The 55,233-nt window shown below is 67.3% G+C and carries 44 protein-coding genes and 4 pseudogenes (1 of these 48 running past the window's edge); 22 read left to right on the top strand and 26 right to left on the bottom strand.

Translation table 11 applies throughout. The annotated features are described in order from the left end of the window. Positions 1-893, top strand: an 893-nt coding sequence (locus tag C4V41_RS64350; RefSeq protein ID WP_235030362.1) for a helix-turn-helix domain-containing protein, incomplete at its 5' end; no start/stop codon positions are given. Positions 894-1,335: 442 nt separating this feature from the next. Here C4V41_RS64350 and C4V41_RS25140 read toward each other — a convergent pair. Then, the gene (locus C4V41_RS25140; protein WP_103958354.1) at positions 1,336-2,424 is read right to left on the bottom strand and encodes an integrase core domain-containing protein; all 1,089 of its coding nucleotides are present in this window, start codon (positions 2,422-2,424) and stop codon (positions 1,336-1,338) included. A gap of 64 nt (positions 2,425-2,488) precedes the next feature. On the opposite strand from C4V41_RS25140, the pseudogene C4V41_RS60840 reads away from it, so the two are divergent. Continuing rightward, positions 2,489-2,677, top strand: a pseudogene (locus tag C4V41_RS60840) (transposase); the annotation flags it as partial. A gap of 68 nt (positions 2,678-2,745) precedes the next feature. On the opposite strand, the gene C4V41_RS60835 reads toward C4V41_RS60840, so the two are convergent. After that, complete coding sequence (locus C4V41_RS60835; protein ID WP_146103777.1) at positions 2,746-3,606, bottom strand: helix-turn-helix transcriptional regulator; 861 nt, start codon at positions 3,604-3,606, stop codon at positions 2,746-2,748. A gap of 35 nt (positions 3,607-3,641) precedes the next feature. On the opposite strand from C4V41_RS60835, the gene C4V41_RS25125 reads away from it, so the two are divergent. From C4V41_RS25125 to C4V41_RS63150, 4 genes and pseudogenes are all read left to right on the top strand, one after another. Continuing rightward, the gene (locus C4V41_RS25125) at positions 3,642-5,141 is read left to right on the top strand and encodes an MBL fold metallo-hydrolase (protein WP_103958351.1); all 1,500 of its coding nucleotides are present in this window, start codon (positions 3,642-3,644) and stop codon (positions 5,139-5,141) included. 64 nt (positions 5,142-5,205) lie between these two features. Then, a pseudogene (locus C4V41_RS66165) lies at positions 5,206-5,625 on the top strand (transposase); the annotation flags it as partial. 863 nt (positions 5,626-6,488) lie between these two features. Next, a complete protein-coding gene (locus C4V41_RS66160; RefSeq protein ID WP_407670041.1) occupies positions 6,489-6,980 on the top strand; it encodes a transposase in 492 nt (163 codons plus the stop codon). Between the two features lie 60 nt (positions 6,981-7,040). Further along, positions 7,041-7,256 carry a hypothetical protein gene (locus C4V41_RS63150; RefSeq protein ID WP_200824208.1) on the top strand — a complete coding sequence of 72 codons (216 nt, stop codon included), beginning with the start codon at positions 7,041-7,043 and terminating at the stop codon, positions 7,254-7,256. 39 nt (positions 7,257-7,295) lie between these two features. Here the strand turns inward: C4V41_RS63150 and C4V41_RS25110 are convergent. The 5 genes and pseudogenes from C4V41_RS25110 to C4V41_RS63145 all read right to left on the bottom strand — a co-directional run. Next, positions 7,296-7,760, bottom strand: a pseudogene (locus C4V41_RS25110) (transposase); the annotation flags it as partial. A 430-nt stretch (positions 7,761-8,190) separates the two neighbouring features. Further along, positions 8,191-9,999, bottom strand: a complete 1,809-nt coding sequence (locus C4V41_RS25100; RefSeq protein ID WP_160150385.1) for an RICIN domain-containing protein — start codon at positions 9,997-9,999, stop codon at positions 8,191-8,193. Between the two features lie 138 nt (positions 10,000-10,137). Beyond that, a pseudogene (locus C4V41_RS64345) lies at positions 10,138-10,230 on the bottom strand (LuxR C-terminal-related transcriptional regulator); the annotation flags it as partial. Positions 10,231-11,735: 1,505 nt separating this feature from the next. Next, positions 11,736-14,306 carry an ATP-binding protein gene (locus C4V41_RS25090; RefSeq protein WP_103958348.1) on the bottom strand — a complete coding sequence of 857 codons (2,571 nt, stop codon included), beginning with the start codon at positions 14,304-14,306 and terminating at the stop codon, positions 11,736-11,738. A 235-nt stretch (positions 14,307-14,541) separates the two neighbouring features. After that, positions 14,542-15,093: a hypothetical protein gene (locus tag C4V41_RS63145; RefSeq protein ID WP_200824207.1), complete on the bottom strand. Its 552-nt coding sequence runs from the start codon at positions 15,091-15,093 to the stop codon at positions 14,542-14,544. A gap of 1,306 nt (positions 15,094-16,399) precedes the next feature. On the opposite strand from C4V41_RS63145, the gene C4V41_RS60830 reads away from it, so the two are divergent. Next, a complete protein-coding gene (locus C4V41_RS60830) occupies positions 16,400-16,795 on the top strand; it encodes a hypothetical protein (RefSeq protein ID WP_146103775.1) in 396 nt (131 codons plus the stop codon). A gap of 228 nt (positions 16,796-17,023) precedes the next feature. On the opposite strand, the gene C4V41_RS63140 is transcribed toward C4V41_RS60830, so the two are convergent. Then, entirely contained in the window at positions 17,024-17,323 is a 300-nt protein-coding gene (locus C4V41_RS63140; RefSeq protein WP_200824206.1) for an integrase core domain-containing protein, read from the bottom strand. A gap of 1,197 nt (positions 17,324-18,520) precedes the next feature. On the opposite strand from C4V41_RS63140, the gene C4V41_RS60825 reads away from it, so the two are divergent. From C4V41_RS60825 to C4V41_RS25040, 8 genes are all read left to right on the top strand, one after another. Next, complete coding sequence (locus tag C4V41_RS60825) at positions 18,521-19,543, top strand: hypothetical protein (RefSeq protein WP_146103774.1); 1,023 nt, start codon at positions 18,521-18,523, stop codon at positions 19,541-19,543. 93 nt (positions 19,544-19,636) lie between these two features. Continuing rightward, entirely contained in the window at positions 19,637-19,861 is a 225-nt protein-coding gene (locus tag C4V41_RS25070; protein ID WP_103958346.1) for a GE37468 family thiazolyl peptide, read from the top strand. A 63-nt stretch (positions 19,862-19,924) separates the two neighbouring features. After that, the gene (locus C4V41_RS25065; protein ID WP_103958345.1) at positions 19,925-22,438 is read left to right on the top strand and encodes a lantibiotic dehydratase; all 2,514 of its coding nucleotides are present in this window, start codon (positions 19,925-19,927) and stop codon (positions 22,436-22,438) included. 19 nt (positions 22,439-22,457) lie between these two features. Next, on the top strand, positions 22,458-23,294 hold the full coding sequence (locus tag C4V41_RS25060; RefSeq protein ID WP_160150384.1) for a lantibiotic dehydratase C-terminal domain-containing protein: 837 nt from the start codon (positions 22,458-22,460) through the stop codon (positions 23,292-23,294). Continuing rightward, entirely contained in the window at positions 23,291-24,616 is a 1,326-nt protein-coding gene (locus C4V41_RS25055; RefSeq protein WP_103958343.1) for a SagB/ThcOx family dehydrogenase, read from the top strand. Before C4V41_RS25060 ends, C4V41_RS25055 begins: the two co-directional genes overlap by 4 nt. Continuing rightward, on the top strand, positions 24,613-26,277 hold the full coding sequence (locus tag C4V41_RS25050) for a hypothetical protein (RefSeq protein WP_146103773.1): 1,665 nt from the start codon (positions 24,613-24,615) through the stop codon (positions 26,275-26,277). Before C4V41_RS25055 ends, C4V41_RS25050 begins: the two co-directional genes overlap by 4 nt. Further along, positions 26,270-28,177, top strand: a complete 1,908-nt coding sequence (locus C4V41_RS25045; RefSeq protein ID WP_103958341.1) for a TOMM precursor leader peptide-binding protein — start codon at positions 26,270-26,272, stop codon at positions 28,175-28,177. The genes C4V41_RS25050 and C4V41_RS25045 overlap by 8 nt, the downstream gene beginning before the upstream one ends. 23 nt (positions 28,178-28,200) lie before the next feature. After that, positions 28,201-29,838 carry an ABC transporter ATP-binding protein gene (locus tag C4V41_RS25040; RefSeq protein ID WP_160150383.1) on the top strand — a complete coding sequence of 546 codons (1,638 nt, stop codon included), beginning with the start codon at positions 28,201-28,203 and terminating at the stop codon, positions 29,836-29,838. Positions 29,839-29,869: 31 nt separating this feature from the next. Here C4V41_RS25040 and C4V41_RS25035 read toward each other — a convergent pair whose 3' ends face one another. The 6 genes from C4V41_RS25035 to C4V41_RS25010 form a co-directional block, all read right to left on the bottom strand. Further along, the gene (locus C4V41_RS25035) at positions 29,870-30,454 is read right to left on the bottom strand and encodes a hypothetical protein (RefSeq protein WP_200824205.1); all 585 of its coding nucleotides are present in this window, start codon (positions 30,452-30,454) and stop codon (positions 29,870-29,872) included. Between the two features lie 95 nt (positions 30,455-30,549). Further along, positions 30,550-32,157 (bottom strand): HAL/PAL/TAL family ammonia-lyase, encoded by a 1,608-nt coding sequence (locus C4V41_RS25030; protein WP_103958339.1) that lies wholly within the window; start codon positions 32,155-32,157, stop codon positions 30,550-30,552. Continuing rightward, positions 32,154-33,410 (bottom strand): wax ester/triacylglycerol synthase domain-containing protein, encoded by a 1,257-nt coding sequence (locus tag C4V41_RS25025; RefSeq protein WP_103958338.1) that lies wholly within the window; start codon positions 33,408-33,410, stop codon positions 32,154-32,156. Before C4V41_RS25025 ends, C4V41_RS25030 begins: the two co-directional genes overlap by 4 nt. Beyond that, positions 33,407-34,258, bottom strand: a complete 852-nt coding sequence (locus C4V41_RS25020) for an SDR family NAD(P)-dependent oxidoreductase (protein ID WP_103958337.1) — start codon at positions 34,256-34,258, stop codon at positions 33,407-33,409. Before C4V41_RS25020 ends, C4V41_RS25025 begins: the two co-directional genes overlap by 4 nt. Continuing rightward, positions 34,255-35,151 carry an NAD(P)H-binding protein gene (locus C4V41_RS25015; RefSeq protein ID WP_103958336.1) on the bottom strand — a complete coding sequence of 299 codons (897 nt, stop codon included), beginning with the start codon at positions 35,149-35,151 and terminating at the stop codon, positions 34,255-34,257. The genes C4V41_RS25020 and C4V41_RS25015 overlap by 4 nt, the downstream gene beginning before the upstream one ends. Positions 35,152-35,166: 15 nt before the next feature. After that, the gene (locus C4V41_RS25010; RefSeq protein WP_103958335.1) at positions 35,167-36,195 is read right to left on the bottom strand and encodes a zinc-binding dehydrogenase; all 1,029 of its coding nucleotides are present in this window, start codon (positions 36,193-36,195) and stop codon (positions 35,167-35,169) included. Positions 36,196-36,296: 101 nt separating this feature from the next. Here C4V41_RS25010 and C4V41_RS25000 point away from each other — a divergent pair, with 101 nt between their 5' ends. Continuing rightward, positions 36,297-37,571 (top strand): methyltransferase, encoded by a 1,275-nt coding sequence (locus C4V41_RS25000; protein ID WP_456093855.1) that lies wholly within the window; start codon positions 36,297-36,299, stop codon positions 37,569-37,571. Positions 37,572-37,680: 109 nt separating this feature from the next. On the opposite strand, the gene C4V41_RS24995 is transcribed toward C4V41_RS25000, so the two are convergent. From C4V41_RS24995 to C4V41_RS24985, 3 genes are all read right to left on the bottom strand, one after another. After that, complete coding sequence (locus C4V41_RS24995) at positions 37,681-38,568, bottom strand: hypothetical protein (RefSeq protein ID WP_103958332.1); 888 nt, start codon at positions 38,566-38,568, stop codon at positions 37,681-37,683. A 12-nt stretch (positions 38,569-38,580) separates the two neighbouring features. Beyond that, a complete protein-coding gene (locus C4V41_RS24990) occupies positions 38,581-39,813 on the bottom strand; it encodes a hypothetical protein (RefSeq protein WP_103958331.1) in 1,233 nt (410 codons plus the stop codon). Between the two features lie 519 nt (positions 39,814-40,332). Continuing rightward, complete coding sequence (locus tag C4V41_RS24985) at positions 40,333-40,929, bottom strand: TetR/AcrR family transcriptional regulator (protein ID WP_103958330.1); 597 nt, start codon at positions 40,927-40,929, stop codon at positions 40,333-40,335. Positions 40,930-41,021: 92 nt separating this feature from the next. On the opposite strand from C4V41_RS24985, the gene C4V41_RS24980 reads away from it, so the two are divergent. After that, positions 41,022-42,248: a metal-dependent hydrolase family protein gene (locus C4V41_RS24980; protein WP_103958329.1), complete on the top strand. Its 1,227-nt coding sequence runs from the start codon at positions 41,022-41,024 to the stop codon at positions 42,246-42,248. Then, positions 42,245-43,099: an alpha/beta hydrolase gene (locus C4V41_RS24975; RefSeq protein ID WP_103958328.1), complete on the top strand. Its 855-nt coding sequence runs from the start codon at positions 42,245-42,247 to the stop codon at positions 43,097-43,099. Before C4V41_RS24980 ends, C4V41_RS24975 begins: the two co-directional genes overlap by 4 nt. Before the next feature lie 730 nt (positions 43,100-43,829). Here the strand turns inward: C4V41_RS24975 and C4V41_RS24970 are convergent. Both C4V41_RS24970 and C4V41_RS24965 read right to left on the bottom strand, forming a co-directional pair. Continuing rightward, a complete protein-coding gene (locus C4V41_RS24970; RefSeq protein ID WP_200824203.1) occupies positions 43,830-45,497 on the bottom strand; it encodes a hypothetical protein in 1,668 nt (555 codons plus the stop codon). A 518-nt stretch (positions 45,498-46,015) separates the two neighbouring features. Beyond that, the gene (locus C4V41_RS24965; RefSeq protein ID WP_103958407.1) at positions 46,016-46,954 is read right to left on the bottom strand and encodes a Gfo/Idh/MocA family protein; all 939 of its coding nucleotides are present in this window, start codon (positions 46,952-46,954) and stop codon (positions 46,016-46,018) included. An 84-nt stretch (positions 46,955-47,038) separates the two neighbouring features. On the opposite strand from C4V41_RS24965, the gene C4V41_RS24960 reads away from it, so the two are divergent. Beyond that, complete coding sequence (locus C4V41_RS24960) at positions 47,039-47,923, top strand: LysR family transcriptional regulator (RefSeq protein ID WP_103958327.1); 885 nt, start codon at positions 47,039-47,041, stop codon at positions 47,921-47,923. Positions 47,924-48,161: 238 nt separating this feature from the next. Here the strand turns inward: C4V41_RS24960 and C4V41_RS24950 are convergent, their stop codons facing one another. After that, entirely contained in the window at positions 48,162-48,770 is a 609-nt protein-coding gene (locus C4V41_RS24950) for a hypothetical protein (RefSeq protein ID WP_146103772.1), read from the bottom strand. Between the two features lie 562 nt (positions 48,771-49,332). Here C4V41_RS24950 and C4V41_RS24945 point away from each other — a divergent pair. After that, positions 49,333-50,604: an MFS transporter gene (locus C4V41_RS24945; protein WP_160150382.1), complete on the top strand. Its 1,272-nt coding sequence runs from the start codon at positions 49,333-49,335 to the stop codon at positions 50,602-50,604. 186 nt (positions 50,605-50,790) lie between these two features. Here C4V41_RS24945 and C4V41_RS24940 read toward each other — a convergent pair whose 3' ends face one another. Further along, a complete protein-coding gene (locus C4V41_RS24940) occupies positions 50,791-51,450 on the bottom strand; it encodes a MarR family transcriptional regulator (RefSeq protein ID WP_200824202.1) in 660 nt (219 codons plus the stop codon). Between the two features lie 351 nt (positions 51,451-51,801). On the opposite strand from C4V41_RS24940, the gene C4V41_RS24935 reads away from it, so the two are divergent. Next, complete coding sequence (locus tag C4V41_RS24935) at positions 51,802-52,101, top strand: serine hydrolase (RefSeq protein WP_235030361.1); 300 nt, start codon at positions 51,802-51,804, stop codon at positions 52,099-52,101. A 34-nt stretch (positions 52,102-52,135) separates the two neighbouring features. On the opposite strand, the gene C4V41_RS24930 is transcribed toward C4V41_RS24935, so the two are convergent. Then, a complete protein-coding gene (locus tag C4V41_RS24930; RefSeq protein ID WP_103958322.1) occupies positions 52,136-53,206 on the bottom strand; it encodes a serine hydrolase domain-containing protein in 1,071 nt (356 codons plus the stop codon). Positions 53,207-53,430: 224 nt separating this feature from the next. On the opposite strand from C4V41_RS24930, the gene C4V41_RS24925 reads away from it, so the two are divergent. Further along, the gene (locus C4V41_RS24925) at positions 53,431-54,159 is read left to right on the top strand and encodes a GbsR/MarR family transcriptional regulator (RefSeq protein WP_103958321.1); all 729 of its coding nucleotides are present in this window, start codon (positions 53,431-53,433) and stop codon (positions 54,157-54,159) included. On the opposite strand, the gene C4V41_RS65890 is transcribed toward C4V41_RS24925, so the two are convergent. The 4 genes in view from C4V41_RS65890 to C4V41_RS24905 are tightly spaced (at most 58 nt apart) and all read right to left on the bottom strand, a layout consistent with a single transcriptional unit that may run on beyond the window. Next, positions 54,126-54,383 carry a hypothetical protein gene (locus tag C4V41_RS65890; protein WP_327537468.1) on the bottom strand — a complete coding sequence of 86 codons (258 nt, stop codon included), beginning with the start codon at positions 54,381-54,383 and terminating at the stop codon, positions 54,126-54,128. The two genes, C4V41_RS24925 and C4V41_RS65890, sit on opposite strands and share 34 nt — an antisense overlap. Positions 54,384-54,441: 58 nt before the next feature. Next, positions 54,442-54,768 (bottom strand): DUF1048 domain-containing protein, encoded by a 327-nt coding sequence (locus C4V41_RS24915; RefSeq protein ID WP_103958320.1) that lies wholly within the window; start codon positions 54,766-54,768, stop codon positions 54,442-54,444. 1 nt (position 54,769) lies between these two features. Further along, complete coding sequence (locus C4V41_RS24910) at positions 54,770-55,126, bottom strand: DUF1048 domain-containing protein (protein ID WP_103958319.1); 357 nt, start codon at positions 55,124-55,126, stop codon at positions 54,770-54,772. Further along, positions 55,123-55,233, bottom strand: the final stretch of a protein-coding gene (locus tag C4V41_RS24905) for a PadR family transcriptional regulator (protein WP_103958318.1). 216 nt of this gene lie beyond the right edge of the window; only the last 111 of its 327 coding nucleotides appear in the window; its start codon lies beyond the right edge, outside the window; it ends in the stop codon at positions 55,123-55,125. The genes C4V41_RS24910 and C4V41_RS24905 overlap by 4 nt, the downstream gene beginning before the upstream one ends.

The raw sequence follows: 55,233 nt of genomic DNA, 5'->3' as shown, positions 1-55,233 counted from the left end.
GAAGCGTAGAGAACTCCAATCTTCCCAGGTCAGAGGGCACCTCGCCTTATTTCACAACACATCCATCAGATTTCCCGCCGTGGATTCAGGCTGAGTCAGGTGACAACATCAATCCCGACAGGCTTCTGCGTGAACACCTACAGCTCCTGCGTCGGGACGCTAATGGGGGGCGGGGCATGTCGTTACGAGCTGTGGAGCATAGGCTTAAGATCAAGCGATCTACTTTCCATAGCTGGTTGCAAGAAGACGGGCCCATTCCTACTTGGAAACAACTGGAACCAATCGTCGAACTCCTTGGAGGGGATAAGGATCAAGTTCGAGTTCTGAGGGAAGCCGCCATCTCTCACAGAGAACGGAGGCACCCATCGACTCAAGCCGTGCAATCCTCCGCTATCGCCTCGTCACGAAGCGACGTTCAGGACTGCAGCGACCCCAATATTGCTGAAGCTGCGCCCATCTCCGTATCCCGAAATGGGCGTGAGCCATCGCAAGGCGAGCTGCAGATGGGAGAGAAGCGGTCCAAATTTATGACTGCGATGGGCCTGATAGTCGCTTTCGCAGGCTTGTTCCTGATCTCGGGATCCGGCGCTAGGCTGATGGGCGTTTCTGGCCCTCTTCCAGCCGTCGAAGCGGCCGTTGCTTCGCGGCAAGCGATCAAGCCCATGCCTTCTGCGAAATCCAATCCGACTATCGAGTTTCTCAAAAAGAAGGCAGATCACGCATCCTCAGAGGCGCAAGCGGTACAGGCCGAGATCGAAGCGTTGGCAGCCGCTCAGATGCCTGGCGATCGATCGAAAATCGTCGAACGTATCAGAGAGCTGAGCTGGAAGAAGTCCGCCCTTGAAGTCGAGGTCGGGTATCTCCGCCGGGCAATTCGTCAAATGACAGATTAACTTCGGGATATTCTGGCTTGGCCCAGCGGCGAGAGGGGATCGAGGCTCGGCTGAGCAGCTAATTGAGCCAATCGCCCAATCGTGATCAGGGAATTGAGCCAGGCCACGACGGGCACGAGAGGTAGTGGCTCCGCCATCGCGTGCCAGGTTTATGCAAAGGAGGATGGGAGCGGAGTCGTACAAGAGCCTGAGGCCCCGACCAGCGGGCCTGAGACGATCGCCTGGCTATGGCGGGGCACCGTTCGTGGTTGGGGGCGATCGGCGCCATGTCACCTCCTTCGTCGGCAACACGGCATCGAATACCGTCGCGGGCCAATCACCTGCAGGCCGGTCATCTGGCGGTCAGGCTGACCACAAGCCCTTGCTGAAGCTCCCATTCAACACATAGCGCCCGAATACCCCTGTGCCGCTCGAATATTGAGTTACGTTGCCTGAGCTGCGGCTATGCGGCGGCGTGGTATTCGTTGATCATTCCGGTGACGACGGGTTTTCGGCGGATGAATCGCAGGTCGTTAAGTTCAGTCACGTCCCGGGCGGCCTGCGTTGCGATGTCCGGAGGACGTTGTTGGCGCGACTGGTGCGGCCGGTGCCCGTTGTAGTGGATCAGATACTCGCGGAGCACGAAGGTCAGGTGGCGTTCGTTGAGGATCAGGATCCGGTCCAGGAGTTCGCGGCGCAGGGTACCGATAACGCGCTCGCAGATGGCGTTCATCCTCGGCGTCCGCCGCAGCGTCGTGACCACCCTCAGCCGTTCGGCGGTGAGGACCTGTCCGAAGGCGGAGGTGAAGAGCGGGTCCCGATCGTGGATCACGAACCGCAGCCCGGCAATGCGGTCACCCAAGTCCATGAGCAGGTTGCGGGCTTGCTGGGCCGTCCATGCTCCGGTCGGGTTCGCGGTCACTCCGGCCAGGTGCAGTCGCCGGGTGCCGTGCTCGATGAAGACCAGCACATACAGCCGTTTGAGTAGCACGGTCTCGACCACCAGGAAATCGCACGCGATGATCGCGTGGGCTTGCGCGGTCAGGAACTGCCTCCAGGTCGGCCCGGCCCGGCGGGGCGCCGGATCGATGCCGGCGGCGTGCAGGATCTCCCACACCGTGGAGGCCGCTGTCGAGTAGCCCAGGCGCGCCAGCTCACCCTGGATTCTCCGGTGTCCCCAGGTCGGGTTCTGCTGCGCCATCCGCACGATCAGTGCCTTGACCGGCCGGCGAGTGCAAGGGCGTCCCGGGTGTCGTCTGTCGGTGAAGGTCCACTTACGCCTCACCAGGGTGCGATGCCAACGCAATATCGTCGCCGGGGTGACCGGGAACACCTCCGCCCACCGGCAGCGGCGGATCAGCCGGGACAACGCCGCGAGCCAGAGCCGGTCGACATGACCCCACTGCGGTCGACTGCCGAGTTGGCGGCGGAGCACCTGGTTCTCCTGACGGAGCACCAGCAGCTCGACATCCTTGGACAGATCAGAGCGGATCAGCGCGGTCAGCAGGCCGAACAAGCCCCTCACTAACCGGTAGACAAGCGACAACAGCACCTCAAGATGGTCGCAGCCACTGCCCTGATCATGCAGCGATACCCCAGCTCACAGCACGAAACCGTATTTTCGAGCGGGACACCTGCTCATCGACCACGACGCCGTGGTCGCCGCGCTCGCCCTGCCCTACAGCAACGGGCCAACCGAGGGCGTGGTTAACAAGATCAAGCTCCTGAAGCGGCAGACGTACGGCAAGGCGGGATTATCGCTGCTCCGCAAACGGATACTCCTCGCCCAGAAGCACCACGGTTAGTTACCACAGGAATCATGGCAGAGCCCCTGGAGTGATACCCCCCACCCCGGCGACGATCCTGCGGAAGGTTAGGGTTCCGCCGTTTGGCGAGGGTGCCACAGGCGGCGGAATACGCTCGGTGTCATGCCGACGACATCGCTGAAAATGCGCGTGAAGTGGGCTTGGTCGGCGAAACCGAGCATCACGGCGACCTGCGCGAGGGGCATGTCGGCGTGACGCAACAGGTTCGTGGCCCGGCGGATACGCAATATGCGCAGGTATTCGCCGATCGTCTGCCGATGGATGCGCCGGAACACCGATGCCAGGTATACCGGATGTACGCCGGCCTCGCGGGCGAGGGCCGCGGTGTAGTGGCGCCGATTCGGCTCGTCGTGCAGTTTTTGCACCACCCGATCGAGCCAGGCCGGTTGCGGTTCCGGCCGCTCGGGATGGTGCAGCGCGCAGCCCGCCATCTCCAGCGCCAGGTTTTCCGCGATCAAGGTTGAGCATGGCCGCCAGTGCCGAAGTTCGCGTAACAGCCGGCAGGCGAGCCACACGACTTTCGTCCCTTGTTCGTGGAAATCGCGACGCGCTGGCCCAGCTTCGGCTAGCACATCCGTCCCTTCCCGGGTGAGTTCGACATTGAAGAAGCGGCCACCGCTGTGTCCCACCGTGTCATCGTGAATGACACCTGGACGGTGCCACCAGACGGTCAACGGGTCGTATTCGTGGCGTCGGCCGTCGTAGGTCTCGGCATAATGCCCTTCGACCAGCAAGCTGAAGTAGCCGGCCTGGTGCGCGTGGGTCGGCAGTACGCGTCCGCGGGGATGGTGGATTTCGGACAGCACGAACTGCGGCGAGGCATGCGTGCGCACCACATCGCCATAGAACTCGCCGAGGGCGAGATCTCGTGGGCGATGGCATTCGCAGTCCACCTTGCGTTCGTTCAAGACGAATACCTCCAGCGGCCTCAGGCTTGGCCGTCATGCAGACCAATCTAGGCGACCTCGATCCCGAGTCCGTCCCGGCCGATTCCTCCCTGCCTTCCTATCTGCAGGCGCGTACCTTGCTGGCGGGGGCGATAGAAGCTGTCGGGGGTGAAGGCAACATCCGCCGACTGCGCAATGTCTCGCTGAGCTACACCGGCTATCGCAACATGATCAACCAGAGTCGGCGAGCGTTCCCGCCCTGGGATCGCGAACCCGCCAGCGGCACCGTCGTCGTCGACCGTGAGGGCGGGCGGATGTTCGCCGAGAACTACACGTCCTATCCCGGGATCGGCCGGTTCGGCGGCGCCTGGGCGCTGAAAGGCGATCAAGGTGCACACTGGGAGCCTGCCCGTAACCACCATGGCAGCGAGGTCATCGGCCATTACTCCAGGCGCGACGCCGATGGGCCCTGGGCAATGATCCCGCGTTGGATCTCGCCGCTGATGCTGCTGGATGCCTGGGACAGCGGCATCAACCTGCGTTCGCTAGGCAGCACTATGCGTAATGGCAGGCTGATGCATGCGCTGGCTTGGACCCAGCGCGACGGTGTCACTATCACCCTGCTGGTCGACGCCGGTAGCGGAGCCTTCAGCGGATTCGAGTCGATCCGCGATTGCGGCGTGTACGGCGATGTGACCGACCGCGTTGAATACTCGGGCCAGCGCTCGGTTGGTGGCGTGTGCTTCCCCGTGCGCCGCACGGACTGGTTCAACGGCGAGATCGCCCGCGAACTCGCCCTGGACTTTTCCGTAGATGCCGAGCTCGCGGACAGCCAGTTCGAGTTACCGCCCGGCTATGGGCAGCCGCAGGAAAGGGACACTGGCGAGCGTCTTCGAAGCGTTGCCGATGGCGTGTACCTCGACACCCACATGGGCGGCGTCATGATCGTCGAGTTCCGTGACTTCCTGGCGGTGGTCGACTGCCCGGACGGTTTCCACGCCGCTGATTCGACGATCGTGGCGCTGCGCGATGCCTTTCCGAACAAGCCGGTGCGCTACGTGGTGCCGAGCCATACCCATGGCGACCACGGCGGCGGCGCTCGGGCGTACTTCCACGCGGGCGCGACCTTGCTCACGACGCCCGGCCACGTTGAGTTCTATCGCCAACTGGCGCAGGTGCGCCGGACCATGGCGCCGGATCCGTACGTCGCGATGGGGAGTGGCCCCTCGATCGAGGACTTCCGCGGCGAGCGCGTGATTTCCGACGGGAGCCAGACCATGGTGCTCTACGACATTGGCCCGAACGCGCATTCGGAGGAGCTGACCATGGTGCACCTGCCTAGGCAGGGCATTGTCTGGCAGGCCGACGTCTATTTCTCGCCGGCCACCGGCCGCGGTGTGAATCCCGCGATGCCGATCGGCATCGATTTCGCCAGAAAGCTGAAATCGCTTGGCATCGACGACTTCACAGCGCTGCTCGAAGGGCACAACAGCCGCATAGTCACGAGTGCCGAGTTCCGCCGCGCGCTGGCGCTATCGGACTATCACAACTACTGACCCGGCTGCTGGTCAGCTCAAACCGGCTCACCCGCAGGGCACAAGCGAGCCGACCACGGCGACGATGAGGCTTAAACCCATTGTCCCGACGCTGTTGGCGATCTTCCGGGAGGAAGTTCAGGCTGGAGGTGGCGGCCGGACTGCGAGCCGGTCGACGTCGAGAAGGGCCAGAGCGATGTCACTGCGTCCACGAGCGCGTGCGGGGATTCCTGCGAAGACGGCGGAGTTAGCCTGGAAGGCGTGTCCGAAGGGCACACCGGCGATGCTGGTCCGAGACCGGCTCGGGGAGATCTTCGAAGATGAGGAGTTTGCCGGCTGGTATCCGGTCGATGGGCGGCCGTCGCTGTCGGCGGCGCAGCTGGCGCTGGTCAGCGTGCTGCAGTTCACCGAGGACTACTCCGACCGGCAGGCGGCCCGTGCCGTCGCGGTGCGGATCGACTGGAAGTACGCGCTGGGCCTGGAGTTGGAGGACACCGGGTTCGACTACTCGGTGTTGTGTGAGTTCCGGGCTCGGCTAGCCGAGCAGCCCGAACGCGCCGACCGGCTGCTGGGCATGATGCTGGATCGCCTGCATGCGGCCGGGCTGGTCAGGGGCCGGGGGCGGCAGCGCACCGATGCCACCCACGTGCTGGCCGCGGTTCGGCAGGTCAGCCGATTGGAGCTGGCCGGGGAGAGCGTACGGGCAGCCCTGGAGGAGTTGACCGAGGCGGCCCCGGCCTGGCTGGCGCCGCTGATCGAGCCGGAGTGGGCGCGCCGGTACGGTCGCCGGGTGGAGATCGGACGGGTGCCCGGCGGCAAGCAGGCCATCATCGCGCGGGCCGAGCAGATCGGCCGGGACGGCCTGAAGATCCTCCAAGCCGTGTGGGCCGATGACGCTCCACCCCGGCTGCGCGGCCTGCCGCAGGTGGAGATCTTGCGCCAGGTGTGGCTGCACCATTACTGCACCGACGAGCACGGCGCACTGCGCTGGCGGGAAGGCAGTACGCTACCGCCGGCTTCGCTGCGTTTCGATTCTCCCTACGATGTCGATGCGCACTGGTGCGTCAAACGCGGCACCGAGTGGAGCGGCTACCGGGTCCATCTGACCGAGACCTGCGATGATGACCTGCCACATCTTGTGGTGCACGTGGCCACCACCATCGCCCCGGTCCAAGATGGGCAGCTCACCGAGCACATCCACGATGACCTGGCCACCTCCCGGCTGGCCCCGGCCGAGCACGTGGTGGACGCGGCCTACCTGTCACCCGCACGCATCCAGCGCGCCGACCAGGTCCATGACATCGCCTTGCTGGGCCCGATCGCGCCCGACCCCAGCGCGCAGGCCAAGGCCGGGAGCGGGTTCGACAAATCCGCCTTCGTCATCGACTGGGAGCATCAGGTGCCATCTGCCCGCGCGGCTCGCCCAGCCGCAGTTGGGGACCGCTACGGATCAAAGGACACGACTACATCCAGGTCCGCTTCGACACCGCCACCTGCCGGGCCTGCCCGGTCCGTACCTCGTGCACGGCATCGCCCGACCGGCCCCGCGCACTGGCGCTGCTGCCCCGCCCGCTGCACGAGATCCAGGCCCGAAACCGCGCCGACCAGGCAGATCCAGCATGGCAGGCCCGCTACGCCATCCGCGCCGGGTGCGAATCGACCATCTCTGAGAATGTCCGGGTTCGCGGGCTACGTCGCACCCGCTACCGAGGGTTGGCCAAGACCCACCTTCAGCACGTGCTCACCGCCATGGCCTGCAATGTGGCCCGCCTGGGTGACTGGCTGAGCGCCACCCCCCGGACCCGCCGCCGGGCCAGCCGCTTCCACACCCTGTGCCAGGCCCTCATCGCCCCCACATAGAAGATCGCCAACAGCGTCTTGTCCCTTCCGGATGAGGTTGGCATAGGGGCTTTACTGTATGTGCAGGTTCTCATCGAGCACGGCACCCGGAGACTGCACCTGGCCGGAGGCACCGCCCACCCGACCGGGGCATGGACGGTGCAGCAGGCCTGCAACCTGGCGATGGACGTCGGTGACCTGCGGGTGCCGATTAATCATCCGGCCAGGTCAAGCCGCATGCCGATATTCCTTCAGGATGCCTCCAAGTCGATCACGTCGATTGATGTGAGCTTGTAACCCGTAGGGCTCTGGCACGAATCCGGTGGTGACGGTGAGTTAGGAGAGTAGGATCATCTGTCTGAGCAGCGGGAATCCAGCGCGGCCATACATAGTCCTCTTGATCAACTTCGTCTTGGTGTTGACGCCTTCCATGGGGCCATTGCTGTAGGGCAGGGTGAGCCCGGCGATGACGGCATCGATGTCCTTTTCCAGGCCGTTGGTGTAGCTGTGGAGGGTGGGGAGGTCGTCGGTGCGAACCTGTTGGATCCAGGCGGGCAGGTTGTGGCCGTGTCGCTCGGTGAGGATGTCGGCGAATTCGCGGACCCGCGTGGCGAGGGCGGTCAGGTGCGGGCAGGAGGCGACGAGGTCGTCCAGGTGCCGTCGAATGTGGTCGGGCAGGTCGCTGGGCCTTGTCATGATCCAGGAGGTGAGGCGCCGTGGCGGAGGCGGCGTGCGGTCGGGGTCGGCACGTCCTTGGTTCAGGTAGCGGACCAGCAGGTTCGCGCTGCCGGGGTAGCCGAGTCCGCCGTGGACACGCCGCCTCAGCGCAGGCCAACCGCCGGAGATGGAGATCCAGCACCACCGCCCGTTCACCTACAGGTCGATCATGCAAGCGACGCCAGTGCCGGCCATGCACACGGCTGGACGGGCACCCGCACACCGGGCAAGCCACAGGCTCGGGACGGACCTGCGCCGTCACCCGAACGACCTGACCCTCAACCGCCACCCGGTCGACCAGCACCGCCCCAGCCCGGCGAGGAAAAACGATCTCCAGAAGATCAGAGTCACACCGTGATCATCTTGCCTTACACCACTCACCGTCACCACCGGATTCGTGCCAGAGCCCCTACAGGGATACCCCCCTGAGGTTGTCACTTCAGGAGTGATACCCCCTGCCGCGCTTCCAGGCGGCGTGAAAGAGCGGCGGGCGCATGCGCCCGCCGCTCACGGTCTAGACGGGCACGAGCGACCAGAAGTGGTTGTCGTTGTTGCCGTCGAGGGTCTGCTGGTCGAGGACGGACAGCGCGGCGGTGGTCATGTTGAGCACCTTGTTGCTGTGCCGGTTGACCAGGGCGTACGTTCCGTCGGCCGCGCGGCGCAGCCGCCACGTGAGCGTGGCGGCGGTGAAACCGCCGCAGGCCGACTGGACGACCTGGGTGCCGGCGGTGGTGTTCGCCGCCTTCAGGTTCAGGCACATGCCGCTGTTGGCGTTGATCACATGCCAGTAGTCGGAGATGGTGGACTTGCGCAACGTCCACTGCTGGTTCTTGGCGCCCGAATGCGCCTTGTGGACGACCGACGCCCCCGCTGTCGTGGCGGCGTCGAGCACTTCGGCGTTGTCGCGGCTCTTCACACCCGCCAGGTAGTAGGTCTGACCTGCCTGCGGACCCGGTTCGGTGCTCCGCGTGAACTTCCAGAGCTGGTCGGCCGTGCCGGTGAAGGGGCGCTGCTCCAGCGGCGCCGGGTGGGCGCCAGCGGCGGTCAGCGCCAGCCCTGACAGCCAGTTGATGATCGCGTAGCTGCCGTCCGGCTGCGGAAGATAGGCCCAGCGCATGCCGTCCTGGCCGTTGCAGGTGTACTGCAGGGCCTGGGTGCCGGGGGTGGTGCCGCTGTAGGCGCTGTCGGCGCACAGGCCGCTGCCGGCGTTGGCGAGCTGGAGGCCCGTCCGGTAGCTCATCAGCCACTTCTGGCTCCGCGCGCCATTCGGCGGGCGCTGGCTCAGCCTGGTCAGCCTGGCGTTGGAGCCGTCGATCGGCTCAAGTGCCCCGCCGGTGGACACATTGGTGACCACATAGGTGGAGCCGACCGTGGGGTGGGCGAGGGCGTCCACGGTGTCGCCCTTGACGAGGAAGTCGTTGTTCGCGGTGTTCCAGTGGGTCGCCAGATAGCTGCCCGCCGCGGGGGCCAGGTTGAAGTAGTCGTCGCGGTTGCAGTCGGGCAGCCGGCGGTCGTTCCACTCCAGGCAGTTGAAGGTCGGGGTGCCGCCGTAGCACATCATGCTGAACTGGTCGGTGCAGTGCCCGCTGTTGTCGGTGTGCGGCGCGCTCGTCTGTACGGCGCCCAGCATGTGGCCGAGCTCGTGGGCGATGGCGTTGGGGCCGAAGCAGTTGGCCGTCGCGTCCACTCGGGCGTAGGCGAGCGCGGTGTTGTTGTAGTTCTCGGCGCCGGGCCGGTCGTCCACGTACCGCTGGCCCACGCCGCAGACGACGGTCGCCTCGGAGAGCATCAGATACCTGCGGTCGGCCTTGTTGTACCCGAGGGCCTTGACCGCGGTGATGCCGTCCGCGAACGTGGCCAGGGACCCCGCGGGCACCTCGACGCGGCGTACGGCGATGCGGCAGCCGCCCCCGCTGACCGCCTCGGTGGCGTAGCGGATGTGCCGGCTCTTGCCGCTCTGCGCGGCGGCGTCGTTGTAGACGTCGTCGGCGTTGGCCAGCCAGGCCTGGAACATGGGAGAGAGCAGGTCGTAACGGTCGGGCATGGCCGGTTCGCGGACGTAGAGCACCTCGACCCGCTTGCCGCTCACCCCGTCTCCCACGCAGGGGATCCCGGCCGGCGCCGCCTGGGCCGCCGCGGTCGCCTGGCTCTTGGTGAGCTCTTCGGCGCGCGGCCCGGTACGCTCGCCGAGCCGCGCACCGGGGAACACATCGTTGTCGCAGGTCACTTCGGCCGCCATGCCCGCGCACGGATCGGCCGGAGCCGCTTCGACGGGGGAGGGGGTGAACCCGCTCGTTCCCGTGACCATCATGAGCGCTGTCACGGCAATGAGCGCTGTTCGTCTTGCTAACACCTGTGGAGCCTCCCGATCATGCACAAACCGGTCTGGTCGAAATTCGATGATCAACGTACCCGGTAAGACATGCTGACCAATAGGGTCAATTAGGAATGCTCGGATCGCCAGGCCGTTGCGGTAGGCGTAGGCCACGGCCTGCACCCGGTCACGCAGGTCGAGCTTGGTGAGGATGCGCGACACGTGCGTCTTGACGGTGTCCCGCTCGGAAATACGGTTTCGTACTGTGAACTGGGGTTTTGCTACGTGATCAGGACGGTGCCTGCGACCATTGCGAGGTGTGGGGCTCGAATACTCGACTCGCATGGTGACCTGCGGCTTCTGGCAAGCGGACGGATCTTGAGCGCCACTGTCTAAGCGAGCGCTCAAAACGACTTGTGCGGTCGCTCAACTCGATTGAGCGACCGCACAACATTGCTTGAGCGATCGCTTAAGAGATGATCTTTCCTCGCCAAGGACCTGCAGGTGAGACCGTCGGACGGAATTTTCGGCACTCGCAGTGATCGGGCGAGCACGCCCGTGGTGATCAACCCGCCGCATGGATGGCCGCGTCGGACAGGGGGTATCGACGCCCACCTGGATGGCGATGGTCAAGCCGAATCCGACGGTCACCGCGTTACGGGCGCGCAGGCCGCGGCGGCACGGAGTCGTGGTAGCCGCTGTGTGCCGGCTCCTCACGAAGCTGACGGGCACTGGGGCGCTCCTGGTACAGATGCGCAGGAACACCGGCGGGCGGAATGAGATAGACGGTTCCGTGACGGCCGATCGTTGGTGTCGGCCCGGGATGGAACCTGCGAGTGCCGAAAATCTCGTTCGACGGTCTCACCTGCAAGTCTTTGATAAACAAAGATCAGCTCTTAAGTGGACGCTCAAGCGATGTTGTGCAGTCGCTCAATCGAATTGAGCGACTGCACAAGCCGTTTTGAGCGATCGCCTTGACGGCGACGCTCAAGATCCGCGCGTCTGTCAATAGCTGCAGGTCACCACGTGAGTCGAGTATTCGAGCCCCACACCTCCCACATGAATACGCCCAGGTCGCATGAGGAGACACAATATTCGGCACCCACAAGGTACGGGCATGACGCCGTCTCATCAGATCGCGATGCCGGCGCAGGACGGTGTCCGGTTGGATGAGCAGCCGCAGCCGGCGCAGGACCTCCCGGGGCAGTGAGGTCAGGAGCGCGGCCAGGAAGGCTCGGTCCTCGGGTGCGAATCTCACTCGGGTGTCGGCGCTGAGTTGGCGTTCAAGGACGGTGATCTGGTGACGCAGGACGGGGATCTCCACGTCCTTCTCCCGATCTCCCATGGGCGGTAACCACAGTGAGGCGAAGGCGTTCGTGACGGTGAGGTAGGCCAGGCGAAGGAGCACGGCCGATTATCGCGCCGCGCTTGGTCCGTCTCCTGGATGGCTGAATTTCGCGTCGCCACGCGAAACCCTCATATGGTCATGACCTGGACGAATGTGATTATCGGCAGGTGCAGACCTCGTGCCGCAGGATGAGGATCTCCATGTTCTTGGAGGCGTCGCTACGGAGCAGCAGCGTCAGCTAGCCCATTATGCGGTAGAAAATCATATAGAAGAAACGGAGAGTCACGAGCTTCGAGCATGCCCGATCCAGGCCACTGCTCCGGTCAGGGAGCCGAGAGAAACCCGCAGCTCACGACCGTGAACGAGTATTGACACCCTTCAGGCATTTTTCCCAAGGTCAATCAGGAACTGGATTCGTCTGAGGTAGCTGACCAGGTTTCACCGAAGCGAGCTTGGCGAGGTGGGAGCGGATGCTCTGGACGTCGACTCCTCTTTCCTCGGTCAGGTCGGTGCCGAGTGAGGTCAGGATAGTTAGAGCTTGGGACCAGTGGTGGTGGGCCTGGTCGTGCTGGCCGAGTGCGGCATAGGCATAGGCGATGCCATCTTGGGCACGAGCCTGGTCACTGGCGTCGGAGAGTTCCGCCAGGACGAGCGCCTGGCGGTGGCAGTCGAGCGCCTGATCCGCGTGCCCCGAGTCATGATTCAGTCGGCCCAGAGCGTGAACGGCCTCGAATTGCCAGTTGCTGTTGCCGATCTCTCGTGCGAGGTCAAGGGCCTGCTGGTAGCTCTCGCGGGCTTGCTCGTACTGCCCTTGAACACGGTGCAGGTCGCCGAGGCTGCTGAGGCTGTGGAGTTCGCCGAGCTGGTCGCCTGTTTCGCGCGCCAGGGTCAGCGCCCGGGTGAAGCATCGCGTGGCTGGCTTGTTGTCCCTCCACCCGAGGTGGAGCTGCCCTAGGCCGATTAGCGCCCGCAGTTCGCTGGTGGGGTGACCGATCGTTTGGGCGATGCTCACCGCCTGCTTAAGGTACTCAGCGCCCTGCTTATGCCGTCCCATCAACCGGTGAACGTTGCCGAGCGCGACCAGTGTGTCCAGTTCACCGGTACGGTGGCCGATCGCTCGGGCGATGTCCAGCGCCTGCGTGAGGTACTCAGTGGCACGGATGTGCTGTCCTTGGACCGCGAGGAGCATGCCGAGGCCGTTCAGTGCCCGCAGCTTGCCGGATCGGTGACCGGTGGCCTGGGCGATCTCCAAGGCCCGGGTGGTTTCGTCGATGCCCAATTGGTACTGGGCTTGCATGCGACGGATCTCACCCAGCGCGATGAGCGCCTTCATCTCGCCCGTACGATCCCCGGTTGCATGGGCGGCGGACAGCGCTTGCAGATGGAGGGTCTTGGCTTCGGTGTACCTGCCGCGGGTGCGCAAACACCGATGCAAGGTGGCCGACAGGTGCAGAACCTGGCGGTGAAAGCCGTGCTTGGCGGCAAGTTGAGTGAGAGCGAGCAGGTTGGCCAGTTCCGCTTCCAGCCACGCGCTGGCACCCGCCGCATCGGGCATGGACGCCGTGCTGGAGGGAAGGCTCGGCCGCATGTCGGCTTCGTAAGGGTAGAAGCGATCCATTGTCGCCGAGGCGGCACCACAGTAGTGGTCAAGTAATCGGAGCAGTACCGTGCGCCGGTCGATCTCGGACTCCTCCGCGGCGACCGTGTCGGCGGCGTGAGCCCGAATCAGATCATGGAATCGGTATCGACCGGGGGCCGTCTCTTGCAGGAGGTGAACATCGAGCAACTGCTCCAGAAGCTCGTCGGCCTGCGCGACGGTGCTGGCGAACAGGGAGGCGGCGGCATCGGATGCGATGTCCATCCCAGGGTGCAGTCCCAGCAGCCGATACGCGTGTCGTACGTCATGGGAGAGCTCCCGATAGGAGAGCTCGAGCGCGGCGGTAACGCTGCGCTGCCCGGCGTGCAACTCACTCAGCCGACGGCGATGCTCCTCCAGCCGCTCGAGCAGATGCGTCACGCTCCAGGTGGGATGAGCTCTCAGCCGGGCAGCGGCCAGCCGAATCGCCAGCGGCAGTAGCCCGCACCGCCGCACCACTTCAGCCAGCGTATCCTCTGGCACACCCTCGACACGCTGCTTCTCCGCGGTTGCGGTGAACAACGCGATCGCGTCCGGGAGCGGCAAGACGTCCACCGACACCGTACGGATGCCGTCCAGGCCGACCAGCCGGCGGCGGCTCGTGATCAGGACCAGACAGCCTTCCCTGCCGGGCAACAGCGGCCGGACCTGGTCTTCATCGGCGGCGTTGTCCAGCACGATCAGCATCTTCCTGCCGGACAGCACACTGCGGTACAGCGCGGCTCGATCATTGAGACGCTGCGGAATCGACTCTCCGGGAACGCCCAGCACATCCAGGACGCGGGCGATCGTGTCGGCTGGGTCCGCCGGAGCCATGCCGTGTGTGTAACCGTGCAGGTCGATGAACAGATCCCCGTCGGGGAAGAGGTGGGCGAGCTGGTGCGCGGCGTGAACGGCCAGGGCGGTCTTGCCGACCCCCGCCATGCCATCGATGGCGGTGATCGCGACCGTTGCCGCATCGCTGATGCCGCCGAGCATGGCAAGTTCCCGTGACCGGCCGACGAACGCCGCCACATCGGTCGGCAGTTGCTGCGGTGTCACTCGAGTCAGGTGAGGACCTTGCGGGGTTTCATTTGCAGCGCGCGCCAGGACCGACACCTCTCCGGCATCCAGGCCCAGAGCGTTCGCCAACTGTCTCATCGACGTGTTGCGCGGCCGGCCCAGATCGCCCGCCTCCAACCGGCGAACGGTACGGACGTTGAGCTCAGCCTTTGCCGCCAGCTGCTCTTGGGTCAGCAATGCACGCTCACGCCAGGCTCGTATCAACGCGCCCAGCGCCGACCCCCTGATCGGAGCGCCGGTCTCGGCACCTTCATGCGCTCCCGATGACATGAGCTACCTCCCGCGGTCACCCTCCTGAACCAGGAATTGAGACTATGCCAGTCGAACCGGACCAGTCGCGGCGAAAGCCCAAGACCCAAGCCGTGGGCCTTGTCGTGGCTCAGCAGGCGGCGGCCTGACGGACCCGATGTACCAGCAATGGAAGGATGAGGCCCGCATCCGCACGGGGTGATCCGCAGCTGATCCCGGTCGCCGGGCAGTCGACCAGCAAGTGCGCGCTGATGGTTCACCTATGCGTGATCATCACCAGAGAACTGGTCTTTGGCGGCACCGCCGAGGACCTGGGCGCTCTGGCCGGAGGTTTCGTGCCCTCCCAGGCTGCCGCTTGATCATTGCTGGCAACTCCTACACAGGCAAGACCACTCTGGCCATGTGACTGCAGCCGGACTGATCGAAGCTGTAAGGGGCCAACCTGGCGTTTCGCCGTGGCGGACTGAAGGCAGGCCAGGAGTTCGGTGACGCCGGCGAAGCGACGCAGGGCTGCTATGGGGACGCCGCCGTCCTGCTCGAGGTGTACGGCCTTACCGATCCTGTGCTGCTCGAATAATGAGTTATGTGGTCTGAGCTGCGGTAAAGCGGCGTGTTGGTATTCGCCGATCATGCCGGTGACGCCGGGTTTTCGGCGGATGGGTCGCAGATCGTTGAGTTCGGTCAGGTGCCGGGCGCTCTGCGTTGTGACGTTCGGGAGGACGCTGGTACGCAATTGGTGCGGCCTGTGCCCGTTGTAATGGATCAGATGCGCATGGAGGACGAGTGTCAGATGGCGTTCATCAAGCATCAGGATCCGGCCCAGGAGTTCGCGGCGCAGGTGCCGATGACGCGCTCGCAGATGGCGTTCGTCCTCGGCGTCCGCGGGAGCGTTGTGACTGTCCGCAGCCCTTCGGCTTTGAAGACCTTCCGGAAGGCGGAGGTGAAGAGCGTTCTCGATCGTGGATCAGGAGCCGCGGCCCGGCGATGCGGGCACCTATGTTTATGGCCAGGTTGTGGGCTTGCCGCAGGGTCCAAGATCTGGTCGGGTGTGTGGTTACTCCGGCCAGGTGCAGTCTCTGGGTGCCGTGCTCGATGAAGATCAGCAGATACAGCGCTTTGGGCAGCAGCGTTTCGACCACCAGGAGATCACAGGCGATGATCGCGTGGGCTTGGGCGGTCAGGAACTGCCGCCAAGTCGGCCCGTCCCGGCGCGGTGCCGGATCGATGCCGGCGGCGTACAGGATCTCCCACACCGTGGAGGCCGCGATCGGGTGGCCCAGGCGAGCCAATTCGCCTTGGATTCTCCGATGTCCCCCGGTCGGGTTCTCCCGCGCCATCCGAGTAATCAGTGCCTTGACCGGCGGGCGGGTGCCTGGCAGTCCCGGGCGCCTCCTGTTCGTGAAGGTCCACTTACGCGCCACGAGGCTACGGTGCCAACGCAGGATCGTCGCCGGGATGGCTGGGAACATCTCCGCCACTGGCGGTGGTGGACCAGCCGCGATAACACCGCCGGCCAGAGCCGGTCGGCGTGACCCCGCTGCGGTCGGTCGCCGAGCTGACGGCGGAGCACCTGGTTCTCATGACGGAGCACCTACAGCTCAACGTCCTTGGACAGGTCAGCGCGGACCAGTACCGTCAGCAGGTCGAACACGCCCCTCATCAACTGTAGGCAAGCGATAACAACACCTTGGGATGGTCGCAGCAGCCGTTCCGAGCGCACAGCAAAATCCCAGCTAACAGTACGAAACCGGATTTCCGAGCGGGACACGATCGATGCTTTCCTGATTGAGGATCTCGCGGACGGCGCGATCTCGATGCCGAGGATCGCAATCGCAGCGCCCTGAGCAGCGATCGTGCCCGCCCGAATGGGAACGGCAAACCCAGGCAGCCCCGCAACAGCCGAGTTTCAGCACTCACAGGCCCTCTTCCTCAACCGCCCGCTCACCCGCGAATGACCCGCAACACCTGTGCCCTCCGTTATGACCTCTTAATGTCAGGTCGCCGCCCTGTGATGGTCCGCTCGCTCGATGAGAGTGTGAGGCGTCGAAGCAAGCAGATTGCCCCTCTAATCGGGACGATCTGTTTCAGCTGAAATATCACTACCAGGAGGAGCCATGTTCGCGATCGTTCGCGGGAGCCGTATAGCTTTAACTGCTCTGGGACTCTCTATGACGGCTGTCATGGGGCTGAACGCTCTGCCCGCGCAGGCAGCGGCCTTCGAGAAGGTCTGCAGCGGCGGCGGCCCGGTCACGGGCAGCCGGTCGTGTGTTGTTGACTTCTCAAACTTCCCGGGCGGTACGATCTCGCTCGACGTCGAGACGACGGGCAGCATCACAGTAGAGCACGATATGCATGTGGAAATCGATGGTCGGGGTTTCGTCTGCTCCGGCAAGTATCGGCCCTCCGATCCACCTAGGTCGTTCGTCTGTCATAACATACCGAGGGGGAACGGTGCGTTCGGGGCATTCAAGCCTCCGCAGGAAGCAACAAGGGTGGCGGTTCGCTGGTGAATGGGTGCGCGCTCAACAACTGACCCGGACGCCCTACTGCCGCATGGCCGCTGTTGGTGAGTTGCGCCCTGGGTGATGGCGATGGGCTCGAGAACAAGAGCGCGTAATCCCTTCCGCTCGTGCTGGGGCTGGTCCTCGACCTCGCGCAGCCGGGCGAACAGAAAGCGAGTCGTCGCTGCGGGTGCCGATTAATCATCCGGTCAGGTCAAGCCGCATGCCGATACTCCTTCAGGATGCCTCCAAGTCGATCACGTCGATGGATGTCGAGCGCTGTGATCTGGGCTGGGGGGTGTTGGGAATGGGAAGCGGTCGGAGCGGGGCTGCCTGGCGGAGAGCCCGATGCGGCCGGTGTTCGTTGTAGAAGGTTTCGAACTCGCGCAGCGCGTGCAGAAGGTGGTGCTGGTTCCAGATCAACGTCCGGTCCAGGAGTTCGCGCCGGCAGGTCTGGATCCAGCGCTCCATGATGGAGTTCATTCGCGGTATCCGGACACCGCTCTTGACGATGCGTATTCCGGCATCGGTCAGCACCGCGTCGAAGGTCGCCGGCGAACTTGGCGTCCCGGTCTCGGAGGAGGAACTTGGCCGAGCTACCTACATCTTGCAGGTCCATGGCGAGGTTGCGGCCGAGTTGGGTGACCCACTGGCCGGTGGGGTGGGCGGTGACGCCGAGGACGCGAATGCGGCGGGTGGCGTGCTCGATGACCGCCAGAACGTACAGGTGGGCGCCGGTGAGGGTACGGACTTCGAAGAAGTCGCACGCCAGCAATGCATCTGCCTGGCTGCGCAGGAAGGTGGCCCAGGTGGTGGCGGTCCGTTCGGGAGCCGGGTCGATGCCGTGTGCTTTGAGGATCTCCCACACGGTGGAGGCGGCGACCTTGATACCGAGCGCGGCCAGCTCACCGCGAATGCGCCGGTAGCCCCACGAGGCGTTCTCCCCGAGCCAGCTGCAACACCAGCAAGCGGATGGACCGGATGGTACGCGGACGTCCACGCCCGCGAGGCGCGCCGGCCGCGGCGTGACGGCGCCTCAGCAGATCGCGGTGCCAGCGCAGGACGGTGTCCGGGCGGACCAGCAACACAAGGTGCCGGAGTCTCTCCGTGGGCAGGCGGTGAAGCAGCCCAGAGAGGAAGAACCGATCAGTCGGCGTGAACGCGGGCTTGGTCACCTGCCGCTGCAGCACCATCAACTGGTGCGTAACACCAGGATTTCGATCTCTTTGTCCCGGTCGGTTCGGGGGAGCAGCCCCAGGAACGAGAAGGTGGTCGTCACCGTGAGGTAGGCCAAGCGCAATAACACGATCGACCATCATGCCGTGCGCGGCGCGCGCGACGGGAGCGGGAGAGAACGCATCACCTCCATGACCTGCAGGGATGAATACTCGGCACCCGCACAGTCGCGGCCCGCAAGTGCCGCTGCTCGCGGAATGATCTCGCCGTCCTGCGCAGGTGGGGCCAAGTGACGGGAACGGGCGGCGGCGCGGCTTGTCAGGAAGAGGTTTCGACCGGCACGCCGGGCAGTTGGGTCGCGCCCGCCTCCAAATCGTTTCCACGGGGACACGTGCAAGGCCCTCGCTCGCTGTTGCGCTCGCCTTCACACGGCGCCCTGGCGGTGGCCGCGTGGGCGATGTACGAGACGCTGATGCCCCGTGCTCTGGGTGGTGGCCGGGCTCCGGCGTACGCGCGGCGCTGCTGGGTGGCCGACGCGCTGGGCGTGAACGAGAGACCTTGGATGGCGCGCGCCGCCAACTGCTGGCCGACGACTTGGGCGGGCCGTGGCTGGCCCGCTTCAGCCCGCTGGGGGCGAAACGGGCTGTCCGGCACGCGGCGCTGCGGCTGCCCCGCGAGACCGGCGATCCGTTCGTGCAGGTACCGGCCTGGACGCTGGCTCTGCTGTCGGCCTCCAGCGATTCCGATCAGCGCATATCCCCGGCCGCGTGGCGGTTGTACGCGCTGATACTGGCCGGCCGGTGTGCGGCCGGCCAGCCGCTGGAGACCCCTGTCGGCCACCTCGGTGGCATGGGCAGTCCACAGAAGGCACATGATCATAAGACGTCACAGCTGGACGCATCTCGACCTCCCGCCGCAGGCGACGTACAGGTGGTAGACGCCCAGCCGCTGGCGCCAGGAAGACAAGTTTCCCCGATACGGGCTGCGCCGCTGACAGCTCGCCATCCGGCGACGACGCGTCAGGCGGCTGAGGTCTACCGCCATGCCCTGCCGGCGTCTCTGGCCCAGGCCATCCCAGCGTCCGGCCGACGGCGTGTACTGACCGTGATCGCTGCTGAACTCGCCAACCGCACGCCGGTGGAGCTGGCCGAGCGGATCCGCCGGCGCTGGGAGCCCTGGCAATGGCGCGAGGACATTGCCGATGTCACTTCGGTGGCCATCACCATCGTCCGCCGCGGCTACCACTACCCTGACCTTCGGTGTGAAGACCAGCACCGGCTCGACACCGGCCAGCCGTGTGGGGCCTGCGCCGAGGTCGCGGCCGAGGTTGTTCGTCGACGAGTCGGGGCCTCGAGTCCCGGTGAGCGGGCCTGTGTAGTTGCCGCAGCGAGTTTGTCAGGTCCTCCACCGGTCCACGAGATGACTATCGCGGCGGACGCTACCGCAAGCCTTGGCAGCCCGCCCTACGAGGATCCTGCCTATCAGGCAGCTCGAGCCAAGGTGCGCGCGCTGGGGCGCCGCGAGCCCGGGAAGGCGATCGTCGCCGAGCGGCCGGGCCACATGTGCGGAAACCGGGTCTAGCGGCGCACCACCGATATACCTCCGATATACCCACCATTGTTAGCGTCGGCAGCGCATGGACACGCATTCCAGCTAGGCGAAAAAGGGGTATCGATGCCACCCGTTTCCACCCTCGACTTCGATGTTCACGATCTTCCGATGGACGTGTTCGACCTCACCGTCAGCGGGCTGGAGGTGCAGACACTCACGCTCGGCCGCGGCTACGACATCGTGAACGGGCCGTTCACCAACTGCCACGGAGTCAGCGGCTGCGTCTGCGGCTGCGGCAGCATCGACAAGCCGCACGCCGACCCCGATGACGACATAGACGAGGAGTAGCGGACAGCACCGCGGGCCGTCCTGCGCGCAGGACGGCCCGCGTTTCATTGGGTGAGGTGAAGGATGTCCGCTGCTCCATTGATCCGGTTGGCCGGCCTGCCGGCCACCGTCCTGCGGGAACTGCGTTTCCACGAGGTGGGACTGGCCGTGCGTGACCGGCTCTCGCTGCGGCGATGGGTGCGGGCCGAGGGCGCGACGCTGAGCGATGAGCTGTACCCAGTGATCGCACGTGCGGCGGCGCACCCCGCGAGGCCGCTGCTCGTCGGCCTGCGGCGGGCCGTCTATCAGGGGCGCAGGCCGACCGCCCGCGAGTGGAGCCCGGCGACGCGGGAACTGCTCGGCCGTGACCTCGCGGACCGGGTGGAACGCTGGGTGGCCGCCTGCGACGAGTGGCGTGATGGTGGACGCGACCTGGACGAACGTGTCGGATCGGAGACGGCGGCCCTGGAGAGCCGGTTGCGTGACCTCGTTTCCGCCCCGGTCTTCCGGCGGGCGCTCCTCCAGGCGAGCCCCGATCTGTCGGCGGATCTGGACAAGTGGCTGGCCGACCCGGGCCGGGGTACCCGGCGGCTGGCGCCCGCCCTGGTCAAGTACCTGGTCCGGGCCGCGGCGAAGACCAGCCCCTTCAGCACGTTCATGGTGACGGGACGCGGTACGTGGACGGACGACGACGTGGCGGTCCGCCAGTGCGCCGCAGGTCTGCGCGGCACGGCGGGCGTCCTCGACCTCGGCCATGTCGCGCGGTCGGAACTGCACGCGGCACTGGTCACGAGTGGACGGCTGCGGCGCGCCATGATCATCCGGGTCAACCCCAGCGTGGTCGGCTCCGGCGACCGGCTGCGCTTCCTGGGTCCTCCTCCGGCGGAGGCGATGGTCACGATCGATGCCACCCCGGCGATCAGCGCCTGCCTGCAACTGATCCCCGACGCCGCGATCACCTTGGGTGAGCTGGCAGGCAAGCTGGAGGCGGCGGGAAACGCCCAGCCCGCCCGGGTCGCGGCCTTCCTCGACCATCTCGTCGAGATCGGACTGCTGCAACTCATGCCGCAGCCGTCCGGGCAGATCACCACACCAGGCGAGGCGGGGCGCTGGTTGCGCTCGCTCGGCGCGGAGTTCGCGCAGGAGGGCGCGCTGCTCCTGGCCGTCGACGAGGCCGTGCGGGCGGCCGTACCGGTCGAGGACGTCGAACTGCATCGGCGGCGGCTGGATGCGGTGGGCCAGGCGATGGGGAGCCTGTCCGGCCACCTGGGGCAGCCGATCACGAGCCAGACCTTCGACACGGCCGTAGCCGGAGAGCCCCTGGCCGAGTGCGGGCGTCTCGCGTGGCAGCCGGTGCTGGCCGACCTGCAGGTCATCCGCCGGTGGCTGGCGCTGTTCAGCTTCGGCCAGGGCTTGAAGATCGCGCTCAACGCCTGGTGGGGGCAGCGACCACCGACTCCTTTCCTGTCCTTCTATCACGAGCTCGTGAAGGAGATCGCCGGCGGTTCCCCGGCAGGCAAGGAGATCGGCCGGCTGTGGCATGCGTCAGGAGGCAGGCGGGCGAGCGTGTTCGAGCGCATCCATGAACTGCGCGCGCTGCGCCAGGACGCGGCCGGCCTGCTGTGGCGCGCGGCCGGACCTGACGGGGTCGTCGCGATCGAGCCCGGTGAGCTGACCCTCGCGGTGGCCGGATACCCGCGCTGGCTGGACGACCTGCACGCGGTGGGGGTGTACGGGCAGCCGCTGGCGGACGAGTCAGGCCCCACGTTCGTGATCAACAACATCTTCACCGGGTACGGCAGGGTCCACAGCCGCCTGGACCACCTGACCGGCGCCCGCACGGAGCCGTGGGCGCAACCGCCCGGCGACTATCCGGTGTTCGCCGCTCTCGGCGGGTCTCTGGGCACCTCGTTGAACGTCAGGGAGCCGTGCGCGCCGTACGAGATCACCTATCCGTGGCACGGCGACGTCCGGCCGGGGACCGATCGGATCGATCTGCACGACCTGTGGGTGGAGCGGGATCCCACCCGCGAACTCCTGCGGTTGCGGTCGGGAAGGCTCGACCGGCTGGTCCGGCCGCTGCATCTCGGCAACAGCGCCCCCTGGACCCTGCCGCGCGCGGCGCACCTGCTCGTTCGGGCATTCGGCGAGGAGTCGACCGAGCCCGTCATGGACATCGCGCCGCGTGGACAGCGCAGGTCCGGGCCCGAGGTGACGGTGATCCCGCGGGCGCGGGTGGGGCGCGTGGTGGTGCGCCGGGCGAGCCGTCACATGACGCGGGCGAACATCCCGGCGCGGCGCGCGAACGAGCCGATGGCCGAATACCTCCTCCGGCTGACCGCGTGGCGGCTGGAAGCGGGCATCCCCGAGACGTGCTTCGTCAGAGGCTTGGCCAGCGGGCGTTCCTACGAGAACAAGCCGCTCTACCTGGATTTCGCCAACCCCTTTCTCCTCCACGCCTTCAACGAGTTGCTGCGACAGCCGAACGAGGTGGTCCTCTTCGAGGAGGCACTGCCCGATCCGATGCGGGCACCCGAGAACCACGGCGGTGAGCACGTCATGGAGATGGTGATCGATGTCGCGGCGTGGGGCGATTGACGTGGGCCACCACGAGTGGGTGAGCGCGCATCTCTTCTACCACGGCGACCAGGATCCCCTGATCGTCCGGCTGATTCCCGCGATCGTGGCGGAGCTGGCGGACGGGGGCGACCGCCCGGACGTCTTCTTCCTGCGCTACTGGGAGGCCGGTCCGCACGTACGCCTGCGCGTGAGAGCCGAGCCGGCGGAGCACGACCGGGTACGGCGCGTCATCGAGGCCAGGAGCCGCGCCTTCTTCCGCGCCTGCCCCTCCGCCGTCGCCGTGCGCCAGGAGGAGTACGAGACAAGGGCCGCTCTGCTGGCACGCGGGGAAGGGATGGCGGGCTTCACCCGCGAACTGGCGCAGAACAACTCCGTGTCGTTCATTCCCTACCGCAGGGAGAACCGGCGCTACGGGCGGGTCTCGATGGGGGCGGTGGAGAAGCACTTTGTGGATTCCAGCAGGATCGTCCTGTCCATGCTCACGGCAGGGGTCACGCCCGAGCAGCGGGTGACCGCCGTCGTGGCGATGTACCTCATCGTCTTGCTGCGGCTGGGGGCCGGTGCGTTGCCGCGGGGGGATCACGCCGATCTTTTCGCGCGGCAACGCGACGTCCTGCTCCCCTTGGGGCGGCGCATGCGGGCGCTGGTCGAGCGGACGGATCGGTTGCCGCCGGGCGACGGCCTGGCGAGCTGGGCGCAGACCATGGCGGGCCTGCAGAAGGAGTTGGAGCCCCGGCGGCAGCCGGCGGTGATGACGACGTGCGCGCACCTCGCGGCCAACCGGCTGGGGGTCGATCTGCTCACCGAGCAGTACGCCGCCGCCCTGGCCGCGCGGACCGTGCTGGACCTTGGTGAGGAAGAGATATCGGCATGACATCGCAGATCGAGGAACGCGTCCGGATCCGGCCGGGTGTCTCGGGTGGCGTCACACCTGACCGCTGTTACTACCTGCTCAGCGGGCCGTACAGCACGGCGCTGGGTCGGCTGAGCACGGCGCAGCAGGCGCTGCTGCACCGGCTGGCCAGGGAGCCGGTCCCGGCGCAGGAACTGGTGGAGCAGGACCTGAGCCTGCTGCGGCGCGAGGGGTGGCTCCAGGCGACCGTGACCTGGTCGGGAACGGACGTCTACACCGTGGAGCCGGAAGGACCGCAGCACCCGATCGCGGGTGAGATGCCCGAGGACCTGGTGCTGTCGCGGTACGCGGTGGCCCGCAGGGACGGGAGCGCCATGGTCCTGGAGTCCCCGCGCTCATGGTGCCGCGTGCGGCTGCACGACTCGCGCGCCCTGGCCTGGCTCGGGCTGCCGCGGCCGGCCGACGACGACGTCCCGGCCTTGCGCCGGTTCCGCCGCGACCTGTGGGCCGGTGGACTGGCGGTCGCCCGGGCCGGCGACGAGGACGACCGGTCGCCGACTTGGCGACCCCACGAGCTGTGGTTCCACCGACGCAGCCGCAGGCCGTTGCCCGGAGTCCCGTACGGCAAGGGCGACTGGGCCGCCGGGAGGCCGGTCCCGCACGCGGCGCTCCGTGAGCCGTTCGACGGCGAGGTCGTCGAGCTCGCCCGACCCGATCTGAGCCGCGTACGCGCCGGCGACCCCGGGCTGACCACCGTGCTGGAGCAACGGCGCTCGCTGTACCGCTACGATGCGTCGAATCCGATGACCGCGGCGGAACTCGGGGAGTTCCTCTACCGCTGCTCGCGCAACCGGAACGTCCCCCGCACCGACGGCGCCGACTACGTGCGCCGGCCCTATCCCAGTGGCGGGGCCCTGTACGAACTGGAGATCTACCCGGTGATCCGGCAGGTCCACGGGCTGGAGCAGGGGCTGCATCACTACGATCCGCAGCGCCACCGCCTGGAGAGGATCTGCGGGGCCACCCCCGAGGTGCGGCGGCTCCTGCGCACCGCCGCGGCAGCGACGGGGCACGAGGAGCCGCAGGTGCTCCTGGTGATCGCGGCACGGTTCGGACGCGTCATGTGGAACTACCAGTCCATGGCGTACTCACTGATCATGAAGAACGTCGGCGTCCTCTTCCAGACGATGTACCTGGTGGCGACCGCCATGCAGCTGGCGCCCTGCGCGCTCGGCGGCGGCGACTCCACCGCCTTCGCGGCGGCCACCGGCCTGGACGAGATGGACGAGGGCTCGGTGGGCGAGTTCGCGCTCGGATCCCTCCCGCGGGGAGCGGCGCGATGAGGCTGCGGATGCGTGACGACGTCTACCTGGCCCCGGCCGGCGACGGCCTGCGCGTACTCACGCATCGAGGGCTGGCGCGGATCGACGGGGCCGCGATCGCGGGCTGGGTCGACCGGCTCACGCCGTTCCTCGACGGCAGGTACACGATCGGGGAACTGACCGCCGGGATGCCGCCCGGCCGGGAGAAGGCGGTGAGGCGAGTCGTCGAGCTCCTGCGGACCTGCGACGCCCTCGAAGAGGACCGGGATGACAGCTACGCCGGCCGCGCCGCGGTGGTGGCGGGCGTCGAGCCGATGCTGGGACAACTGGTCAGGGCGGCTTCGGCGTCCGGATTGCGTGACATCACGGTGCTGGACCTCTCCTCCGCCGCGGTGACCGATCTCCCCGCGGGCACCGACCTGGTGTTCTACGCGGGCGACGGGCCGTCCGCCCTGCCGCTGGAGCGCGCTTGCGCGGAGCGCGCGATCCCCCTCGCCCTGATGGTCGTCACGGGCGAGGCCACCTGGCTGCTGCCGCCCGCGGCGCCGGGATGGGACGACGCGAGGCGCCGGATGGGCGTCACGGCTGAGCAGGGCGGAACCGCGCCGCCGGGAGCGGCGGCGAGCCTGGTCCAGGCCGCCTACCGGGAGCTGACCGGCGCCGTCCCGCCCGCCGAACGCGGCCTCCTGGTCAGGATCGAGCAGGGGACGTGGCGGCGCACGCGCCACTCTTGCCTGCCCCACCCCTTGGCACGCCCGGCGTCCCCGCGTTCCCGCGAGGAGTTCCTCCGGCGCGTGCGTGATCTCCTGGCCGGCGAACGTCTCGACCAGGAGTCATTCCTGCGCAGGATCGCCCCGTGCGTCGACGAGCGCCTGGGCGTTGTCAGGTTTGCCGAGGCAGACGCGCCCCAGGTGCTGGTGAACCTGTGCCGGGCCGTATCGCCGGACGGGGAGGCGGTGATCGGCGCCGGATTCGGCCACGAGGCGGCGCACCGCGACGCCGCCTGCCGCGCGCTGGCCGCCTACGGAGCGCGCACGGTGGATCCGCGGAGGCTGGTCGGATCCGACGTCTGGGCGCACGAGATCGACCGCCCGGACAGGGCGCGACTGGTACCGGCCGCCGATGTGTTCGGGAGCGGAGGCGCCGGGCTCGCGACCGGGGATAGCTGGGTGCACGCCCTCGGCAAGGGACTGGCCGGCCAGTGCCTGCAGATGATCATCGCCGGTCTCGCCGCGCGCTCCGCGCCTTTTCCGCGGATCGACCTCACCGCCGTCGACCTGCGCCAGGAAGGGCGCAGATGCCGCGAGGTGCTCTCCCGCCTCGACGAACTGCCCGACGTGTACGACCTCACCGGCCCGCTGGGCATCCCGGCTTTCGCGTACTGCGCCGGTGAGGTCACGATCGGCTACTTCGCCGATCTGGACCCGGCCGAGGCGCTGGGAGAAGGACTGAGGTCCACGCTCGTGCACCTGCAATCCCCCCGGTACGGCCAGGCGGAACCGCTGCCCGCCCGGTTGCGCGGCCCATGGCGGCGGACTCCGGCCCCGGCAGGAGACCTCGCGACGGCGGCCTCGCGGCTACGCGCCGGCGGCCGGGTGGCGCTGGCCGTGCCCCTTGATCATGATCAGGAAGTGGCCGCGATCATGCCCTATCTGACCCGGATGGTGGTGGCTGATGCGTGAGGTGGCGCTGATAGGGCACGGGCTGATGCACGACGCCATCGCCGGTCGGCTGGCGGCCGACTGGCAGGTCGGCCGCCATGACACGGCGGCGCAGGTGCCCGGCGGCCCGCACCTGCTGATCGCGGCCGACGACAGCTGGAATACCGCTCGCACGGCGGAGGCCCGAGCGGCCTCCACCAAGCTCGCGGTGCCGTGGCTACGCGTCCGCGCGGAGCTCGGCCAGGTGGTGATCGGCCCCCTGGAGATCCCGGGTGAGGCGGGCTGCGTGTCCTGCGCCGAGCGGCGACGGCGCCTCGTCCGTGCCGACCAGGAGGGGCACCGCGCCATCTGGCGCAGGCACGGCCGGGTCCTGCGCGGACGCCCGTCGTCCTGGCTCACCCCGCTCGCCGCCACGCAGGTGGCCGAAATCGTCGCGGCCCTGCTGTCGGAAGGGGACGCTTCCCGGATGCGCAGGGCCCTGATGACGGTGAATCTGGAGCGCCTGGACGTCGGCGTTCATCCGTTCCTGCCGGACGCGCTCTGCGACACCTGCGGTGACGCGCCGCAGGACACCGCCCAGCTGGCGGACCTGGTCCTGGAACCCCGGCAGATGCAGCGCGCAGGGAGCTTCCGTACGCGAGAGGTCACCGAGGACCTGGAAGAGCTGTACGTGGACCAGGAATGCGGGCTGATCGGCTCGATCTCGGAATGGACGGCAGGTGTCCTGGCCGTCGCGTCGGCCAGAGTGGGCGGGCGCGGCGGCGGCGAGGTCATGGGCTACGGGCGCGCCGAGACGCGCACCGCCAGCAGGCGCATCGCCGTGCTGGAAGGACTCGAGAGGTACGGTGGCGCCCAGGGCGCGCGCAGGCCGGCGGTGCGCGCGAGCTTCGCCGAGGTCGCCGGGCACGCGCTCGATCCGCGGACCTTGGGCCTCTACCCGCCGGAACGGTACCGCCTGCCCGGCTTCCTGTACCGGCCGTTCGACGTGAATGAGACCTACACCTGGGTGTGGGGCTACTCCTTCGCGCGGAAGGAGCCGATCCTGGTGCCGCAGTCCTGCGCCTACTACCAGAACGGGCACGAGCTGGTCTACGAGATCTCCAATGGCTGCGCCCTCGGCGGCTCCCTCGAAGAGGCCGTCCTCCACGGCGTCCTGGAGGTCGCCGAGCGCGACGCCTTCCTGCTGACCTGGTACTGCAGGATACCCGCGCCGCGCATCGAGACGGCCGGGGTGTCCGATCGCCGGCTGCAGTGGCAGCTCGCGTCCGTGGAGGCGGAGACCGGGTACGACGTGTTCTTCCACGACATCAGCGTGGAGCAGCGGATCCCCTGCGTGTGGGCCATCGCCGTCAACCCGCGCGACGACGGCCGGGCGGCGACGATCTCCGCGGCCGGGTCCAGCCCCGACCCGGAACGCGCCATGGCCAACGCCCTCTCCGAGGTCGCCTCGAGCATCGCTCCCGTGGGCGAGAAGTACGCGGAGCACCGTGAACGGGCGCGGCAGATGCTGGCCGACCCCGGGCTCGTCAAGGAGATGGAGGACCACTCCCTGCTGTACGCGCATCCGGACGCCGCGCGGCGGCTCGACTTCCTCACCGGGGCGCCCGGCCGTCGCAGGCCGGCCGACCTGGGAGCCGTCACCGGTACGGATCTGACGGGCGTGCTCACCGAGATGGTCAAGCGCTATCTGGACACCGGGCTCGACGTGATCGTGATCGACCAGACCGGCTCCGAGCACCGGGCGGGCGGGTTCGCCTGTGTGAAGGTGCTGATTCCCGGCACCCTGTCGATGACCTTCGGGCACGACCACCGCCGTCTCGACGATCTCCCCCGGCTCCTGACCGTGCCGCGGCTGCTAGGTCATCGCGACCGGGACCTGGCGCCGGAAGAGCTCACCTCCGACCCCCACCCCTTCCTATGACGGCCACCGCCGTACTCCGGCGCATGCTCACCTGGTTCCGCCCGCATCGGTGGCAGGTGGTGGCCTCGCTGATCATCGTGGTGATCACCGTGCCCCTGGGAGTGGCCAACCCGCTGCTGACCCGCATGGTCATCGATCAGGGGCTGCTCAACGGCGACGTCGGGCTGCTCACGCTGCTGTGCGTGCTCATGGTCGTCCTGGGAGTCACGAGCAGCGTTCTTAACGTCGGCAACGTGGCGCTCACCAACATCGTCGGCCAGCGGGTGACGACCAGCCTGCGCGCCACCGTGTACGGCCGCGCCCAATCGCAGGAACTGGCCTTCTACACCGAGGAGAGCACCTCGGAGGTGCAGGCCCGGCTGGTCAGCGACATCGAGGGGATCGACCGGTTCGTCACCGGCACTGTCCACCAGGCGCTGGGCTCCCTCACCGCGCTGGTCGCCTCGGGCATCGCGATGCTGATGCTGAGCTGGCAGCTGGCCCTGCTCTCCTTCTCCTTGGCGTACGTGCTGGCGCTGCTCAACCATCGCTTCGCCAAGCGGCGCCAGGACCTGGCCAGGCAACGGCAGCGCCACGTCACCTCACTGCTGCGTTTCGCCGCCGAGGATCTCAGCCTGGGCGGGGTAATCCTGGGCCGGACGCTGCGTCGTTCCGGCCGGCAGCTCGAACGGTTCGTCGAGGTGTGCAGGCAACTGGGTGAGATCACGGTGCGGCAGCGAGTCGTGGGCGCCACCGCCTATGTGATCATCGGCGCGTCGTTCGCGTGCGTGCCGCCCCTGGTGTACTGGGTGTCGGGTACGGCGGTCTCCGGACTGAGTACAGGGACCGTGATCGTCATGGTGATCCTGCAGATGCAGTTGTCCCAGCCCATCCAATCCCTTCTGCAATTATCCAGTGGCCTGCACGTCTCGCTGGCCAAGTTCGAGCGCGTCATCCAATACCTCGACCTGCCGGAGCCGCGGCCGATCGACGAGGGCCGCGCTCCCGTGCCGGGGGCCGGGATCAGCCTGACCCTGCGCGGGGTGGGCCACCGGTACGGTGACGGGCGGGACGTGCTCGGTGGCATCGACCTGGACCTGCCCGCAGGATCGGTCACCGTGGTCCGGGGACGCACCGGGTCGGGCAAGAGCACGCTGGGGTTGATCATCGCCGGTCTCCTGCGCCCGGCCACCGGAACCGTTCAGCTTGACGGCGCCGGCGACGCGGAGTTGCGCGACGTGGCGACGATCGTTCCGCAGCACACCACCCTGTTCGACGCGTCGATACGGGAGAACCTGATGTTCGCCCGCGAGGCCGTGACCGAGGAGGACATCCATCGGGTGCTCGCCGCCGTCCGGCTGGACGACCTGGTGTCCCACCTTCCGCACGGCCTCGACACTCCAATCGGCGTGGAGGGACTCCAGCTGTCGGGCGGTGAGCGTCAGCGGCTGGCGGTGGCCAGGGCGCTGCTGGCCGACTGGCAGGTGCTCGTCGTCGACGAGGTCACCAGCGCCCTCGACGGCGTCACCTCGGACGAGGTGTACGACGCCCTGCGAGTTTATTGTGCGGGGAAGACCCTGGTGATCATCGCGCACCGGCTTCCACGCATCGACCCGACAGACCAGGTGGTGCTGGTGGACCGGGGCGCCGGGACCGTTACCCCGGGGTCGCGCGCGGGTTAGGGAGGCGGCGTGGACTGGTGAGCTCGCCTATTCAACTGTCGCGAGTTGTCGTTCCCCTGGGGCCTGTTGGTGACGTTCCGTGTTCCCCGGCGGCGTAGCGGTTCCAGCCTCCGCCATCTTCTTGAAGGAGGCGGGCGGTGGTCTTGTCGTGGTAGCCGAGGGCATCAGCGACGACGGGGGCAGGGATCTCCAGGAGTTGCTGCCGGATGGCGGCGCTGCGGGCGGCCGCTGCTGGGATGCCGATCTCGTTGAGGAGGTCGGACAGGTGGTCGGGGCGGCAGGGCTGGCCTGCTCGGCGGCCGGGGAACAGCCAGCGCGAGGCGCGATTGGTGGCGGTGTTCATGTTGGTGCGGGCCTCGATGTAGTCCAGAAGCAGGGATGCGATCGGTGCGGGGACTGGCGATGGCGGCTCGCCAAGCCGCAGGAACAGGGCCGCTCCGTCACGTACGAGGTCGTCAATGGTGAGCCGGACGACCCGGGTAAGGGGCTGTGCATAGAGGAGCACGATGACTCCGGCCACCCGCAGGCGTTGAGGAATGGCGGTATCGGTCAACAGCCGTCGGAGGGCAGCTATGCGCTGGTCCTCACTCAATGCAGCCCGGCTGGGGATCTTCATCGCGGGGAGGGACAGAGATCGTGAACATTGGCGGCTCTATGAAGGGGCAAGGTCAAATTGTTCGTGGCGCCGGACATGGGTGTCCTGGCGGCCGGTCAGCGTGGTCCGTCGTCGATAGGGTGGAGGGCGCCGGTGCGGATGAGGCTGACGACGGCTTCCATATCGGCGTCCATGCGGCGATCGTCGTCCAGAGCGGGAACCCTGTCTCGGACGATGCGGTGCATTCGCTGCACGGCGTTCGCGGCCCTGTCCGTCCCGCGCAGGTCGATCGCTTGGCAGCCGGCCAGCAGATGTACGGCCGCCACGTGCTCCACCAGGTCGACGACGGCATAAGCGTCGCGGGCGGCGATGGTGCCCATACTGACCTTGTCCTGGTTGTGGCATTCGGTGGATCGAGAGAACAAGGTGGCCGGTACGGCGGACTTGAGCGCTTCTGCGGTCAGGGCCGAGCAGGTGATCTGGGCCGCCTTGAAGCCGAACCGCACTCCCGCCTCCGGATCGTCGCCGTCGGTCGAGGGTTGGAGGTTGGGCGTCAGGCCGCGGTTGTACTTCTCGTCGACGAGCAGTTGCAGTTGGCGGTCCAGCAGGTCGCCGACATTCGCCACGGCGATCTTCAGGGCGTCCATCGCCTGTCCGATGTGCCCCGCGTAGAAGTTGCCGCCGGTGTAGACCGCCTCGGTACCGGGGTCGAACAGTGGGTTGTCGTCGACCGAGTTGATCTCCACGGTGACCCAGCGCCGTACCCACGTCAGGGTGTCGCGCAGCACGCCGATCACCTGGGGCGCGCAGCGCAGCGAGTAGGGCTCCTGAATCGGCAGTTCGAGCTCCCTCACGCTGTCGCCGATGGTCTGTGGTTTCCCTTCAAGAGGGAAGGGATGGTCCCGGGACAGGCCGGGGCCGTCGAGCAGGGCCAGGAGACCGACCGCTGATGCCTGCTGTCCCGGGTGCGGTTTGTGCTGGTGGATCACCGGGTCGTAGTGGCCGCGGTCGGCGCACAGGGACTCACACGCCATGGCCGTGCACAGCTCGGCCACGGTGACCAGCCGGGTCGCCCGCTCCAGGGTGATGACGGCGTACGCGGAGGAGAACGACGTGCCGTTGACGAGCGCCAGTGCCTCCTTGGGCTCGGGTTCCCATGGTCCCAGCCCACGCTCCCGCAGCGCGTCGTCGGCCGGCCGCCGTTCGCCATGCACCGTGACCTCACCTCGCCCGGCCAGCAGGTTGGCGATGTAGCACAGCGGAGTGAGGTCTCCGCTCGCGCCGACCGAGCCGCGCTGCGGGACGGCCGGCACCAGGTCGTGAGCCACACAGGCCAGCAGCAGTTCCACCAGCTCGCGCCGGACCCCGGACGATCCTCTGGCCAGGCAGTTGGCCCGGATCACCATGGCGGCCCGCACCACTTCGGCCGGTGCGGGCGGTCCCACGCCCGCCAGGTGGAAGGCGAGCACGTCGCGTTGCAGCGCCTCGGCCTTGTCCTTCGGGATCACCCGCCGCGCGCTGTCGCCGAATCCCGTGGTGACCCCGTAGAGCGGCAGGCCCGCGTCGACGAGTTTCTGCCGTAGAGCGGCGCCGGCGTCGATCCGATGGGTAGCCCGTTCATCCAGTACGAATCTCGTCTCGGAAGGGCGCTCGGCGAACCGGGTGATCTCTTCCGGGGTCAGGGTTCGTACGCCCAGGGTCACGGTCTTACCGTCTGGCTTCATGACGTCGGTGACCGCCCGGACTGGAACGACGCGGCGAGGTCGTCGAGAGCCCGTGCCCACAGGGCCGCCAGGCGGCCGGGAGCGAAGGTGCCTCCGTGGGTCAGCACGGACTGTGTCGTGATCCCCTGATAGGTGGCGAGCAGGGTGAAGCAGGCATGTCCCGGGGGCAGCCAGGGCAGCGGGACGATCTCGGTGATCGGGCTGTCGCTGACGGACAGCGAGCCGGAGATGTTCACCGCCGAGACGGTCAGCTTGGTGTTGCGCGGGTGGCCGATGCGTTGGTGCGCCCACTGGCCGATCGGCTCCGGCGTATTCGTCAGGATCTCCCGCCAGGCGCGCTTCCAGCGCTCGATCGTGCGGGTACGGGTGGCGCGTACGACCGCGGCGAGCTGATCGGCGGGAGACGGCAGGTCCCAAGGGAGGGGGACGCGCATCAGCCCGAGATGGTTGGCGACGACGTGGTCGTCCTGGGCCGGGACCCTGAGGTCGAGGGGCAGGCAGATCTGCAGCCGTCCCCGGGGCCTGCGCCCGTTCTCTATTTCCAGTCCGCGCAGGGCGGCCGTCATGGCCGCGAGGTGCACCTGGTTGACGGTGGCCTCGCTCGCGTTCGCGACACCGCGCAGGGTGGTGAACGGCACCTGCGTGTGCGCCCATCCGCGTACCGCGCCGGGTGGGTCCATCATCGGGGGCCACTGCTCGCTGGGCCGATAGGTGGCGAGAAGGCCGGGAAGCACGCGTCCCACCGCGACCGTCGCTCGCAGAGGGCGGTGTCGCGGGCCGCCCGGCGGTTCCGCCGTGGCCGCCGGTTCCTCATCCCCGAACAGGACGCGCAGGATTTCCGCGACGGCCTTGGCGTCCCCGAAGGCGTGATGGCCGAGCCAGCAGACCTCCCACTGCCCGTCCCCAGGGCCGGCCAGCAGCCACAGGCCCCACAGCGGCCGGGGCGAGGCCGAGCCGATCAGCGCCGGCTGCGGGGCGATGTCAGGCTCGGGCCGCTGGCCGGTACGGACGTGGTCGGCGATGTCGAACGTGTCGTCCGGCCGCCAGGTGACGCGTCCGCCGCGCGTCTCGGGAACGTGGGTGAGCGCGGGGATGAGAGGCAGCCGTTTCTCCACGTGCCGCCGCAGGTCCTCCAGGCCGGGGGCAGGGCCTTGGCCGCGAAGGATCAACCCGAAGTACAGGTCGGATGGGTCGGCGGCGAGTTCCTCCATGCCGAGAAACGTCTTGGTCCACAGGTTCGCGTGGGGCTTCATCGTCCCCGGCCGCCTTTCTGCTCGCGCAGTTGTGATTCGCGCAGTAGTGAGTCGATGTCGTCGTCCGAAGTCAGATACCGCCCGGACAGCGGGTCGGCGGAGCCGCTCGCGAGCCGGACGAGCGCTGAGGCGGCGCGTTCCGGCGGGGTGAACCGTCCCGCCCGCCGCTGGTCGCGTACCCACTCCAAGATCTGGTCGGACCAGCGATCGTCGATGCGGCCCTGTTCGAGGTGGTCGCGCGTCATGCCGAGATCGACCAGCCCGGGATCGAAACTGAACGCGGAAACGCCGTGCGGCCGGAGTTCGGCGGCGAGGTTCTCGGTGAGCTTGATGACGGCCGCCTTCGACACCGAGTACGCGGAGGCGTGCGGCCATCGGTGGCGTCCGGCCGCGCTCACGATGTTGAGGACGCGCCCACGGCGGCGTTCGATCATTGACGGCAGCACGGCCCGGCAGGCACGGACCGTGCCGTGCAGGTTGACCTCCAGGGCGTGCCACCACTCGATGGCGTCGCCCTCCCACGCAGGGCCGTGCGGGCCCGCCACACCGGCGTTGTTCACCAGGACGTCGATCGCGCCGAACGCGGCCGTCGCCTCCGCCACGGCCCTGCGCATCGCATGAGCGCGCGTCAGATCCGCCTGTACGGCGACCACACTGGCGCCCCGGGCCCGCAGCCGAGTCTCGGCCTCGCCCAGAGTTCGTGGATCGCGGCCGGTCAGGACCACGTTCGCGCCGGCGTCCGCGAGGGCTTCCGCGAAACACCGGCCAAGACCCCGGCCGCCGCCGGTGATGAGTGTGGTGCACCCCCGGAGGCGAAGGGGCGCGGAACCGGTGGTGACCGCGGTCATCGTCCGCCGCCTGGGGAACCGAGCGGCTCCGCGCCGTGGATTGATCCCGTCGCAGCGGCCTCGGCGAGGAACGCTCGCAGGTCGCGGGGTTCCCTGCCCGTCAGTTCCCGTACAGCCGTGCTGGTGTGGGCGGCACGTCCGTCGCGGATCGCGGCGTACAGGCCGATGAGGAATTCCACCACGGGACCGGGAATCCCGGCGTCCCGGCAGATCGCGCGGTATTCGTCGTCGCTGATGGGCCGGTAATCGATCGGACGCCCGAAGTACTCGGAGCACAACTTGGCGACGCCGAGCCAGTCGAAGGGCTCGGGGCCGGTGAGCGCGTATGCCGCCCCCTCGTGCCGCGACGGATCGCGGAGCACCGCGGCCGCCGCCTCGGCGACGTCCGCCGGATCGACCAAGGCGACGCGCCCGAAGCCCGTCGGCAGCGCGATCTCTCCCGCCGCCGCCATCGGCGCGAATACGCCGCTGGTCAGGCTGTTCATGTACCACTGGGAGCGCAGATGGGTGAACCGGATGCCCGACTCCTCGACGGCGCGCTCGATTTTTCTGAGCGAGAAATCCTCGTCCGTCTCGGCCATGACGGCGGAGATGACGACCGCGTGGGCGACCTCTGAGGCGGCCATCGCGCGGATGAACGGTTCCATCCGCTCATAGGCGCGGGGGTCGGCGGGCGGAGCGATGATGAGGGCCGACGTCGCTCCGCGCAAAGCGGCGTCGTAGCTGGAAGGGTCGTCGTAGTCCAGTCGCCGGACCTCGGCCGATGAGCCGGGCGGCGCCGTGATCGCACCTGGGTCACGAGAGGTGAGAATGACAGGCCGGCCGGCGGCGGCCAGCTCGCGGGCGACGGCGCCGCCGATGTTCCCGGAGGCGCCGGTGATCAATATGGTCATGTCGAAGGTGCCCTTTCAGATGCGGACCAGTGCCTTGATCGCCGAACGGCCGGCCATGGCCTCGTAGGCGGCGGGAACTCCATCCAGGTCCACCGCCAGGTCGAAGACCGGCGCGGGGTCCAGCCGGCCGGACACGACCTCATCCAGCAGGTCCGGGATCAGTGCTCGGGCCGGCGTCAGCCCGCCGGTGAACGTGAGGTTGCGCATGAAGATCTGCTCGGGGCCGGGCAGGGCGCCGTGCGGGGCGCCCACCAGGGCGATCGCGCCGCCGTCGCGGACGAGTCCGAGCGCGGTGTCGATGCTGTCCTGGGTGCCGACGCATTCCAGCACGGCTTGCGCACCTTGTCCGTGGGTCAGCTCAAGCACCCGGTCGCGGGTCTGATCGCCGTGGCCCGTCAGCACCTCGGTCGCACCGAAGTCCTGGCCCACGAGCGCCCGGGCATGATGCCTGCTCAGCAGCATGATCTGCCGGGCCCCGGCCCGCCGGGCCGCCAGCACCGCGCACAGTCCCACCGCACCATCGCCGACCACCACCACGTCCGTGTCCGGTCCGGCGCCGGTGCCATTCACCGCGTGCAGGCCGGTGGGCATGACGTCGGCCAGGGTCAGGACCGCCGGAAGACGTTCGTCATCCACTGCTGGCGGCAGTTCCACCAGGGTCGCGTCGGCGAACGGGACCCGTACCGCCTCGCCCTGGCCGCCGTCGTGCTCGCCGCCCCACATCCCGCCGTCGGGGCAGGAGGTGGTCAGCCCGTCCCGGCAGGCCGGGCAGACGCCGTCAGCCCACATGAACGGCGCGAGCACCAGCGCACCGGGCCGCAAGGCGCGGACATCGCGGCCGACCTCCTCGACGAGGCCGAGGAACTCGTGGCCCGCCCGGGGACCGGGCGGGATCTCCTCCTGCCCTCGATAAGCCCACAGGTCGGTGCCGCACACAGCGGCCAGGACGATACGGACCACGGCGTCGGTCGGCTCGATCACTCGCGCGTCCGGCACCTGTGCGATCTGGATGTCCCCGGACCCGCCGCGCACTGCGGCACGCATGTCGGCAACGCCTCCTCGTGGCTGCTCAGCGGAGCCGTTGGGACTCCGTCTCTTCCGCTCGACCCTGGCATTCACGTGATCGGGCGGCCAACGCCCGTTCCATGCAGCGGAACATCCGGATGGCGACCGCGTCGGCCTTCAGGTCGGTGAGTTGGCCCGGGTACAAGACGTTGCCGCGTTCGAAGAGCCGTTCCATGGAATGGAACACGCGGTGGCCGGCAATGCGCGGGCGAGTCATGGTGGCCCGATCGTGCCGAGAAGCAGAGCCCGTACGGCATGGCTCCTCGGATCGGCGCGGTCGTGACGGACATCGTGACAAGTCGTGGCAAGGAGAATGCAGCGTGCCAGCACCCGCAGCCCAGGCCCCTACCCCGCTTCCGATCATGGAAATGATGTCGGGAGTGTGGGTCTCGAAGACCGTGGCCGCGGCGAACGACCTGGATCTGTTCACCAAGCTGTCCGGTCGGCCGCCGCAGACCGTCGAGCAGATAGCCCGGCTCACCGGCCTGAGTCGCCGTCCCGCCGAGTCGCTCGTGGTGGGATGTGCCAGCCTGGGCCTGCTTCGTCGAGCAGCTGACGGGTACGTCAATTCGCCCTTGTCAGAGCGCTACCTGGTGCGCACCCGGCCCGACTACTTCGGCGGTTGGGTGGAGGTGCTGGATCGGCATGATCATCCCGGCTGGATGCGGCTGACCGAAGCTCTGCGCGAGGATCACCCTACCGTCTGGGATTCCGGCGAGCGGACCTCGCTCTTCGATGGCATGGAGCCGGGCATGGTGGAGGTCTTCTGGGAAGGCATGTGCGCGCTTTCGCGCTTTACCGCCGCGGCGCTCGCCGACACCCTCGACCTGTCGGGGACCAGGGCCCTGCTGGACGTGGGCGGCGGGGGAGCGGCGTTCGACCTCGAACTGTGCGCACGCCATCCCGGCCTGCGGGCCGCGGTGTACGACCTGCCGTTCGTGTGCGACCTCACCCGCCCCAAGATCGAAAAGGCGGGGATGGCGGACCGGATCACGCTGATCCCGGGCGACTTCTTCGCCGAGCCGCGGCTGCCCAGCGGGTACGACACGCTGCTGCTGTCGTCGATCCTGCATGACTGGAACGACGACGACGCCCGTACCATTCTGGCCAAGTGCTTCGCCGCCCTGCCATCCGGCGGCCGGCTGCTCATCTGTGAGCTCCTTTTGAACGAGGAGCGAGACGGCCCGCCCGAGGCGGCTCTGATGGGTTTGACGATGCTCGTCTGGACCTGGGGACGCGGCTTCAGCGCGGGCGAGCTCACCGACTGGCTGTCCGACACCGGGTTCACCTCCGTCACCGTCGACCGCTTCACCGCGCCCGGAGCCAATGCCGTCATCACCGCCACGAAACCTTGACAGCCGGGACCGCGGATTTCACGATCGGCTCACCATCTCGCCGCTCAACCTGGGAAAGGCCGCCCGGCGATCGCACGCGGGCTCACAGCCGTCCCAAACGCGTGTGTGGTCAGCAGGCCGGCGCCTGATTGAGCAAAGAGAATTCGAGTCTGAGTGAATCGTCGGCGGGAAGGGCGATCGCCCGGGCTTCCGGGCTCGTCGCCCAGCAGGCGGGCAGGAGAAAATATCGCCGGTTCGAATGGATCAGCAGGCGCAGGCCGGAGTATTGGTAGCGATACATCGCGTTCGGGTCCGGCAGGGGGGTCTCGATGATTCCGGGTCCCTTTAGGTAGAGGCGGCGGGGAGCATAGATCACCGTGCTCGCCAGCCCTCCTGAGCGCCCCCAGTGTTCGGTTCCAGCCTCCTGCCCCCGGAGCTGCGCGTAGTCGGCGATCAACCAGAACAGCAGGGCTAGGAAGAGCGTCACGAAGACCGTGCGCCACATGAGCTGGTACGTGGGGGAGAGCGTTCGCTGCGGGATGACCTTGACGTACAGATAGGCACTGTAGGCCAGCGCGGTGACACCCAGGAGCAGGCAGAGCGGCAGGTAGACGGCCGGCAGTTTCGCCCAGCCGACCAGCGTCATGGTGCCTGCCGCGGTAGCGACGACTCCGAACATGATCAGCCCTGCGGTGATCCACGTCGTGACGGTGTTATGACTGGGCATGCACCGGATCAGACATACGTGCCCCAGGAAAGCGACCAAGGACACCAACAGGATAGAGATCAGCGGTTCCACCGCCACCGGGACGCTGCGTAGTACGTAGTCCTGGACGGACAAGCCCAGCATGCTCTGATCCACGCCGAGCTGTCCGTACATGTTGTTCGTATATACCGCTCCGAAATACATCATGATCGCCGCGATGAGGGTGGCCGGTGTCACGATCTGGGCGAGGACGCCCCACGCGCGAGCAAGACCCTGGCCGGCCTCGCCGCCGTCACCCGCGGGTGTGCTCATGAGCGGAGGGGCTTACGACTCGGTCGGATGGGGTCCGCCGTTCTCGGTGCCCGGCGGTTCGGAGGTCTCTTCAGCGGGTGACTCAGTGGAGGTGCTCTCCTCTGTCGGTTCGGTACGGGAATCCTCGGGCTGAGAGGTCACCGGTGTCTCCGGTTCAGCCGAAGGGGACCCGGGCGTGGTGACTGAAGGCGTGACGGCCGCGCACTCCGGGAGCGCGGCAGGGTCGGATGCCACGGTGCACGCGCCCCTGGCGTAGGCGCTGGGATCGCGTCCGAGCTCCTTGAGGTGGGAAAGCGCCGCTTCGGTCCTGCTCTCGTCGCCCACGGCCGCGGCGCTGACGTACTCCGTGTGGTAGAGGAGTTCCTCCGCTAGCGGGCGCAGCGCGGGATGAATCTTGTCGAGATTCCGCTTTGCCTTGTTCACGTCATTGAGGGCTCTCGAGAACTTCCGCATGCTCGCCTCGGCCGCCGCCTTGCAGACCCTCGCTATGGCTTTTTCCCCTTCGCCGCCGCCACCGGAGGCAACCTGGCCCATCTTCTTGGCTGCGTCCTCGAAATCGTGGTTTGCCAGCATCGCCTGACAGTCCACGCCTACCTGAGCCTCGGCCTTGGCAAGGTCGCCGCGGCCCTTGGCCTGGCCGAGCCTGGGATCCGACGTGATGACCGCCTGCGCGGCCGGTGAGGAGGTAGCGGTCGCGCACTCCGGGAGAGCAGTGGGGTCGGGCGCCACCATGCACGCGTGCTTGATGTAGACATTTGGATTGCGTCCGAGCTCCTTGAGGCAGGCAAGGGCCTCTTGAGCCCTGTTGTGGTCGCCTGCGGCCGCGGCGCTGACGTACTCCGTGTGGCAGAGGAGTTCCTCCACCAGCGGGCGCAGCGAGCGATGGATCTTGTTGGTAGCTTGCTTCGCCTCGTCGACGCTTTCGAGCGCACCGCGGAAATTCTGCATGTTCGCCTTGGCCGCCGCCTCGCAGACCCTCGCTATGGCTTTCTCGCCTTCGCCGCCGCCACCGGAGGCAACCTGGCCCATCTTCTTGGCTGCGTTCTCGAAATCGTGGTTCGCCAGCGTTGTCTGGCAGTCCGCGCCTACCTGAGCCTCGGCCTTGGCAAGGTCGCTGTCCTTGGCCTGGCCGAGCCTGGGGTCCGGCGTGATGACCGGCTGCGCGGCCTTCCCCAAGCCGAGCGCGCCAGTGCTGGACTGGCTGCCGCCGCAACCGCTTGCCACCAGCATGGCAGCGGCGAGCACCCCTACCAAAGCTCTGTCCACCGGCTCCCCCGATCGCCTTCTGGCGTCGTCATACCGCGCCCGGCTACGCCCCACTCTCGGGCAACCTGCGGTTCACCAGGACCTGGCGAATTCTTGGCCGAGCCGGCTTGAGTGAGGCCGCGACGCCCACTTGCTAGGACGGGCGGCCCTCGGCGAAGGCGGTTTCGCCGCCGAAAGGGGGCGACGTGATCAGCCGGGCATCATCGACTGCACCGGGCCTTGCGGCAGGCCGGCCCTCTGCGGGCGCTACCCGATCCGGTCGACGCCGATATCAAGGTCACCCGACGAGACCGGCCGGCGGCCTCCTGCCACCTTGATGCCGAGCGTGGTGAGCCCTCCTCCGGCAGCCCCAGCCTGGGTTCTCCCGGACCAGGCGCAGAATGAGGGCGCGGATGGAGCGGGCCGGTTCGGCCGGCAGATATGGGCGTGACGTCGTTTCGTCAGATCGCGGTGCCGGCGCGGGACCGTGTCCGGCCGGACGAGCGGCCGAGGGCCTGCTTAACGCTCCGGACGTGATCGTGGAACGGATCGGGCCTCTCTCATGCGCAGGATCAAGGTGACCGCGTCCTCCGAGCGGGTTCCGGGAGTCAGGACTTCCTGCAAGAGGAGGCCACGAATCGCGGCAATGGTGACGGTGGCCACATCCCGCGCTTCCTTCGTGTCGAGCCCTTCGCGTTCCGCGAGTGAGGACAGCATCACGGTCAGGTCGCCGATCGACTCCACGAACTCACGGAAGTCGTCGGGGCCGTACGCGGCCAGTCCGACGACGTAGAAGAAACCGCGGGCACGCGACAGTTGCTCTGGCCGGGTGTAGGTACGCCAGATCGCCACAACGAAATCGTCGAAGGTGCCCTGCTGGGCGGCCTCCAAAAGTGCCTCGTTGTCACGGGATCGCTGCGCCTTGAGCATGGCGGCCAAGACGCCCGAGAGCGACCCGAAGTGGTATCGCAGCAGAGCGTGGCTGGTCTCGATCCGGGCGGCGATCTCACGGAGCGACATCTCCGGCGGGGGAAGGGCCTCGCCGAAGGCGTCGAGAAGCCGTGCCAGGAGTCGCTCGCGCGCGCTGCCCTTGCGTTCCGAAGTTGACAGGATCACTCCCACAGTTTATCCATTGGAAAAGACGGATGGGCGGTTCCGTGTCGCTTCGCACATGGTCGCAGTCAGCTCGCAACGGCGGAGGATCGACTATGGGACCTGCTCATGTAGTCGGCGCGGCGGTCATCGACGGATCGGGGCGCGATCCCAGCAACCTCGACATCACCATCGAGAACGGCCGCATCACCCACCTCGGTGCCTCCAGCGCGTACGGCGAGCGTCTCGTTGCCGAGGGATTGACGATGACGCCCGGCCTGATCGACGCTCACGTCCATCTGGGCCTGTCGAGCCCGATCCAGCCGCACTTCTCGTTTCAGATAAGCGCCGCCGAGATCGCGGCGGACATCTTCGCCACGGCCGGCGCGGCGCTCGATGCCGGCTTCACCACCGTTCGCGACACCGGCGGGATCGACGGCGGTGTCGTCACCGCGATCGCGAAGGGCAAGGTCAGAGGGCCGCGCGTCCTGTCGTGTGGACCTGTTCAGTGCCAGATCGGCGGGCACGGCTACTACGGAGCCGAATGGGAACCCACCGAGCTGTGGAGCAGCCACCACATCGCGGGCCTGTGCGCCCTCTCCATGATGGCGGGGAACGCGGACGAGCTGCGACGCAACGTTCGCGAAGCCTTCCGTCGCGGAGCCTCCTTCCTGAAGCTCTGCGTGACCGGCGGAGTGGTGGGCGCACATGATCGACTGACCGACACCCAGTTCACCGTCGAAGAGATCGCTGTTGCAGTTCAAGAAGCTGCGGCACGGAACACCTATGTCACAGTTCACGCCCACAACAACGAGGGCATACGCAATGCGGTCGAGGCCGGGGTGCGCTGTGTCGAGCACGGCACTGGCCTCGACGAATCCACAGCGGCCCTGATGGCCGCTCGCGAGGTTGCCCTCGTGCCCACGTTCGCTGTCGTCGAGCAACTGCTGCACGACACCGCCGGAGCCGGTCTCGCCGAGTCGACCCGCGACCGAGCCAAGGGCGCACGCGAGCAGATGACGAAGGCGCTCGCTGTCGCCAAGCACGCAGGCGTACGGATCGGGCTGGGTTCCGATCTCATCGGTCCGGCCCAGGACCGTCGCGGCAAAGAACTCAGCCTGCGCGCAGCCCTCGAGACGCCGATGGAAGCGCTCGTGGCGGCGACCCAGACCAACGCCGAGATCCTCGGCCTGTCCGGCCAGGTGGGTGTCATCACTCCCGGCGCGCAGGCAGACCTCGTTCTTTGGAACGGCAACCCGCTCGAAGACCCAGAACTGTTCTCCGACCCTACCAACGCCGTCCTCGTAATCCAGGCCGGCCAAATCGTAAAGGACCTCAGATGAGCACCATGTGGCAGGGCTGCCTCGCCCACACCGACTATTTCGAGATGCGCTCCAGCGGTGGGCACGACTACGGCGTCTGGGTCACCACGCCACCGCGCTACGACCCTGCCGCGGCGCAAGCGCCTGTTGTGTACGTGCTCGACGGCAACTGGGCCGTGGGCATGACCGCCCCACTCATCGTCACGCAACTGGACCCCATGCAGTCGATTCAGCCCTACATCCAAGTCAGCGTGGGTTACGCGGGCGAGGAAGCAGAGCACTGGGAGCGGTTGCGCAACCGCGACCTCGTGCCCCCCGGCGAACCCATCGCGAAGGAGTACATCGATGCGGTGGAGATGGGGGTCGAAGCGGGCATGACGACTCGCGAGCAAGCCGACGCCTACCTCGCTGAATTGAGCGACAGCCGCGGGGATATGTTTTTGAACTTCCTTACCGACGACCTGCACCCACGGATCGAACGCGACTACGGCACAGCCCAGAGCGGTCACGGCCTCTTCGGCTATTCCTACGGCGGACTCTTCAGTCTCTACGCCTGGCTCACCAATGGCACCTTCTTCGAAAGCATCGGCGCGGGCAGCCCTGGCATTGTCAATGCGGACAGCCAGGTCTTCGCTCGTCTTCAAGCGATGGGTGACACCCTGCCTGCCACCAAGCTTCACGTGACCTTCAACGACCGAGAGATCCTCGGAGACATGGCGGTCTACCAGAATCTCGCGAAGAACGCGGCCACGTTCCTTCACCGCCTCACCTCACGCAGCGGATCCGTCACCAGCGCACTCATGCACGAAACGCACGTGACTGGGCTGCAGGCATCGTTCCTCAGCTACCTCAGGACCTGCCGTGCCCAATAGGCCTGGACGCCGCGGCTCTGCCTGACCGCCGCGCTGGGCGGCGGCGCTCCTGGCCGGTGCCGCCGTCCCGAATGTCTGGCACCACTCGCCGCACCCGACCGGTACGCGTTTCGAGCCCGAGCCGGCCGCGCCGGGAAGCGCGCCACCCAGGGGAAGAATGGAACGGAGCAAGAGGCGCCCCAAGACTTCCATCGGCCTTTCGTGCATATCGTCCGTGAACCGGCTGCCCGGCGGCGTGGTGCCATCTATGTTGCATTCATATTCGAGTCTCCTTCTCTGGAGGTGCGCGGCCTGTGCGGTGCCAAAACGCGGACACTGCTGCTGAGCTGGGCGTTCGCCGGGTGATCAGGCTGCTCTGTGGTACTCGTTGATCAGTCCTGTGACGGTAATTCGGCGGTGGATCCGCCGGTGCCCCCATCGTGGGTTCTCTCTGGCCGGCCGGATCACCAACTCACGCAGGTCATCCGGGATCGGTGGACGCCCGGCCGCGTTCGGGTGGGTCCAGTGTTGGCTGACCAGGCGGCGGTGCCCGGCCAGCAGGGTGCCCGGCGTCACGATCCGACGGAGGCGAAGTCGCGTGATTACGACAAAGACCTGGCCGGAGTACAGCTGTGCTGCGCACATCTGCCGCGGGATCCCTTCCGCGTCAGAGTTCATCTCTGACACGCCTCGGCCCGCCGTCCCATTGCTCAACTGTCAGGTCTGTACGCTGTCACCGGTTGGCTGGGGTTCAGCCGTCCAGCCAGTCGCCGGTGAGGTTGCCTGGTGCGTAGCCCAGGCCGTTCCACAGGAAGTGCGGGTGTGCGCAGCCGAACAGGTAGGACAGCAGCGCCGTGTTGTCCTGCCAGGTAGGAGTGCCTTGATTCAGCGTGTGGAACATTTCTGCGCCGACGGCAGCGGAGTCGAGTTGGATCTCCCTCGCACCGGCGCCGCCGGCGAGCCAGGCTTCGACGGCTGCGATGTAGGTGCGTCGCAGAATTTCCCACATGGCCTCGACGTCGCCCTTCCATGTGCCGTGCAGGGCTTCGAAGGAGGACAGTTCGCGATGGAAGAGCTGCCATGCCTGCGGGCAATGGACCCGACAGCGTTCGGAAAGCCGGGCTGCGCTTTTCCCCAGGTTTTCGGCGAGACGTTGAGGAGCCGTGCGCAGGCTGACGCCGTCGGTCAGGAGGCCGATGCAGGGGTTGGGCCGCAGGTGACACAGTGCGCAGTCGTCTGCCGGTGCCGGGCTGCCGCTGGTGATGCCGTCGAACCAGAGGGGGTGCCGGCCGTTCAGACCCATCCAGACGACTGTGGTGCTCACGAGTCGGGCGTTCCACAGCACGCTGCGGGATTCGGGCATGCACGCGTATTTCATCAGGGCAATGACGCACGCCGCGAGCATGGTCTTCTCATGGGAGGGTATGCGGCTCAGCCAGAAATTGTCGATCTCACCGGTGAGAGAGTCGACCCTGACGTCGATCATATCGTCCACGACTCTGCAGAGGACCAATGTGGCGAGGGTTTCTTCTTGCCAGAGCTCGTCATTTGGCGGAACGTGCCAGAACAGGCTGTCCATGGTCTGGAGGAGTGAATAGGTGGCGATATCGAACGGCGTGGATTGCTGGAGGGTGACGCGGCCTTCAGCGTGCAGTTTGATCCAGTACTCGTCCAAGGATCGTTTGTATGCGGCGAACAGGCCGACGACCAGGGCGCGAGCGCCGTTGATGCTGTAATTTTCGGTAAGGGCTTCTTCGATGGCTTCTCTGGTCCTGTCGATATCGATTGCGGTCTCGACGCGTTTGTATTCGTGCAAGACGAGGATGTCGTCCTCATAGCGGAACCTGAGACCACGGTCCCGATCACTGTCCTGCACGCTCCTGGTCCATGCCCAGCCGCCGGTCAGAACAGAGTCGGTTTCCCGCCGATGAGGCCAGATCTTGACTGCCAAGGGCGGGCCGTCGCTTCTGCGCCAGCTGTAATCGGCCGGACGGCGTGGGGGCGGGGTGGGCAGGAGAGCGCAAAACGCGCAGGTGCATGGGGCCTCATCCGACCGGGGAAGAGGGCGTACGGGCTGTGTCCGCTCCCGCCAGGCGCCTTCCAGTATCTCGGCGGCCTGCCTGCACATTCTCATATCGGTTTCCACTTCGGGAAACGCCTCACGGATGGCAGCGAGGGATCTGTCGAGTTCGCGTAGGCGCGCTGCCCCGCGTTGATCCGGCTGGGGCAGCTCTCCTGGTGCATGGGCGAGAGTCCCGGGTACGGGGAACACTGCGGCGCCGACGTTGGGGTTTCCGCCATCGGCTCCGTTCAGGCGCGCAGCGGCCGTCTCTTCACACTCACGGTATTCGCGTGTGCATTTCCGTACGTTCGACTTGACGATGCTCGCGAACTCGTTGCCGGCTCTGTTTTCTCTCACCAGCGACTCTCCTCTGTTGGCATCTGTTGCGATCCCACGCCGGGATAAGCACCCAATTCATCGGCAGGAGTGTCGCGTGGTGCTGCTATGAATAGGCCAGGAGGGAGAGGCTCATATCGCGGCGAGCCTCCATACAGCGGCGTCATGTCCAGTTCTCGATCTTCTGAGCGCCTCGCAGTTTTCGGCTGAGGGCGGACGTCGATTTTCGTGGGCCGCCCATGCTAAGGAGATTTCATGGTGTTGGGATACCGCCTGTTCCGCATGCTGGAACAGGGCGGTGCGTTCCGCGTGTTCTCGATGGCGATCCTGGCGGCTACGTCGGCCGCCTGAATTCGCGGCCGCTCCGCTGCGAGCCCTTCCCGACCCGGTCGAGGACGATGTCAAGGTCATCCGACGTGACCGCCTCGGCGGGCTGATCCACGAATACGCGCAGGTCGCATAAGGCGGCCGAGTTCTTGGCACCCACGGGATCCCGGTCCGCTCCTCCGCCCACCTGAAGAGCTTTTCCGCTGCTTCGGTCAGTTGGCCGCCCGGCTGTGGAAGCTCTCGATCACTCGCTGTACGCGCAGCCCGGCGGCGAAGTCGGCCAGCGTGGTCGGCTTCCCGCGGACCGCCGAGGCGAACTCGGTGAGCCGGGTCTGCTCATCACCCCGCGTTCCGTCCAGCGTGACCTCCCGCCAGCCTGATTCGCCGCCCTTGAAGAGCCGACCCCACTCGGTGATCCGGTAGGAGGCCTGAGAGCCGTACAGCGTCCACTCGTAGCTCTCCGGTCCGGCGGCCACCTGCCCGGACACCCGCACCGGCACCCCACCGGCCGTGGCCAGCAGCCCGCTCGCCCCGGTTTCGGCGGCAGCTCCGTACGTGACCTGGGTGTGCGACGGGGTCAGCGGGCCGAGCAGCCGATCGCTCAAGAACAGGAAGTGCGAGGCGACCTCGCGCAGGAAGCCGCCCTGCTGCCGCCCGGCGACCCAGCCGGCCTCGCGCTGGAAGAGGCGCGGCCACTGTGGGAACAGCAACTGCACGTCCACGCCCAGCACCGTCCCGGCTTCCCCGGCGCGCAGCGCCCGGCCGACCTCGATCGCGGCGGCGCGGTCGGACAGCACGAAGTTGAGCGCGTTCACCGCATCGACGTCCGCCGCGACCGCGACCATCTCGGCGCCGTCGTCCAGGTCGACGGCGAGCGGCTTCTCACAGAAGACGGCCTTGCCCGCCCGCATCGCCTGGACGGCGTAGGCCGCATGAGTGGAGGGCGGCGAGGCGATGTAGACCGCCTCGATCCCGGGATGGTCGATGACGCGCCAGGCGTCCGGCGTGTACGGGACGCTGCCGGGCGCGGGGCGGGCCGGGTCGGCCGCCAGCACCACGTCGAACTCTGGATGATCCACCGCGATGCTGAGCATTTCCGACCCCATGGCACCCAGGCCGACGACGCCCAGACGGATAACGTGCTGATTCACGCACACCAGGCTGCCGCGGACGAACACATCAGCACAAGCGATGATTTCTTAAGAACGATGAAGGCAAACTGTACTATTGGCGGCATGCTCGACGTTCACCGGCTGATGGTGCTCCGCTCCGTGGTGGAGACCGGCTCGATCCAAGCCGCCGCCACACACCTGGGCTACACCCCCTCGGCGATCAGCCAGCACGTGGCCGCCCTGCAGCGTGAGACCGGAACAGTGCTGATGGAGCGGGTCGGCCGTGGCATCCAGCCGACCGAGGCGGGACGGCTGCTCGCCACCCACGCCGGACGGATCCAGAGCCAGATCGCCGAGGCCGAGACCGCCCTGGCCGATCTGCGCGCGGGCAAGGCCCAGCGGCTGGTGGTCCGCTATTTCGCCACGGCCGGCGCGGTGCTCATCCCGCCGATCATGGCCGAGTTCGGGCGGCGCTTCCCCGGCGTACACGTGGAACTGCGGCTCGGCAAGGGCCTGGGCAACGAGGGCGCCGACGCCGAGATCGTGGTACTGCCCGGCACCGCCGCGGTGCCTGCCGGATTCCGCGCGGTCCACCTGCTCGACGACCCCTACGCGGTGGTGCTGCCACCCGGCCATCGGCTGGCCGCGCAGACGGAGATCGAGTTGGCCCAGTTGAGCGGTGAACCATGGATCGACAACGAATGGCCCAGCACGCACTGCCGGGAGATCGTTCTGGACGCCTGCGGGGCCGCCGGGTTCAGCCCGCACTTCGCCGTGGAGGCCCACGACTACTCCACGGCGGTGGCCTTTGTCGCCGCCGGGCTCGGCGTGACCGTTCTTCCCCGGCTGGCCCTGGGCGCCGTCCCGACCGACGACCTGGCCTGCCGCCCGGTCATCCGCCCGGTCCCGCGGCGTGAGATCTACGTCGTGGTCAAGGAGTACGCCGCAGACCACCCCGCGCTGGCCGCCTTCGTTGCCCTGCTCCAGGAGCAGACGGAAAATCGGTGAAGCCCCGAACCAACAGATGTCGGCCATCGGCCGCACCACCCGGCCCGGCCGTGACCTGCTCGCCGATCCGCGCGTCCGCGTCGCCTGCCTCGGCTGGCTTCGACCTCGTCGTTGTCGGCTCCCAGGACATGGTGACCGTGGGTGGCGGGGACACGGCCGGGCCGCCTTCCAAGGCCGGGAACTTCGGCCCGTTCTGGAGCATCGCTCCCGCCGTGTCCCCCGCCGGGGATCTGTCCGGTTAGGAGCCGGCTCCCTGATCCCAGTCAGCCTCGTACGCGCGGACCTCGGTGATGAAGGGCCCGCCCACGCCGCCGTTCTCGTCCCCGTCGATCTGCAGAATGTCGTGCCCCTTGGCGCGGAAGGTGTAGCTCACCTCGTGCCAGTAATTGGACTGGGTCGGCTGATCAACGAGTTTGGTCAGGATGCCGAGCTGATAGGTCACACGGGTGTTCGCGTCGCCGTTGACCTGGACGTGCATCTTCGTGTCCTGGTTGGGGGTGTACTGGTTGTGCCCGGCGCGCATTTTCACGGTGACGCGCTTGCCGGGGGTGGTCAGCAGTTCCTGCTCGATGCCGCCCTGCACGGTGCCGTTGAGATTGAGGGCCTGCGAGAGGTTGCGGGTCTTGGCGTAGTTGGCGGAGATGATCTCGACGTTACCGAATCTGATGGCCCATCCGTCGACGTGGACGATGCCGGTGTCGGTGGACATGGGGCTGGTGTAGGGGGCCAGGTTCAGGTACGGGTTGAGGAACCGGGGGTTGTTCACGTGCAGTTCTCTGCCTAGTCCCGTGTGGATCGCGTCCGGCTGTGCCTGCGGGCTGTTGGAGAGATCCTGGTGTTCTGGCATGGTGCATCCTCCGCTTCTGGATTCCCCGCGCGCTGGCCGCGTGGGGATGACGCAGGATGGGACCCACCGCGGTGGTCGCGCTCTTGAGGCAGGTACTCCATGCCGCGCGACCGCTCGTACATGCGGAGAATGCTCCCGATGTGAGCAACGCGCCGGTCGCGGAAACCTCAGGCGCTCATTCCTTATCTCACCCAAAACTGATCCATACAAGGCCGTGAGACAAGCAGTCGGGTAATGAGTCCGAGCCGGGCGCGTTCGGCGCAATGATCCGCCGTCCTGCTGCGCGACACGATCGGGACGAGAGCGGTTCACTCGGCCCGGGTCGACGCGGCGAGGGCTCAGGTTTCTCCCGTTGGTGCACGGCAGGCGGTTCCGTAGTACGAAGAAATGGATTTACCTGCTGTTGACCCGCCCAACGTGCCCGCGGCCGGGGCACCCGCACGCGCACCGCCTCGGGGGACCAAACTCTGCCCACTGGATGACCAGGAGAAGCGGCATGCCGACACCAACCGGCGAGCGGGATACCAGGACGAAGCCCTCGCGTCTTAGAACGGTAGGGGCAGTGGCGCTCGGCCATTTCATCGAGGTTTATGACCTGGCCCTCTACGGGCTTTTCGTGGCCCCCATATCGACGGCCTTCTTCCCCGCCGGCAACGCGGAGGCCGCACTGATCGCCACCCTTGCCGTCTTCGGCGTCTCCTTCCTGTCGAGGTCGGCGGGCGGTCTGTTCTTCGGGGTGATGGCCGATCGGGTAGGCCGGCGTAACGCGATAATGACGTCGATCCTCCTCGTCGGAGTGTCGACCGCCGGCATCGGCCTCATTCCCACCTACGAGACGGCGGCGCTGCTTTCCCCGATCCTGCTCGTCCTCTGCAGGCTCCTGCAGGGATTCGCCGCGGGCGGCGAGACGACGGTCGCCCCGGTGTTCCTCGGTGAGTACGCCTCCCGGAAGCGGCGCGGGTTCCTGACGTCGTTCATCGCCGCCGCGGGAAATCTGGGCACCCTGGCGGCGGCCGCCACGGGTGTGATCATCGGCCTGCTCGTGGACGCGAGCACATTCGACGCCTGGGGGTGGCGAGTGGCATTCCTGATCGCCGCGCCGCTGGCACTCGTGGGCTTCTACTTCCGCTTCAAGCTGGAGGAGCCGCCGGCGTACGAGGCCGCGCGCGCCCGGGTCAAGTACGCCTCGATCGGGACGACCCTCCGGCGGAGCCGGCGCATGATCCTGCGGGTGAGCTGCCTCGGCGGGCTCGGGAGCACCTTCTACATCATGTTCGTCTATTACCCGACGTACCTCGTCCAGGAGAGCGATCTGTCGGCCGGCCAGGCCCGCATGGTCCCGCTCATCCTCATCTCGATGCTCGTGGTCTTCAACCCGCTGGTCGGGCTGCTCGGCGACCGGTTCGGCCGGCGAGTGCCGCTCATGTTGGGCGGGCTGGCGTCGATGCTCTTCGTCCTGCCCGGCTTCCTGGTCGCCCGCAGCGGCGGTTTCGCCGCGGCCGTGCTGGGGGGCATGCTCATCCTGATCAGCGTCCCGCTGTGCCTCGGTGCGATCCACGCCGCGGCGATGGAGTTCTATCCGACCGAGGTACGCGCCACGGCGGGCGGCATCGCGTCGACCATCGGCACCTTCTCCTTTGCCGGCCTGCCGCCGCTCATCGTCAACCTGCTCACCACGCAGGCCGGCCTGCCGCTGTCACCGGCGTTCGTGATCATGGGGGCGGCGGCGATCGGGTTCGTCGCGGCGTGGGGACTGCCGGACAGCCGGAAGATCCATCTGGAGTCAGTGGAGTCGTCGATCAATGAACAACGGGAAACCGCAGCGGGCCGCTGATCCGCGGCAGAAATCCGGCCGGCGCGCCCGCAACGCTGCGAGATCTTCGAACCTGGTCGCATCGCTGTCGGCGTCGGCCGGCACGAAGTGCATCAGGTATAGCCACCGTTTTCAGCGCCGGACATGCTGTCCGAGCCGTTCTGCGACGAAGCTCCAGGTCCTCCTGGCTCTGCGCGTTGAGGTTCGCTACGCCAGGAGGGTGCGCCAGCGGGCGGCCGATTCCAGGATGTCCAGGCTGACGTGTTCCAGGTACGCCGCCGTCTTGGCCAGCCGTTGTCCTACTGGGCTGTCGAGTCCGTACGTCCTCGCCGCCGCCATCGTGGCCCGCGCCGTTTCGAGTGTCTGCCGTTCGCTGATCATGATCGCGTGGTACCAGGCGTCGTCGTCGATCACGTAGATGTCGCGACGCCGTCGCGGATCGCGCTCGCGGCGGACGAATCCGTGCTGGACCAGGAAGTTCACGGCCACGGACACGGAGGCCGGGCTGACCTGCAGCCTGCGGCTCAGCTCGGCCGCGGTGCGCCTGCCGTCCTCGGACAGCGCCAGGTCGTGATGCACGCGCGCGGCCGTCCTCGGCATCCCCGCCCTGATCGCCATTTCGAGGATCTCCTGTTCCAAAGTGGCGACCGGTGGTGTGGTCGCGAGCGGGGGTGCCGGTGTGCCGCGCCGGGCCCGCCGGATCGTCGCCTGGTGCGCCTGCTGGGGCCGGTAGCCGGTGGGGCCGCCGTTGCGGGCGATCTCCCGGGTGATCGTCGAGGTCGGCCGGTCGAGCCGCCTGGCGATCTCACCGTAGGAGAGCTTGTCGGCGAGTCCGGACGCGATGCGCTCGCGGTCCTGCTGGGTCAATCGTCCTCCTGGCATGCCGCCAGTGTTGCCTTCCGCACCACCCATTGCAACACGGTCTTGCATTCGACCTCAGTGTCATTGCTTCACTTTGTGGCTATTTACCTGGGCATACGGGCTTCTCTAATTGATGCAATTTCAAATGCAACATAGCTTTCGACCTGCACGAAACACGTACTATCGCAAAGTGAGACTATGAGTGCATCCCCCCACAACGCCAAGAGGCTGCCGAGAACGTTGCGGCCGGCAGTGCCGGGCGGCGCAAGCTCGGCGCGACCGCGAAGCCGCCGGCGGACGGGCGGTTCCGGATCGGCAGTAGTACCAAGCCCTTCGTCGCGATCCTGGTGCTGCAGGGTGGTGGACGACGGCGAGATCAAGCTGGACGGCCCGGTGGCCGACTGCCTGCCCGAGTTCAAGCTGGACCGGCGGATCACGGCGCGGATGCTGCTGCAGCACACCAGCGGGCTGTACAACTACACGAGCTGGAGCTACTCCAACACCGGCTACACGCTGGCCCGGCTACTCATCGAGAAGGTCACCGGCCACTCGATCACCTACGGAGACACCGCACCCGATCTGGCGAAGGCGCGGGACAACCTCCTCAAGCAGGTGTTCTGCGGCGGGTCGGCCGATAAGGCCAAGTCGGCTCGGTAGCCGGTACGAGCACCGTGAAACCGGTCGGATCAGGCTATGCCGCAGGGTAGGCGGTGTCGAGGACGTTGATGAACAGGTCCATGGGGGGCATGCCCCAGTCGCCGTTCACGTTCTGGGTGACGACGTGCCGGCCGTCTCGGGTGCCGTACAGGTAGGTCCAGGTGCCGGTGATCATGCCGCCATGGCCGTACACGGTGGTGCCGCTGGGCAGGGTGACGGAGGAGATGCCCAGGCCGTAGCTGTAGCCGTCCAGCCATTTGCCGTCGGGCACGGGGGTCATGGTGAACATCTCGGTCTGCTGGGCGGGCGGTAGCAGCCGGCCGCCGAGCAGTTCGCTGAGGAAGGTGTTGAGGTCGGTGGCGGTGGAGATGATCTCGCCGACGCCGAAGGCGTACGAGGGGCTCAGCTCGGTGACGTCGTGGGCCGGTGCGTCGGGGTCGGGCTGCATGAGCTTGGAGTAGCTGCTGGTGTGGGGGCCGCGGAAGCCGGTCTCGTAGCCGGGGGCGTAGGTGCCGGTCAGTTTGAGCGGGCGGGCGATGCGGTAGGCGAGGGCGTCGGCGTACGACATGCCGGTGGCCTTTTCGATGATCATGGCGGCGAGCACGAAGTTGGTGTTGGAGTAGCCCCAGCCCTGGCCCGGCCGAAAGTCGGCCGTGTGCGAGACGGCGATCTTGACCAGTTCCTCGGGGGTGAGCTTGTCGAAGCGGTGCTTCAGCAGCTTGGGTGTCCAGTAGCGCTCTAGCATGCCCTCGTCGAGGGTGTAGGCGTAGATGCCGCTGGTGTGGTTGAGCAGGTGCCGGATGGTGATCTCGGCGCCGTCGTGGCCGTTGCCCTGGACCAGGCCGGGCAGCCATTTCTCGACGGTGTCGTCCAGGCTCAGCCGGTATTCGGCGGCCAGTTGCAGGACCAGGGTGGCGGTGAAGGTCTTGGTGATGCTGCCGACGCGGAACTGCTCCTGTGCCGTACGGGGGCGGCCGGTGGCGGTGTCGGCCACGCCCGCGGAGCCGAACCAGCGCCGGGTGCCGGTGCGGATCTCGGTGATCGCGCCGGGGTAGCCCTGCTCGGTCACGGCGGCGTCGAGCAGGCGCTGAATCTGGGTGTTCATGAGGCATCCTTCGTGAGTCGATCTTCGCAACGGTGGAAAAGTTACGTTGCATACGACAGGTCGTCAATCACGAATACGCGAAGCAACGGAATACAAGCAGCTAAACGGCCTGATTTCGTTGCATGGAGATTGTTGATTAATGCAACTCGGGATCGTCGCGAGTTGCATGAAGTCGCCGTCGGATGCACACTGTCCGTCAACCGAGATCCAGGAGGCGGCAACCCTTGCCCGGAGACAGGCTCACCCCGCAGGACCGCCGTCAGATCGCCGACGGGCTGGCCGGCGGGCTCACCTACGCCGAGATCGCCCGCCGCCTCGAACGGCCCACCTCGACCGTCACGCGTGAGGTGATGCGCCACGGCGGACCCGGCGCGTACCACGCCGACCAGGCCCAGCGCGCCGCCGACCGGCGCGTCCACCACCGCAGGACCACCGCCGCCGCGGTCGCACGCGATGAGGCGGACGCCGGCGGACGCGACCTGCGCACCGTGCGCGAGGTGGCCGGCCGGCTAACCGACCTGCTGGTCCACGGCGGTATCCCGCAGATGATGGCCAAAGTGCTGGCCGCCTTGTACACCACCGACAGCGGCAGCCTCACCTCCGCCGAACTCGTCCAGCGCCTTCAGGTCAGCCCCGCCTCGATCTCCAAGGCGGTCGGCTACCTCGAAGCCCAGGAACTCATCCGCCGCGAACGCGACCCCCGGCGGCGGGCCGAGCGGTACGTCATCGACGACGACGTCTGGTATCAGGCCATGGTGGCCAGCGCCCGCGCCAACGCCCTGCTTGCCGACATGGCCCGGCAAAGCGCCCGCACCCTCGGCCCGGCCACCCCCGCCGGCGTGCGGCTGGAGAACATGAGCCAGTTCCTCACCCGAGTCGGCGAAGACCTGGTCCGCTCGGCCGAGCACTGGCGCCAGGTCTACCCCTCGCCGCAGGCAGGTGCGCACGAGTAGAGCTTGACCTGCTCAACCTCGTCGCGGCGCGAGCCAAGGGCGTGATCTGCTTTGATGCGAGCGTGGCGGGCGGCCGGGGCGGTGACCTGCTCCACGCGTTCGGTGAGCGACGAACGCGCGATCGGCATGACCGCCGTGGTGATGATGGTGTCCGGGCCGCGGGCGATGTGGCGCAGGGATCGTCCCAGCAGGGTGACCGTGTCGCCGACGAAATGCCTGGTCATCGTGGGTTCCTTGGGCATTCGTGCCGACGAGGGCGAGGAAGACGTCTTGGAGAGTCGGCTACTTCTCGGCCGTGCCGGGTTCCCCGCTGATGGACTCCTGATAGATGTCCGCGTACGTGCGCGAGTCCTTGACCAGGTCGTCGCAGAAGGCGGCGACGTCGTTGCCGACGAGTTCGAGGACTCCCTTGCCGCCCGCGACGCCCTCCTCGAAGAAATCGACGATCCCTGAGAGCAGGGACCCGTCAACCAGGTCGACCGGTCCGACCTTGATGAAGTATCTCTGCATCTCCTTGTAGACGATCTGGTAGTCCGGCGGGAGCGCCTTGACCCGCGCCATGTGCGCCCGCCACTGCTTCTTGCCTTCGATGATGTCTTGGATGCCCATGTCAGCCTCCTAGCCGGCCCAGTTTCCTTGCGACGTTCCTGTTCAACTGCTCGCGCCACCGGTCGCGATAGCCCCGGCTTCTTTCTCCGCCGGCCAGCGCCGCGCAGAAGCCCTCGATGTCGTCACCCAGCACCTCGTGAATGCTCAGCCCATCGGCCGCCGTCTCTTCGAGCAGCCCCAGGGCATTGTCGAGAATCGGCATCAGGTTTCGGCCGGTGAAGTCCGCGTAGAGAGAAAGATGAGCGTTGATCTCTTCCCACGCCGCCCGGTAGTCGGCCGGCAATTCCTGGGCCCGGGCTTCGAACGCCTTCCATTCCCTGGTGAGATCGCTGCCTGTAATGGTCTCCCAGAAGCTCATTTCCCGCCCTCCTTGAGCTTGTCGATCCGTGATGTGATGTACTCCCATTTCGCCCAGAACGTCGCGAGTTCTTCGCGCCCCGCGTCGTTGAGCGCATAGAACTTGCG

This window comes from Nonomuraea solani (assembly GCF_900108335.1).
GTDB classification, from domain to species: Bacteria; Actinomycetota; Actinomycetes; order Streptosporangiales; family Streptosporangiaceae; genus Nonomuraea; species Nonomuraea solani.
This window is presented reverse-complemented; position numbering and strand designations above follow the sequence as displayed.

Excerpts from the sequence above, each read along its gene's own strand:
- C4V41_RS24960 (WP_103958327.1), top strand. The coding sequence starts at position 47,039 with ATGCTCGACGTTCACCGGCTGATGGTGCTCCGCTCCGTGGTGGAGACC.
- C4V41_RS25015 (WP_103958336.1), bottom strand. The coding sequence starts at position 35,151 with ATGACCATATTGATCACCGGCGCCTCCGGGAACATCGGCGGCGCCGTC.
- C4V41_RS24910 (WP_103958319.1), bottom strand. The coding sequence starts at position 55,126 with ATGAGCTTCTGGGAGACCATTACAGGCAGCGATCTCACCAGGGAATGG.
- C4V41_RS25040 (WP_160150383.1), top strand. The coding sequence starts at position 28,201 with ATGCTCACCTGGTTCCGCCCGCATCGGTGGCAGGTGGTGGCCTCGCTG.
- C4V41_RS24915 (WP_103958320.1), bottom strand. The coding sequence starts at position 54,768 with ATGGGCATCCAAGACATCATCGAAGGCAAGAAGCAGTGGCGGGCGCAC.
- C4V41_RS63145 (WP_200824207.1), bottom strand. The coding sequence starts at position 15,093 with ATGCTTGATGAACGCCATCTGACACTCGTCCTCCATGCGCATCTGATC.
- C4V41_RS25090 (WP_103958348.1), bottom strand. The coding sequence starts at position 14,306 with ATGTCATCGGGAGCGCATGAAGGTGCCGAGACCGGCGCTCCGATCAGG.
- C4V41_RS24950 (WP_146103772.1), bottom strand. The coding sequence starts at position 48,770 with ATGCCAGAACACCAGGATCTCTCCAACAGCCCGCAGGCACAGCCGGAC.
- C4V41_RS25020 (WP_103958337.1), bottom strand. The coding sequence starts at position 34,258 with ATGACCGCGGTCACCACCGGTTCCGCGCCCCTTCGCCTCCGGGGGTGC.
- C4V41_RS25030 (WP_103958339.1), bottom strand. The coding sequence starts at position 32,157 with ATGAAGCCAGACGGTAAGACCGTGACCCTGGGCGTACGAACCCTGACC.
- C4V41_RS25050 (WP_146103773.1), top strand. The coding sequence starts at position 24,613 with ATGAGGCTGCGGATGCGTGACGACGTCTACCTGGCCCCGGCCGGCGAC.
- C4V41_RS24980 (WP_103958329.1), top strand. The coding sequence starts at position 41,022 with ATGGGACCTGCTCATGTAGTCGGCGCGGCGGTCATCGACGGATCGGGG.
- C4V41_RS25010 (WP_103958335.1), bottom strand. The coding sequence starts at position 36,195 with ATGCGTGCCGCAGTGCGCGGCGGGTCCGGGGACATCCAGATCGCACAG.
- C4V41_RS25025 (WP_103958338.1), bottom strand. The coding sequence starts at position 33,410 with ATGAAGCCCCACGCGAACCTGTGGACCAAGACGTTTCTCGGCATGGAG.
- C4V41_RS24975 (WP_103958328.1), top strand. The coding sequence starts at position 42,245 with ATGAGCACCATGTGGCAGGGCTGCCTCGCCCACACCGACTATTTCGAG.
- C4V41_RS25065 (WP_103958345.1), top strand. The coding sequence starts at position 19,925 with ATGTCCGCTGCTCCATTGATCCGGTTGGCCGGCCTGCCGGCCACCGTC.
- C4V41_RS25045 (WP_103958341.1), top strand. The coding sequence starts at position 26,270 with ATGCGTGAGGTGGCGCTGATAGGGCACGGGCTGATGCACGACGCCATC.
- C4V41_RS24995 (WP_103958332.1), bottom strand. The coding sequence starts at position 38,568 with ATGAGCACACCCGCGGGTGACGGCGGCGAGGCCGGCCAGGGTCTTGCT.
- C4V41_RS60830 (WP_146103775.1), top strand. The coding sequence starts at position 16,400 with ATGTTCGCGATCGTTCGCGGGAGCCGTATAGCTTTAACTGCTCTGGGA.
- C4V41_RS65890 (WP_327537468.1), bottom strand. The coding sequence starts at position 54,383 with ATGACCAGGCATTTCGTCGGCGACACGGTCACCCTGCTGGGACGATCC.
- C4V41_RS25070 (WP_103958346.1), top strand. The coding sequence starts at position 19,637 with ATGCCACCCGTTTCCACCCTCGACTTCGATGTTCACGATCTTCCGATG.
- C4V41_RS25000 (WP_456093855.1), top strand. The coding sequence starts at position 36,297 with ATGCAGCGGAACATCCGGATGGCGACCGCGTCGGCCTTCAGGTCGGTG.
- C4V41_RS25125 (WP_103958351.1), top strand. The coding sequence starts at position 3,642 with ATGCAGACCAATCTAGGCGACCTCGATCCCGAGTCCGTCCCGGCCGAT.
- C4V41_RS25055 (WP_103958343.1), top strand. The coding sequence starts at position 23,291 with ATGACATCGCAGATCGAGGAACGCGTCCGGATCCGGCCGGGTGTCTCG.
- C4V41_RS25035 (WP_200824205.1), bottom strand. The coding sequence starts at position 30,454 with ATGAAGATCCCCAGCCGGGCTGCATTGAGTGAGGACCAGCGCATAGCT.
- C4V41_RS24930 (WP_103958322.1), bottom strand. The coding sequence starts at position 53,206 with ATGAACACCCAGATTCAGCGCCTGCTCGACGCCGCCGTGACCGAGCAG.